The 54,514-nt window shown below is 53.7% G+C and carries 63 protein-coding genes and 3 tRNA genes; 53 read left to right on the top strand and 13 right to left on the bottom strand.

The annotated features are described in order from the left end of the window. Positions 1–318: 318 nt before the first annotated feature. From ACDI13_RS03510 to ACDI13_RS03490, 5 genes are all read right to left on the bottom strand, one after another. Complete coding sequence (locus ACDI13_RS03510; RefSeq protein ID WP_316988755.1) at positions 319–657, bottom strand: hypothetical protein; 339 nt, start codon at positions 655–657, stop codon at positions 319–321. 81 nt (positions 658–738) lie between these two features. After that, on the bottom strand, positions 739–1,044 hold the full coding sequence (locus ACDI13_RS03505; protein ID WP_316988756.1) for a hypothetical protein: 306 nt from the start codon (positions 1,042–1,044) through the stop codon (positions 739–741). A gap of 1,404 nt (positions 1,045–2,448) precedes the next feature. Continuing rightward, positions 2,449–3,309, bottom strand: a complete 861-nt coding sequence (locus ACDI13_RS03500) for a DNA adenine methylase (RefSeq protein ID WP_316988757.1) — start codon at positions 3,307–3,309, stop codon at positions 2,449–2,451. A gap of 60 nt (positions 3,310–3,369) precedes the next feature. Then, entirely contained in the window at positions 3,370–4,788 is a 1,419-nt protein-coding gene (locus tag ACDI13_RS03495) for a hypothetical protein (RefSeq protein WP_316988758.1), read from the bottom strand. Positions 4,789–4,916: 128 nt separating this feature from the next. Further along, entirely contained in the window at positions 4,917–5,339 is a 423-nt protein-coding gene (locus ACDI13_RS03490; protein ID WP_372372704.1) for a helix-turn-helix domain-containing protein, read from the bottom strand. 81 nt (positions 5,340–5,420) lie between these two features. Between ACDI13_RS03490 and ACDI13_RS03485 the strand changes: the two genes are divergently transcribed. Continuing rightward, positions 5,421–5,684: a YdaS family helix-turn-helix protein gene (locus ACDI13_RS03485; RefSeq protein ID WP_316988760.1), complete on the top strand. Its 264-nt coding sequence runs from the start codon at positions 5,421–5,423 to the stop codon at positions 5,682–5,684. 157 nt (positions 5,685–5,841) lie between these two features. Here the strand turns inward: ACDI13_RS03485 and ACDI13_RS03480 are convergent, their stop codons facing one another. Both ACDI13_RS03480 and ACDI13_RS03475 read right to left on the bottom strand, forming a co-directional pair. Continuing rightward, complete coding sequence (locus tag ACDI13_RS03480; RefSeq protein ID WP_316988761.1) at positions 5,842–6,213, bottom strand: hypothetical protein; 372 nt, start codon at positions 6,211–6,213, stop codon at positions 5,842–5,844. A 65-nt stretch (positions 6,214–6,278) separates the two neighbouring features. Next, positions 6,279–6,512, bottom strand: coding sequence for a hypothetical protein (locus ACDI13_RS03475; protein WP_316988762.1), 234 nt, complete (start codon positions 6,510–6,512; stop codon positions 6,279–6,281). 14 nt (positions 6,513–6,526) lie between these two features. Between ACDI13_RS03475 and ACDI13_RS03470 the strand changes: the two genes are divergently transcribed. The 8 genes from ACDI13_RS03470 (at position 6,527) to ACDI13_RS03435 (ending at position 10,632) form a co-directional block, all read left to right on the top strand. Further along, positions 6,527–6,838, top strand: a complete 312-nt coding sequence (locus tag ACDI13_RS03470) for a hypothetical protein (protein ID WP_063693671.1) — start codon at positions 6,527–6,529, stop codon at positions 6,836–6,838. Between the two features lie 2 nt (positions 6,839–6,840). After that, positions 6,841–7,251, top strand: a complete 411-nt coding sequence (locus tag ACDI13_RS03465; RefSeq protein ID WP_316988763.1) for a recombination protein NinB — start codon at positions 6,841–6,843, stop codon at positions 7,249–7,251. After that, on the top strand, positions 7,248–7,715 hold the full coding sequence (locus ACDI13_RS03460; protein ID WP_316988764.1) for a hypothetical protein: 468 nt from the start codon (positions 7,248–7,250) through the stop codon (positions 7,713–7,715). The genes ACDI13_RS03465 and ACDI13_RS03460 overlap by 4 nt, the downstream gene beginning before the upstream one ends. After that, the gene (locus ACDI13_RS03455; RefSeq protein ID WP_316988765.1) at positions 7,712–8,506 is read left to right on the top strand and encodes a replication protein; all 795 of its coding nucleotides are present in this window, start codon (positions 7,712–7,714) and stop codon (positions 8,504–8,506) included. Before ACDI13_RS03460 ends, ACDI13_RS03455 begins: the two co-directional genes overlap by 4 nt. Positions 8,507–8,535: 29 nt before the next feature. Beyond that, positions 8,536–8,865: a hypothetical protein gene (locus ACDI13_RS03450; RefSeq protein WP_316988766.1), complete on the top strand. Its 330-nt coding sequence runs from the start codon at positions 8,536–8,538 to the stop codon at positions 8,863–8,865. Continuing rightward, positions 8,831–9,781 carry an AAA family ATPase gene (locus ACDI13_RS03445; protein WP_316988767.1) on the top strand — a complete coding sequence of 317 codons (951 nt, stop codon included), beginning with the start codon at positions 8,831–8,833 and terminating at the stop codon, positions 9,779–9,781. The genes ACDI13_RS03450 and ACDI13_RS03445 overlap by 35 nt, the downstream gene beginning before the upstream one ends. Continuing rightward, positions 9,778–10,122 carry an endonuclease gene (locus ACDI13_RS03440; protein WP_316988768.1) on the top strand — a complete coding sequence of 115 codons (345 nt, stop codon included), beginning with the start codon at positions 9,778–9,780 and terminating at the stop codon, positions 10,120–10,122. The genes ACDI13_RS03445 and ACDI13_RS03440 overlap by 4 nt, the downstream gene beginning before the upstream one ends. A 150-nt stretch (positions 10,123–10,272) precedes the next feature. Continuing rightward, complete coding sequence (locus ACDI13_RS03435) at positions 10,273–10,632, top strand: hypothetical protein (RefSeq protein ID WP_316988769.1); 360 nt, start codon at positions 10,273–10,275, stop codon at positions 10,630–10,632. A 429-nt stretch (positions 10,633–11,061) separates the two neighbouring features. Here the strand turns inward: ACDI13_RS03435 and ACDI13_RS03430 are convergent, their stop codons facing one another. Beyond that, positions 11,062–11,361 (bottom strand): hypothetical protein, encoded by a 300-nt coding sequence (locus tag ACDI13_RS03430; protein ID WP_302356661.1) that lies wholly within the window; start codon positions 11,359–11,361, stop codon positions 11,062–11,064. 81 nt (positions 11,362–11,442) lie between these two features. Between ACDI13_RS03430 and ACDI13_RS03425 the strand changes: the two genes are divergently transcribed. The 32 genes from ACDI13_RS03425 to ACDI13_RS03270 all read left to right on the top strand — a co-directional run bounded on the left by ACDI13_RS03425 (position 11,443) and on the right by ACDI13_RS03270 (position 37,205). Then, positions 11,443–12,078 carry a putative metallopeptidase gene (locus tag ACDI13_RS03425; RefSeq protein WP_316988833.1) on the top strand — a complete coding sequence of 212 codons (636 nt, stop codon included), beginning with the start codon at positions 11,443–11,445 and terminating at the stop codon, positions 12,076–12,078. 30 nt (positions 12,079–12,108) lie between these two features. Beyond that, the gene (locus ACDI13_RS03420) at positions 12,109–12,582 is read left to right on the top strand and encodes a DUF2280 domain-containing protein (protein WP_316988770.1); all 474 of its coding nucleotides are present in this window, start codon (positions 12,109–12,111) and stop codon (positions 12,580–12,582) included. After that, entirely contained in the window at positions 12,533–14,056 is a 1,524-nt protein-coding gene (locus ACDI13_RS03415; RefSeq protein WP_372372700.1) for a hypothetical protein, read from the top strand. The genes ACDI13_RS03420 and ACDI13_RS03415 overlap by 50 nt, the downstream gene beginning before the upstream one ends. A 4-nt stretch (positions 14,057–14,060) precedes the next feature. Further along, positions 14,061–15,485 carry a DUF4055 domain-containing protein gene (locus ACDI13_RS03410; protein WP_316988772.1) on the top strand — a complete coding sequence of 475 codons (1,425 nt, stop codon included), beginning with the start codon at positions 14,061–14,063 and terminating at the stop codon, positions 15,483–15,485. 12 nt (positions 15,486–15,497) lie between these two features. After that, a complete protein-coding gene (locus ACDI13_RS03405; RefSeq protein WP_316988773.1) occupies positions 15,498–16,244 on the top strand; it encodes a hypothetical protein in 747 nt (248 codons plus the stop codon). Between the two features lie 96 nt (positions 16,245–16,340). Beyond that, complete coding sequence (locus tag ACDI13_RS03400) at positions 16,341–17,315, top strand: major capsid protein (protein ID WP_316988774.1); 975 nt, start codon at positions 16,341–16,343, stop codon at positions 17,313–17,315. A 46-nt stretch (positions 17,316–17,361) separates the two neighbouring features. After that, on the top strand, positions 17,362–17,715 hold the full coding sequence (locus tag ACDI13_RS03395; protein ID WP_316988775.1) for a hypothetical protein: 354 nt from the start codon (positions 17,362–17,364) through the stop codon (positions 17,713–17,715). A 9-nt stretch (positions 17,716–17,724) separates the two neighbouring features. Further along, the gene (locus ACDI13_RS03390) at positions 17,725–18,237 is read left to right on the top strand and encodes a DnaT-like ssDNA-binding protein (protein WP_316988776.1); all 513 of its coding nucleotides are present in this window, start codon (positions 17,725–17,727) and stop codon (positions 18,235–18,237) included. A gap of 19 nt (positions 18,238–18,256) precedes the next feature. Then, positions 18,257–18,619, top strand: a complete 363-nt coding sequence (locus ACDI13_RS03385) for a hypothetical protein (protein ID WP_316988777.1) — start codon at positions 18,257–18,259, stop codon at positions 18,617–18,619. 1 nt (position 18,620) lies between these two features. After that, complete coding sequence (locus ACDI13_RS03380) at positions 18,621–19,013, top strand: hypothetical protein (RefSeq protein WP_316988778.1); 393 nt, start codon at positions 18,621–18,623, stop codon at positions 19,011–19,013. A gap of 17 nt (positions 19,014–19,030) precedes the next feature. Then, a complete protein-coding gene (locus ACDI13_RS03375) occupies positions 19,031–19,252 on the top strand; it encodes a hypothetical protein (protein WP_316988779.1) in 222 nt (73 codons plus the stop codon). A gap of 86 nt (positions 19,253–19,338) precedes the next feature. Then, the gene (locus ACDI13_RS03370) at positions 19,339–20,313 is read left to right on the top strand and encodes a hypothetical protein (protein ID WP_316988780.1); all 975 of its coding nucleotides are present in this window, start codon (positions 19,339–19,341) and stop codon (positions 20,311–20,313) included. After that, a complete protein-coding gene (locus ACDI13_RS03365) occupies positions 20,310–20,771 on the top strand; it encodes a hypothetical protein (RefSeq protein ID WP_316988781.1) in 462 nt (153 codons plus the stop codon). Before ACDI13_RS03370 ends, ACDI13_RS03365 begins: the two co-directional genes overlap by 4 nt. Next, positions 20,768–21,193, top strand: coding sequence for a DUF4128 domain-containing protein (locus ACDI13_RS03360; RefSeq protein ID WP_316988782.1), 426 nt, complete (start codon positions 20,768–20,770; stop codon positions 21,191–21,193). The genes ACDI13_RS03365 and ACDI13_RS03360 overlap by 4 nt, the downstream gene beginning before the upstream one ends. Positions 21,194–21,544: 351 nt before the next feature. Further along, positions 21,545–21,703 carry a hypothetical protein gene (locus ACDI13_RS03355; RefSeq protein WP_316988783.1) on the top strand — a complete coding sequence of 53 codons (159 nt, stop codon included), beginning with the start codon at positions 21,545–21,547 and terminating at the stop codon, positions 21,701–21,703. A 53-nt stretch (positions 21,704–21,756) separates the two neighbouring features. Next, a complete protein-coding gene (locus tag ACDI13_RS03350; RefSeq protein WP_316988784.1) occupies positions 21,757–22,113 on the top strand; it encodes a hypothetical protein in 357 nt (118 codons plus the stop codon). Continuing rightward, the gene (locus tag ACDI13_RS03345) at positions 22,110–22,637 is read left to right on the top strand and encodes a hypothetical protein (protein WP_316988785.1); all 528 of its coding nucleotides are present in this window, start codon (positions 22,110–22,112) and stop codon (positions 22,635–22,637) included. The genes ACDI13_RS03350 and ACDI13_RS03345 overlap by 4 nt, the downstream gene beginning before the upstream one ends. A gap of 194 nt (positions 22,638–22,831) precedes the next feature. Next, a complete protein-coding gene (locus ACDI13_RS03340) occupies positions 22,832–23,554 on the top strand; it encodes a hypothetical protein (RefSeq protein ID WP_316988786.1) in 723 nt (240 codons plus the stop codon). An 88-nt stretch (positions 23,555–23,642) separates the two neighbouring features. Next, positions 23,643–24,059, top strand: coding sequence for a hypothetical protein (locus ACDI13_RS03335; RefSeq protein WP_316988787.1), 417 nt, complete (start codon positions 23,643–23,645; stop codon positions 24,057–24,059). Between the two features lie 492 nt (positions 24,060–24,551). Then, a complete protein-coding gene (locus ACDI13_RS03330) occupies positions 24,552–24,728 on the top strand; it encodes a hypothetical protein (protein WP_316988788.1) in 177 nt (58 codons plus the stop codon). Positions 24,729–24,730: 2 nt separating this feature from the next. Beyond that, positions 24,731–25,123: a type II toxin-antitoxin system death-on-curing family toxin gene (locus ACDI13_RS03325; protein WP_316988789.1), complete on the top strand. Its 393-nt coding sequence runs from the start codon at positions 24,731–24,733 to the stop codon at positions 25,121–25,123. Positions 25,124–25,494: 371 nt separating this feature from the next. Beyond that, positions 25,495–25,845 carry a hypothetical protein gene (locus ACDI13_RS03320; RefSeq protein ID WP_316988790.1) on the top strand — a complete coding sequence of 117 codons (351 nt, stop codon included), beginning with the start codon at positions 25,495–25,497 and terminating at the stop codon, positions 25,843–25,845. 56 nt (positions 25,846–25,901) lie between these two features. Beyond that, positions 25,902–28,691 (top strand): phage tail tape measure C-terminal domain-containing protein, encoded by a 2,790-nt coding sequence (locus tag ACDI13_RS03315; protein WP_316988791.1) that lies wholly within the window; start codon positions 25,902–25,904, stop codon positions 28,689–28,691. Then, positions 28,688–29,155: a hypothetical protein gene (locus tag ACDI13_RS03310; RefSeq protein ID WP_316988792.1), complete on the top strand. Its 468-nt coding sequence runs from the start codon at positions 28,688–28,690 to the stop codon at positions 29,153–29,155. The genes ACDI13_RS03315 and ACDI13_RS03310 overlap by 4 nt, the downstream gene beginning before the upstream one ends. After that, positions 29,152–29,634, top strand: coding sequence for a DUF1833 family protein (locus tag ACDI13_RS03305; protein ID WP_316988793.1), 483 nt, complete (start codon positions 29,152–29,154; stop codon positions 29,632–29,634). The genes ACDI13_RS03310 and ACDI13_RS03305 overlap by 4 nt, the downstream gene beginning before the upstream one ends. A 110-nt stretch (positions 29,635–29,744) precedes the next feature. Next, positions 29,745–30,035 (top strand): hypothetical protein, encoded by a 291-nt coding sequence (locus ACDI13_RS03300; RefSeq protein WP_316988794.1) that lies wholly within the window; start codon positions 29,745–29,747, stop codon positions 30,033–30,035. A 73-nt stretch (positions 30,036–30,108) separates the two neighbouring features. Next, complete coding sequence (locus ACDI13_RS03295) at positions 30,109–32,739, top strand: host specificity factor TipJ family phage tail protein (protein ID WP_372372693.1); 2,631 nt, start codon at positions 30,109–30,111, stop codon at positions 32,737–32,739. A gap of 56 nt (positions 32,740–32,795) precedes the next feature. Continuing rightward, a complete protein-coding gene (locus ACDI13_RS03290) occupies positions 32,796–34,916 on the top strand; it encodes a hypothetical protein (protein WP_316988796.1) in 2,121 nt (706 codons plus the stop codon). A 5-nt stretch (positions 34,917–34,921) separates the two neighbouring features. Beyond that, positions 34,922–35,719: a hypothetical protein gene (locus ACDI13_RS03285; protein WP_316988797.1), complete on the top strand. Its 798-nt coding sequence runs from the start codon at positions 34,922–34,924 to the stop codon at positions 35,717–35,719. Positions 35,720–35,804: 85 nt separating this feature from the next. After that, positions 35,805–36,263 carry a hypothetical protein gene (locus ACDI13_RS03280; RefSeq protein WP_316988798.1) on the top strand — a complete coding sequence of 153 codons (459 nt, stop codon included), beginning with the start codon at positions 35,805–35,807 and terminating at the stop codon, positions 36,261–36,263. Between the two features lies 1 nt (position 36,264). Continuing rightward, positions 36,265–36,837, top strand: a complete 573-nt coding sequence (locus ACDI13_RS03275; RefSeq protein WP_316988799.1) for a lysozyme — start codon at positions 36,265–36,267, stop codon at positions 36,835–36,837. Positions 36,838–36,992: 155 nt separating this feature from the next. Beyond that, positions 36,993–37,205, top strand: coding sequence for a hypothetical protein (locus ACDI13_RS03270; protein ID WP_316988800.1), 213 nt, complete (start codon positions 36,993–36,995; stop codon positions 37,203–37,205). Positions 37,206–37,285: 80 nt separating this feature from the next. On the opposite strand, the gene ACDI13_RS03265 is transcribed toward ACDI13_RS03270, so the two are convergent. Beyond that, positions 37,286–37,456: a DUF2158 domain-containing protein gene (locus tag ACDI13_RS03265; RefSeq protein ID WP_372372692.1), complete on the bottom strand. Its 171-nt coding sequence runs from the start codon at positions 37,454–37,456 to the stop codon at positions 37,286–37,288. 180 nt (positions 37,457–37,636) lie between these two features. Continuing rightward, entirely contained in the window at positions 37,637–37,750 is a 114-nt protein-coding gene (locus ACDI13_RS03260; RefSeq protein WP_372373080.1) for a hypothetical protein, read from the bottom strand. 1,050 nt (positions 37,751–38,800) lie between these two features. Here ACDI13_RS03260 and ACDI13_RS03255 point away from each other — a divergent pair. Then, positions 38,801–39,583 (top strand): 3-hydroxybutyrate dehydrogenase, encoded by a 783-nt coding sequence (locus ACDI13_RS03255; RefSeq protein WP_316988801.1) that lies wholly within the window; start codon positions 38,801–38,803, stop codon positions 39,581–39,583. 79 nt (positions 39,584–39,662) lie between these two features. Further along, positions 39,663–40,451: a peroxide stress protein YaaA gene (gene yaaA / locus ACDI13_RS03250; protein WP_316988802.1), complete on the top strand. Its 789-nt coding sequence runs from the start codon at positions 39,663–39,665 to the stop codon at positions 40,449–40,451. A 241-nt stretch (positions 40,452–40,692) separates the two neighbouring features. Here the strand turns inward: yaaA and ACDI13_RS03245 are convergent, their stop codons facing one another. Next, the gene (locus ACDI13_RS03245; RefSeq protein WP_316988803.1) at positions 40,693–42,978 is read right to left on the bottom strand and encodes an FUSC family membrane protein; all 2,286 of its coding nucleotides are present in this window, start codon (positions 42,976–42,978) and stop codon (positions 40,693–40,695) included. 439 nt (positions 42,979–43,417) lie between these two features. Here ACDI13_RS03245 and ilvB point away from each other — a divergent pair, with 439 nt between their 5' ends. The 6 genes from ilvB (at position 43,418) to pnp (ending at position 50,711) form a co-directional block, all read left to right on the top strand. Next, entirely contained in the window at positions 43,418–45,139 is a 1,722-nt protein-coding gene (gene ilvB / locus ACDI13_RS03240; protein WP_316988804.1) for a biosynthetic-type acetolactate synthase large subunit, read from the top strand. 10 nt (positions 45,140–45,149) lie between these two features. Beyond that, the gene (ilvN, locus tag ACDI13_RS03235) at positions 45,150–45,641 is read left to right on the top strand and encodes an acetolactate synthase small subunit (protein ID WP_003801075.1); all 492 of its coding nucleotides are present in this window, start codon (positions 45,150–45,152) and stop codon (positions 45,639–45,641) included. Positions 45,642–45,856: 215 nt separating this feature from the next. Next, complete coding sequence (gene ilvC / locus ACDI13_RS03230; RefSeq protein ID WP_094197365.1) at positions 45,857–46,873, top strand: ketol-acid reductoisomerase; 1,017 nt, start codon at positions 45,857–45,859, stop codon at positions 46,871–46,873. A 407-nt stretch (positions 46,874–47,280) separates the two neighbouring features. Further along, a complete protein-coding gene (pssA, locus tag ACDI13_RS03225) occupies positions 47,281–48,048 on the top strand; it encodes a CDP-diacylglycerol--serine O-phosphatidyltransferase (protein WP_035272453.1) in 768 nt (255 codons plus the stop codon). 165 nt (positions 48,049–48,213) lie between these two features. Further along, positions 48,214–48,483: a 30S ribosomal protein S15 gene (rpsO, locus tag ACDI13_RS03220; RefSeq protein WP_003801068.1), complete on the top strand. Its 270-nt coding sequence runs from the start codon at positions 48,214–48,216 to the stop codon at positions 48,481–48,483. A gap of 89 nt (positions 48,484–48,572) precedes the next feature. Continuing rightward, a complete protein-coding gene (pnp, locus tag ACDI13_RS03215; protein WP_316988805.1) occupies positions 48,573–50,711 on the top strand; it encodes a polyribonucleotide nucleotidyltransferase in 2,139 nt (712 codons plus the stop codon). A gap of 581 nt (positions 50,712–51,292) precedes the next feature. On the opposite strand, the gene ACDI13_RS03210 is transcribed toward pnp, so the two are convergent. Both ACDI13_RS03210 and ACDI13_RS03205 read right to left on the bottom strand, forming a co-directional pair. Then, positions 51,293–51,378 (bottom strand) — tRNA-Leu (locus ACDI13_RS03210). 12 nt (positions 51,379–51,390) lie between these two features. Continuing rightward, positions 51,391–51,480: transfer RNA gene (locus ACDI13_RS03205), tRNA-Ser, on the bottom strand. A 230-nt stretch (positions 51,481–51,710) separates the two neighbouring features. On the opposite strand from ACDI13_RS03205, the gene ACDI13_RS03200 reads away from it, so the two are divergent. The 4 genes from ACDI13_RS03200 (at position 51,711) to ACDI13_RS03185 (ending at position 54,322) form a co-directional block, all read left to right on the top strand. Continuing rightward, positions 51,711–52,685 (top strand): NAD(P)H-quinone oxidoreductase, encoded by a 975-nt coding sequence (locus tag ACDI13_RS03200; RefSeq protein ID WP_316988806.1) that lies wholly within the window; start codon positions 51,711–51,713, stop codon positions 52,683–52,685. A 159-nt stretch (positions 52,686–52,844) separates the two neighbouring features. After that, positions 52,845–53,585, top strand: a complete 741-nt coding sequence (tpiA, locus tag ACDI13_RS03195; RefSeq protein ID WP_316988807.1) for a triose-phosphate isomerase — start codon at positions 52,845–52,847, stop codon at positions 53,583–53,585. A gap of 18 nt (positions 53,586–53,603) precedes the next feature. Continuing rightward, on the top strand, positions 53,604–54,011 hold the full coding sequence (secG, locus tag ACDI13_RS03190) for a preprotein translocase subunit SecG (protein ID WP_316988808.1): 408 nt from the start codon (positions 53,604–53,606) through the stop codon (positions 54,009–54,011). Positions 54,012–54,237: 226 nt separating this feature from the next. Next, a tRNA-Leu gene (locus tag ACDI13_RS03185) sits at positions 54,238–54,322 on the top strand. The last annotated feature ends 192 nt before the right edge of the window (positions 54,323–54,514 follow it).

Genomic DNA, 54,514 nt, shown 5'->3' with positions numbered 1-54,514 from the left:
TACTCGATCCGGTGCCTGCTGGTTTGCTGCTCACCATCATCAAGGCGGGCAGGGCGCTACTCCTGCTGTGTCGGCTTCGGAGACTCTTAGCTATGCCACCCGGGAATGGTCGCAATCTTCCGTCCGACTTCATATGCGACAGTTTTGCGTGTCTGCTTTCCACGCCGCCGCCTTGATGATGCCCCTCATAAGAGGGGCTGCCTGGACCTCGCTACTACTTGCCACGAGTCATGCAGGCGTTGATGGGTCTTTGTCATGCTTGCCCGGAAAATCTGCGGGCCAGCGCATTGGTTTGTCCTGCTGTTTCATGTCTATCTCCTATTTATCCGCGTAATTGAGCCACGTCATCGGAATCTTTCCTGTTCGTTTATTTGGCCTTCCATCGGGCTTAGGGCCGCGAACCATGACTCGTAAACCATTGCTTTTGACTGTTTTTTGAGCCAGTTCAATCCAATCACGGCAGAACTGAGGGGCATCAAATTCAGGCGATACTTGGCGATGCCTGGCTGACTCGAAAATCTTTGCAGCACGATCCGCGTACCACTGCCGTAGATCCTCAGCTGTCATCTTCTCCAGTTCCTTCTTAGGGGGGGCTTTGCGAGCCGCCAGCGTCTTGGCCAGCGGCTCGATCATTCCAAATACACAAAATGCGGACATGGGCTTCTCCGTTGGTTGCCATCCGGCGCGGCTCTCAATGAAACCCGCCTCGGATAAGGCCCGCCAAGGGGCCAGGGTGGATTAGGACAGCTCCAGGCGGCACAGTGCGTCAGATACCGCCTCATTCAGTCCACCGATTCGGTTGGAGTTTGTGCGCAGGGCATCGCCAAGTGATGTTTGAGGAAATTTCTCCGGCTCGCCGCAAGCGTTCGCGCCGGGAGGATCCGAAGGTCGCATAACTTGTTCCAGGCGTTCCAGGAGTCGCCCCACTGACGATTCAAGCTGGGACAATCCATTGCGCTGCAAAAACAGTTCGCGCTCGATCTCCAGTTCCTTGTGGTCTGACAGGCCTACGCCCACCGATGTGGTTTGTTGCTGGGCATTCATTGATTACCTCGCTTCAGTAAGCACCACCATTGATGCTTACCAAAGCGGCCTGTCTCCAGGCCGTTGCTGGGATTCCAACCAGCGTGACCGTTTCCGTTTTTGGCCGTCTACGCCTCACCCTCTTTCTCCGTAAACCGTGCTTTGACGGACTGGAGACGGCAGGGATACCGCGCAGAGCCACAACCATGCTTGTGGGTGCCATTGAGCCGGACGAACACCCCGCATAGGTGGGGTGAGCAACATCGGCAATGAACCGGAAATTCAGGGGAGGGTGCAGCAGGTCCGCTATACTTCGAGGCTTAGGGACCGTGAATCCCTATAGATGCGGCCTCACAAGTTGCTGAAGGTGATCCGCTCTCTGTTGCATCGCTGCCGCCGAGCGTAATCGGGCGTCAATGCTTCAGAGGGCGGTGAGCCGGACACTGGAAGGCGAGGCTGACCAGTGTCGCGGGGAGCTATCCTAGGTTTGCAAACCGCTAGCGCCAGGCACAGCGCGATATAAATGCCAACCCTAACCAGTTGGCAGGCCTGCCAGCGATATCAGGGCTCATGCCATGATCAAGCTGACAATCAAACTGTCCTTAAGCTACAAGCAAGTCCGGTCCTTACTGTTCTTGCTCATGCTCTTGGGCAGTTAGCGGCACACCCAGCTCCGAAAGGGGCTGGGCCTAGACTCCGCCTTCAAGCACGCATCTCTGCGCGCCCTCTCCTGAATTCCCGTTTTGTTAAAGAGCCTCCGCCGTGGCGGGCGCAGCCTTTGCTGCTGGCGCTCTCTCTGTACCGTTACTTACCGTGGCTTTGCCTAAAGGTGTTCTGCGGTTTTGGTGAAGCGTTGGATGAATACTAGCATTGCTAGTAATTCAAAGTCAATAGCAACGCTATTTGATTTGTGGTTAAAAACCCGCCGAAGCGGGAAGGAGTGATGCTATTAACGTAGGTTAGATAGTGCGCTGGTCAAGTCTTCCGCTAGCTCAATAGCGAGTTCCAGCAAGTTGGGCTGTAGTCCGGCAGTCAAGACAGGGATAAGCTCAGCTAATTGGGCAGAACGTTTTTGGGCCATTTCGGCATCCTCCAGCGATAGGCCGAGAGGTCGCGCTGGTGGTTTATCGGTATTACTCGTCATATCGCAATGCTCTTCTCTTACAAGTGGGCGTTTTAGATACGCGCTCTGATTCGTGGGAGCTACGTGGAGCGCATCAATATGGCGGGGCAGGGGGGGATAGTTGCACTGTATATCTATACAGTATTTTAGGTCAAGGTAATGTGGCTAACTGTTGGGCCTGGATAGGCTGGGTGGGAGCCGGGAAAAGAAAAACCCGCCGAAGCGGGTTGTCCAGGCAATAAAAAGCCCCGGGAGGGGCTAGAGTCTTATCTTTTATGAGAGCACACCTAATGCCTAGTGGCTTAAGCTGCGTGTATATTGGAGGGGTTCTTGATATCTGGGATTTTTAGGGAGTCACTAAAAAACATAGCCTCAGCGCCTTTGTAACGATTTTGCGCGCTGTAGTTAATACCGTATGAAATGGACCGGCAACCTTGGTACATGGAGATAATCTCAGGCGCATGGTCATATGAAACAAGCCATGGATGAGTGATTTTCGCTAGTACTAATTTGGCTATTTTTTCATGGTCTTCATGAGTGTAAAAGTTTTGATATAGCCCAGAACCTTTTACGTAGTACGGGGGGTCAAGATACACCAAGGTATTTGACGGAAGTTGTGGCAATACCTCTGTGATGAGATCTACGGCATCGTGGTTATAGACGTGGATCTGCTGACTCCGTAACGCAATTCTCTCTATGCGATTAATCAAAGCTTCTTTCTTAAAACGAGCATCCAGCTTCCAAGGGCCTTCCTGGGCTTTTCCGCCCACAACACCGCCCTTGATGATGCCAGAACGGTTACATCGGTTCAAAAAGAAAGTAGCAAATCCGACTTCAAACTCATTTGCTGATTCATCAAAGGCAGTTTCTCGCTGCCTATACCACTCATCCATGTTTATAGGCGTGCTCTCTATACGAGCGCAAAACTCATCAGGTTTTGTGAGGATGGTGCGCCAGAACGAGTAAACCCCCCGATTGAGGTCGTTGAGATGGATGGCAGACACATAGCCATCCATTAACAGGTTAAGGGCGATTCCAGCACCACCCGCATAGGGCTCACAGTATTCACCGTCGATAAGGTCGTTTTGTACAAGCAGGAGTTTTAAATAGTCCGTGAGCTTGCCTTTGCCTCCGGGGTAACGCAGGGGAGTGTTGAAATACATATAGAATTCCGTCCTTTAGGACGTAATGATACCCATGTTGTTTGGGGTTGGCCAGCTCTGTCATCGCCAGCATGATTGGACGTAGCATGCAAGATTGTCCCAGAAGGTATTGATCACCTGATAGTCGGCATTGTGGCTTTCGCGGTGCAAAAACTTTTGCAAGGTGTCAATGTTCAGCACAGTGGACTGCATCTTGTCGCTGTTACAGATTGCTCGTACATATTCAAGCTGCGAGGTGGTTAAGGCACCGCCTTGTTCCATGTGCTCAGCAGATTTCAAGATGCGTTTAGCAAGATTGTCGGCGCGAAGAGCGTTTTTTTCTACATAGTGGTTAGAGCTAAGTTCTAGCACGGCACGCAATAATGCCGCAACGGCGTGAGGGGCTTTTTTTACGTTGATGTCTTTTAGTTCAACGATGAGGTTCCTTAGCTTGTTTTCCGTGCTAGGGATTGCTGGGGCAGGTGCGCCTTTGTGGAAGAGCTTTAATCGATCCCAAGAGGGTTTTCTTGGCTGAGTTGGACGGCCGGTCCGAGGCCCACTATGTTCGGCTTCTTCCTGTGGGTGTTTGTCGTTTTCTGCGTCGCCATGCTGTTGATCGTTTGCTCCCGCTGCCCCTTCACCCGCACCCGCACCAGTATTTTGGTTAAAGGGCTGTTCTTCTGTTGGCGTGGTGTCGTCTATTTCATCTACTTGAGCTGATTGTCGAGCTTGATCGATGTACTCTGATGCAAGCTCTGCTGTGAATACTTTGTTGACGTTTAATTTATTGACGCCGAAATCGGTAATAACCTTAAGAGTTAGACGAGTCAGCTTTTCTGGATCAAGAATGGGAGTAAGTTGATCATTTTTTATGTCAAACCCCAATCTATGTAGATTGGATTCAGAGAAGAATCGAGTGAGAGTTGTTATAGGGAAATCGTCGCCAACAAGTATCCCGTTACGCTCGGCCCAAAGCAAGTATTGACCTGCTCTCTTATTTTCAGTAGCTAGGCCGGATGTCAGTTGGAATACAGTACGCAGGTAGGCCTCCCAGTCAAGTTGACCCACACCCTCCATTGCTCCTCCATGCCTAGCAAGTACCTCTCGATTCAAGACTTGCAAGTCACTAGATTCCAAACAGTCAATAGAGGCAGGGATGTTCACCTTGTACTGTTCGGATATTGTTTTGATTTGCTCCCTGACGCTCTCTTCAGAGCAAAGCGCCGGATTATTCAGTAGCTTGAGAGCAGTTATGCGTCGGTTTCCATCTTTTACTATCCACTCGGACTTTTTAGTGTCAGGGCGATGCAGAAGAATTGGCATCGTTCCTAGGCCATCTTGAGCTATGCTCTTGATTAGCCTAATCATTTGAGACTGCTTTCTCATTACTAGGTTGACGCATTCCTGTTGAGTCTCGGCGGAACGGATTCGTGGATTAGCGGTGTCCAGCAACAAAGCATCTATCGGGGCTTCTACCGTCTTGAACTGATGGCGGCTCATAAATAGTTTCTCGAATTGATTTTTGCTACTTCAATGTTAAAAAATAAGGAGCCAAACGGCTCCTTGTCTTTTCCTGCTCAGTCCTTCTTACGTACAGCCTCCCTGGGCTGGGTCACGTTACCAGTCATTCACTTGCTCTCATCTTTCTTCACGTCCAGGCCGAGCTGGGCGGCGGCATTCAGAACTGACTTTTCCAACTTGGTCTTGGCGCTATTTTCTAGGGCCTGGATTTTTCGCTCATCAAGCAAATCGAATGGCCAAGCAGCTCCGTCTTCGCTATCGCCGGTCCACATCTCTGCTGCCTTAATCGTCTGAGCGATCGAAGGGCTGAAGTCTTCGATATTTACGCCCAGACCAGAAGCAAACCCCTTGGCCGCTTTCATATTCAAGGGCCTTCTGCCGTTTAAGTACTGCCACACAGCCCCCTGGTTGCCTATATCAAAGCGAGCCCCGAACTCTGCTTGTGAGAGAGACGTGCGTTCGTTGTATAGGCGTTTCAGACGCGCAGCGTCGTCTTGCGGGGTTTGGGACAGGGGTTTGCGTGTTTGCATTGGCGAAATATAGCAACGCTATTAATACGTGCAACTAGCATAGCTATTGATTCAATTTAATAGCGATGCTAGTATTTGTTCATGAACCCTATTGCTCACTACCTAAATGCGACTGGCCTGACTCAGGCTGAGTTCGCCCGGAGGATTGGCGTAAGCCAGTCTCAGGTCTATCAATTCCTGAACGATATCCGCCCAGTATCTGAAAAGGTTTGCGTGCGTATAGAGGAAAGGACGAATGGAAAGCTAAGCCGGAAGCATCTGCGGCCTCATGACTGGGCTGATATTTGGCCAGAGCTTAGGAAACCTCCTCTTAGCCAGTTCGATAAGGAGCGCGCCAATGTGTGATCCAGAAAAGCGAGAGCCGATACCCATCGGCCCGACTGACGTAACTACGAAAGGAGAGCGGTGATGCGTAAGTTATATGCCCGATTCGTTTTGTTTCTGATCCGGCCGGCGTTGGACCGCTACTTGAGTGAAGTAGCGGAGCCCAAACAAAAGCGGACTAGTGCAGATCCTCACTGGGGGCCTTGGACTGATGGCTTACCTGCGTCAGTGCCTGAATTAGCGCCTGTCGGAGATCGGGTGATATTCGCACCTGGAAGGCCGCCCGTTTTTGTTGGGCAAGAGTGAGATCCATATCTCCGTTGGAGTATGTGGTTCTTACCAGGTGGTCTGGGCTGAGCGGCCAAAGTTTCCAGGTGTTTATGTAGTCCTGTCCAGAGGTCGAGAGGATTGACCACAGAATTTGTTCAGAAATCTCAGGAGTGAAATGCAGTTGCACAGCCTCACCATCTGCTGTTTCAGCGTGCACCTCAACACTTCCTTCTTGAGATCGACGGCTTTTAACGAAGTTTTTCAAACTTATTGATTTCACGGCCAATTCCTTTCAAAAAGTTTAGTTACTGGAATCTCTAAGCATAGCTGATTGGGGTTGGCCACTTAATGCAGTTCATGAGAGGGGCATGCAGGTTCACTTAAGTCTTGCATGTCCCGCTCATCACACAGACGCGCAAACAGTTGCATGACAGTTTGCTGCGTTGGTTCTTCAAAGGTACGCCGGGCGATGTCTTCTGCCTGGGTCAAGATTTTCTCGGTTTCGGTCATCACAACTCCTTGTTCAGTTTCACCAGTTTGATCGAAGCCACTTTCAATAGCATTCAACTCTTTTTGCATAGGACTGACTCCCAATGAATGCCACCACAGCAGCACGGGTGGACAACCGCCCACAACGTCCGAGCATGGACCGCGCCTTCCGCCAGGCGCTTACTGATCCGCGTATCAAAGCGGCAGTTAAAGATCGTTTGGGCTGGGATGAAAGTCAGGTGAGCCGATTCTTGTCGGGCCAGATGGGTTTGACCATCGACAGGATGGATATAGCCATTGATGTCTTGGGAATGGTAATCACGACTCCCGCTTATATGGACTTCTTGGCTTTTGGTGCTCAGATCGGCGCCCACTGTGAGTGCGCCCGGCAAGGCTTGGGTGAGTGCGGGAGGTAATCATGGATAAACAGGTTTTCCACCTTGTGAACCCGCTTGTGCGCCGTAACGCGGCCCGAGCGATTGCTGAGGCACCTGAAAACTACAGGGTGGAGATCCGCCCACGTACTCGATCGCTGGACCAGAACGCAATGATGTGGTCGATCCTGGCCGATCTATCCAAACAGGTTGATTGGATGGTCAACGGGGTGGCCACCAAGCTGGAGGCCGACGAGTGGAAAGACATTCTGTCGGCGAGCTTGAATCAAGAGACGCGCATGTCTCAGGGCATCCGGGGCGGGATCGTGATGCTGGGCCAGCGCACAAGCAAGATGACGGTGCGCCAGATGTCCGAGCTGATCGAGCTGGCCCTGTCGTTCGGTACTGAAAAGGGCGTTCGCTGGTCGCCTACGTCTTTGGGGGGTGGGTCGTGAGAGCGTTCAACAGCACCTTCAAGGCTCCGACAAAGCCGATGCAGCGCGGCAAGCCCATGAAATCAAAGCAAAGCGCGAAATCGCGTTCTGGCGCTGCTGGCGTGAAAGTGCAACACGGACGCAAACCGTCTCGTCTACTGCGCAGCAAATCACACCGGCAGAACGTCGTTTCGTTGGGCTGCCTGATTACTGGCCGCCCAGCTCAAGCCTGCCATGTGAACTTTGGTAAAGGGATGGGCATTAAGGCTTGTGACAGCCTTTGCTTTCCGTTGTGCCCTGAATTTCACCGCCAGCATGACCAGGGCGGTATGCCACGTGCAGAGCGTTGGAAGAAGGAGTGGGAGTACGTAGACGCCACACGATCCCTTTTGATTCGCAAGGGGCTGTGGACAGATGAAATCGAAGCGCATTACCAGCAGGCTATCAAGCCGCTGAGTAGAGTCGTGCATGGAGATGGCGAATGAATACCGCACAGGTCATTCAAATGGAAGACAGAGAGCTGCCTCAACTTGAGAACGGTTATTTGCGCATCGCTAATGAGCTCTTTGATGCAGCTTTGCGATTTGGCTTCACTGGCAGGCAGATGCACGTGTTCTTTGCTGTGATTCGCAAGACCTACGGGTACGGCAAGACCGCTGATGACGTTTCTGCGTCCCAGATCGGGGATATATGCGGTATGAGTCGATCTCATGTGACCAGCACGCTAAATCAACTGGCTGAAATGAAGGTCATCAATAAACAGCCTGGGATTTATGGGTCGATCGTGTCAGTCAATAAGGATTATCGATCCTGGATTACCGCTGATGAGCTGCCCAAAGATAGTACCAAATCGGTACAGGTGTCCCAAATCGGCACTAGTACCGAATCGGTACAGGGTGTACCGAAAAAGGATTTTGCTAGTACCAAATCGGTACAGGTCGATAGTACCGAATCGGTACACACAAAAGACAACCTTCCAAAAGACAACATACAAAAGACTTGCGCAAGTGCTGACGCCTTTGCGCGGTTCTGGACTGCGTACCCTAAAAAACGATCCAAGGGTTCTGCTGAAAAGGCGTTTTTCAAAATCAATCCTGACGAGCAGCTTCTTGCCAAGATCACCAAAGGCATTGAGCGGGCCAAGACTCTGGAAGACTGGAAAAAGTCGAAGGGGCAGTACATCCCGTACCCAGCAACTTGGCTAAACGCCAGGGGATGGGAAGACCAAATCGAGGACGTTGATGGCTCTGATGATCCGTTTGAGGGGGCGATATGAGGGGGCAGGTGGCGATAACGGAGCTACGCATGTGCGGCTACAAGCCTCGAATGGTGTGGGTTTTCCTGCTGAATGAGGGCTGCCCTGAAAGCTTTTTTCTGGATGCCGCCAACACGTTGGAACTCGATGGCAAGCCGGAGGTGCATATCAGCGCCGATGACGACATAGCCGCTTTGGATTTCCGGTTTTTGCACGGGCTGACGGTGCTGCTGCAAGGCAGTGATCGGAGCAGGCTAAGGGCTGCATTTAGGCGTATACGGCAGTTTTCCCCGGAGCGCATCATCACCTCAAGTAACGATATTTTTGATGACTACAGGTTGAATAGTGGACAAGCAAATACAAATCATCACGCCCGATAGCTTTGACTTCAAGGCTTACATGGCTGAGTCTGAACCCCAGGTGAAAGTCTTGTCTGCCGATGCGTGGCGTGGCGCTCTGGTGAGGTCGGTTCGTGAAGGCGACAAGATTATTGGGGCCAAGCTTCCTTGGGCCAAGACGCACGATCACTTACGCTTTCGCGGTGGTGAGGTCACGCTTTGGCAGGGCATTAACGGACACGGCAAGTCTCAATTGCTGGGGCAAGCCGCCATGTGGTTTGCCGCCCAGGGTGAGCGGGTGTGTGTAGCCAGCTTTGAGATGCGCCCGCTATCAACGCTGAAACGGATGTTGCGCCAGTTTGCGATGAACGCCACTCCTGGCGAAACAGCAGCCAATGCATTGATGGATTGGGCACAAGACAAGTTCTGGCTGTACGACCAGATGGGCAGCGTTAAGCCTGAAATGATCTATGCCGTCATCCGGTACGGCGCAACAAAGCTAGCCATCAAGCATTTCATCATTGATAGCCTGATGAAGTGCGTTCGGGGAGAGGACGACCACAACGGACAAAAAGACTTCGTAGACATGCTGACGAGTCTGGCCAGGGACTTGGATATTCACATCCATGTGGTCCACCACGTCCGAAAAAGTGACTCAGAGGACAGCATACCGGGCAAGTTCGACAGTAAGGGTACGGGGGCCGTTACAGATCAAGTGGATCAGATGCTGACTGTTTGGCGCAACAAGAAAAAAGAAAAGACGGTTGAGAAACTGCTACGTGCTGGTGAGCATGTGCCAGACGACATTAGTGGCAAGCCCGATGCCATGCTTGTTTGCGATAAGAACCGACATGGTGAGTGGGAGGGTTCTGTCGCGCTCTGGTTCCACCCTGAGAGCCTTCAATACACACCAGACAGCCGGAATATTCCATTAGACATACGGAGGTTTTCGGCATGATCGAAATCCGTTTGCCATGGCCGCACAAAGACCTAAGCCCGAATGCACGCTTGCACCACATGGCGCTGGCAAAGCTGAAAGCCGCGTACCGGCAGCAATGTCGCCTGCTGGCCAGCCAGCATAAACAGTCGGTGCCGGATAGCCCGGCCCTGGTGCTGGAGTTCATGCCTCCAGACAGGCGCAGACGGGACCGGGACAATCTGCTGGCATCGATGAAGTCGGGGATTGACGGCGTGTGTGATGCACTGGGGGTGGATGACAGTGCGTTTGACCCCTTGGTTGTGAGTATGAAAGAGCCTGTGCGCGGTGGCGCTGTGATTCTGCGGATTCAGGAGGTATAGCCATGTCATACCCAAGTTGGATGTACCAAGACCCATCGAAGCATGTTGATTTCGTGCGCAGGAAGCGGCAAGAGCACCAGGAGCGACAGCCAGAGGCAAAGCGGGAGCGGGCGCGGGAAGGGCTGAAAGCATTATTCGGAGAGGGCAGCCATGCAAAAACTGACCGGCGATGATTTGATCTGGAACTGGGCCCGCTGGTGCTGGTCGGGCGAGACGGTCGGGAATATGGAGCGGTACGTGCCCTGGGAGGACGACTACCGCCCGATTAACCAAGACCACGCCCAGGCTGTGGATGCCTTGTACCAGCGCCTGCCGATTTATCAGGCCATGGTGGTGCAGGCTGAGTACACGCGGAAGAACTCGCACTTTGGCAACCTGTCGGCTTCTGAGCGATTGGTGGTAGCGCGGCGGTGGATTCGACAGATCACTGGAGCCATCTTGCGGGACGAGGATTACAAACGGCACCTGGAAGGATTCAGGGCCAAGGTAGAAAAGGAGGTGTTGCTGTGAAGTATGCGTCGGAGGTGATTGATCTGCTGGCGGCGTATCCAGGTCGAGGGTTCAGGATGGCTCAGATTGTGCGACATGTCACTCAGGCAAAGGCTATCACCGAATCACAGCGGGGCGCTGTGCGGGAGGGAGTGCGCCAAGTTCTCGTAGAGCTGAGTAAGTCTGGACAGGTGCAAGTGGAAAAGACTGGCGCCACATCCGCTACATATACCTGGGCGCTAAAACTGCAAGATCTCAGTCTGGCAAACTGCAAGGGAAACTGCAAGAATACCAGTGAGCACAACTGTGCCTATAGGTTTTGAACAAGCCCGCCCATCGTGAGATCGGCGGGTTTTTCGTTTGTGACTAGGCTTGGTGGCTATCGAGTGCGCCTACTGTGGGGATGGGCAGAAAAATGGGGGCAGGATTAGCCACTACCTCGCAAACGATCTACTGGATATCTTCAACTGCTGTCGAGACGATTTTTTTAGTGGCACTTCGCCAAGCTAGAGCCTTTTTTGCTTGAAGAACTGCAAGATATGGACCAAGGTCCATGAGAATTAACCCATGATCTTCCATTAAGGCTTTCGCGACTTTATCTACAACGACTTTTTCCAACTTGTCTCTATTGGCTAGGTCTTTAAACAACTCTCTATCAATTCGATAGCGCCCCATCGTCTTTCCACCGAACTCTTCGGAGTGTAGTTGGCTTAGACGGGCAGCAATGGTCTCGGGTGTCGGGTAACTCATAGGGCTTCCTGTTAATTGATCTATGGACAATCTATAGATAATCCATTGTTGCTGATTTACGGCAAAAAAACAATGTGTTTTATGAAAAATAATCCACGCGCTTTGCTCGGAACCCGGCCCTATCCATCGAAAGAGCTTCTTGATTCGTTGTGGGGTGGGGTAGAGCCATCCCCTGAGTTAAAAGAATGGGTTAATGCGACGATCTTGGCTGACGACGGCCCCATCCATAACCCCGACCACTCCCATCTAATCGATGCCGATCTGTGCTTCTTGTGGGCATCGACGGCCTTCACTAAGCAAGGCCGTACAGTACTGGGCCAATGTGAGCAAGTGATGTTCCGCGCAGGCGGGTGGCAGAAGGCCCGCCAAGAGCAGCAGATGCGCGAGTGGTTCGGCTCCGTGCCTCAGTTCATCATTACTCTGGCAGCCGATTACTGCTCCCAGTGCAGCGACGTCGAGTTCTGCGCACTGGTAGAACATGAGCTGATGCATATCGGCCAGCAGATGGATGAGTTCGGCTCACCCAAGTTTGATAAAGAAGGATTCCCCAAGCTTTGCATGGTCGGTCACGACGTGGAAGAGTTCATTGGGGTGGTCCAGCGTTACGGAGCATCTCAAGATGTGCAGCGGCTGATTGACGCCGCCAAGGCAGGCCCATCAGTGGCAAGAGCCAACATTGCACACGCATGCGGCACCTGCTTAAAGGTCGCTGCCTAACATAGACACAAGCTAGACGGATTTCACATTATGGCAAAGCTCAGTGAGGCCGCGCAGCGTTTCATTGTGCAATCGCTTGCGTGCTACGACACGCCTACTCAAGTTGCAGAGGCGGTCAAGGAAGAATTTGGTATCGATGTTCCGCGTAACCAGGTGGGACAGTACGACCCGACGAAGGTATCTGGCCGCCAGTTATCGAAGAAGTGGAGCGACCTGTTTCACGACACGCGAGAGCGGTTTCGTAAGGAAGTGGCAGAGATCCCGATTGCTGATCAGGCATTCCGATTGCGCCAGCTTCACCGTATGGCGAACGAGGCGATGCGCCGTAAGAACATCGTCCTGGCTGCTTCCTTGATGGAGCAAGCTGCCAAGGAGATGGGCGGCATGTTCACCAACAGGCGGGAGCTGAGCGGCCCAGGTGGGAAGCCCATGGAGCATAGGACGGTGGTGGTCGATGAAAAATCAGTCGCTGCTGCCGTCTCAGCACTTGAAGATGAGTACTGATGTTGATCCTGATGTCCTGCGCCAAGTAGCCAAGGTCCGTTGTCAGGACGAGGGGCTTTTCTTTGCCCGGTACTTCTTCAAGCAGCGGATAGGCAAGAAGATGATCGTGGCCCCACACCACAAAGTGATCCAGCAAACGCTTGATCGTGTGGTGACTGGTGAGATTACCCGCCTGATCATTAATGTCCCGCCTGGGTATACAAAGACGGAGCTGGCCACTATCAATATGATCGGGCGCGGCCTGGCGCTGAATAATCGCGCCCGGTTCATGCACCTGTCTTACTCGCACAATTTGGCGTTGTTGAACTCCAGTACGGCGCGGGGGATTGTGAAGTCGCAGGCTTACCAGGCCATGTGGCCCATGGTGCTGCGCGACGATGCAGACAGTAAGGCCATGTGGTGGACTGAGCATGGTGGTGGCGTGTATGCCTCATCAGCCGCGGGTCAGGTCACTGGCTTTCGGGCCGGGCATATGGAGCCAGGCTGGCAGGGCGCGCTGATCATTGACGATCCGGTCAAACCCGATGATGCATACAGCGATACGGTGCGCGGCGGCATTAACGACCGATTCAACGAAACGATCAAATCACGACTGGCGATTGAAACAACGCCGATGATCGTGATCATGCAGCGGATCCATTACAGCGACCTGAGCGGCTATTTGCTACGTGGCGGGTCTGGGGAGAAGTGGCACCATCTGAATCTACCGGTGATCATTGACAACAGCCTGCTGTATCCGGAAGAGAATACACACGGCATCCCGATTGACCACGGCCTACCTGATGGCTGGCTCTGGCCCTTTAAACACAACGAATCACACCGGACCGCGCTCTTTTCTCACCGGCGAACGGCAGAGGCGCAGTATATGCAGCGTCCACGGCGATTCAATGCCGAGGGGGCGCTGTGGACTGAGGCGCTAATTACAGCCGCCCACGCGCTACAGATCCGGCATGAACTTGTACGCACGGTGGTGGCGGTTGATCCGGCCACGACTGCGAGCGACGAAAGCGACGAGACCGGCATTGTGGCAGCCAGTTCCTACGGGTCTGGTGATAACCGCCAGTATTCAGTAGATGGCGACTACAGCGGCAAGTACAGCCCGAACGGCTGGGCGCAGAAGGCCATCGCCGCTTACGAGCAGCACAATGCCGACGCTATCGTCATCGAGACGAACCAGGGCGGCGACATGGCCGAATCCACGCTGAGGAATGCTGGATTCAAGGGCCGCATCGTGCGAGTCCATGCCAGCAAAGGCAAGTTCGCCCGAGCTGAGCCTATTTCAGCCCTCTATGAGCAGGGGCGGGTGGCGCATAAAGGCGCTCTGTACCTACTTGAAAACCAACTTATGGAATATGTGCCAGTAACGGCCAAGAAATCGCCCGATCGGCTCGATGCCACAGTCTGGGCATTGACCGAGTTGGCACCAAACATCGGCTTGAAGTCGGCTGGTGTTGTCACAACCGCTTTTGGATAATCACATGCAAGACCCAAGTATCAAGCACCCGGAGTACATCAGCTTTGCTCCTTCATGGGAGTTGATGCGTGATGCGGTAGCAGGTGAGGACGATGTTAAGGAAAAAGGCGAGAAATACTTGCCGATGAAGACCGGCACAACAGCCATTGAGGATCTGGTCGCCAAGGCCCGCGTGTACGACTTATATAAGACGCGAGCTGAGTTCCCCGAGGTTACGGCGCCAACAATTCGAGGGGCGGTCGGCATTATGCTGGCCAAGCCTGCGAAGGTTGAGCTTCCGGAGTCTATGGAGCATCTGCGCGAGCGAGCCACACTTGACGGCTTGACACTGGACGCCCTACACCGGCGCATGGGCATGGAAATCATGACCACCGGCCGGTATGGTCTGTTGCCCGGTCTTACCGAGGACGGGATTCCGTATCTGTCCGGCTACGTGGCTGAGTCCATCATCAACTGGGACTCTACTGATGGCGTACCGGACTATGTGGTTCTGGATGAGTCTGGGCCCGTGCGTGATCGTGAGACTGGTGAATGGAAGCAAGTGACACGACTGCGTGAATGCATTGCGTATGACGGCGTGTACCGTGCCCGAGTTTGGGAAAAGGCTAATGGCGGTTGGTCCGCCGGCGAGGAGGTTGCCGCCTCTACGCCGCGTGGGGCTGCTCTGGACTTTTTGCCGTTCGTGTTTGCCGGCTCGCTGGACTTAACGCCTGAGCCAGACGATGTGCCTCTTTATGGCTTGGCAAAGCTGGCCGTGCGTATCTACCGCCTGGATGCTGATTTCTCCTTCTCGCTGCACATGACCAGCGAGCCGACGCCGGTTGCTATCGGGTTTGAAGATCCTGTAAGCGCAATTGAGCAAGGACTTGCGCCCAAAACGCTGGGCTCTTCAGTGTTATGGATTTTGCCGCAGGGCGGCGATGCCAAGTATTTGGAGTTTAGCGGCCCGGGCTTGGAGAAGCAGGCTAATGCAATTCAAGAAGCCCTTGCACGAGCGGCTCAGTTTGGTGCCCAGGTACTCCAGTCAGGGCAGTCGGCTGAAAGTGGTGAGGCATTGAAACTACGGGCAGCAAGCCAGACAGCCACGCTGACAAGCATTGCTCAGACCTCTGCTGCTGGGCTAGAGCGGGCACTGCGCAATATCGCTAAGTGGATTGGAGAAGATCCTGAAAAGGTTGTCGTTACGCCGAACCTAGAGTTCTTTGATCGTTCGATCACTGCGCAGGACATCCAGGCACTGGTCGCCGCGTGGCAGAGCGGTGCTATGTCGCACCGTGCGCTGTTCGACAAGCTGCAGCAGGGTGGAGTGATTCACGAAGATAAATCTTACGAAGAAGAGGAAAGGGATATTGGCGACGACGACGCTGATAGCGATCCTCTGGCGGGCGTAGGCTCGCTATTTCCCAGCGCCGAGGGCGCTACCAACTAAGGAGGCCATGACGTGGCTTTGAAATCTTTCTATACCGAAGCAGGCGAGGTTCCAGAAAACCTCAAAGACCTATACACAGAAGCGGCCGATGGCCGCTTTGTTTTGGACGTCGAGGATATCGACGCACACCCGAAGGTTTCCGGCGTGGTTCGCGCCAACAAGGAAAACGCTGCCAAGGCCAAAGATCGCTTGGCCAAGATTGAGGAGCTGGAAGGCCGCATTGGTGCGTTACCCGAGGACTTCGACGCCGACGAGTGGGAGCGCCTTAAGTCTGGTGCTAAGCCCGATGAGCAGATTACAGCTTTGAAAGAGCAGCATGCTCGGGCAGTAGAGGGCCTTAAGGCTAAGCACAAGACGGATCTGGATGCGATGACGGCACAGGTCGCCGAGCGTGATGGCTATATCGATGGGCAGACTCGGCGTGACGCGCTGAATGCGGCCCTTGATGAAGCGGGTTTTGATCCTGCCCATAAGCCAATGCTTTCCAAGTTCCTTGCTGATCAGATCAAGGTGCGGCGTGAAGATGATGGCCAGCGTGTTGCGTTTGCTGATACCGACCTAGGTGAAGTCTCTCCGGTGGAGTTCGTGAAAGATTTTGCTGCCAAGCAAGGCAAGGCGTATCTGGCCAAGGCGTCTGGGCCTGGTGCACCTGGAAGCCACGGCGCAGGCCAGCGCGGTCAGACTGCCGGAAATTTTGGTGGCTCCAAAGAAGAGCGCCAACAAGCAATCGCTGCCAAGTATCCAGAGCTTGGCCGATAGATAGCTGCCCCGATGGGTGCAGCAACGCGCGAGGCGCGACAACACAAACTTAGCCGCCTCGCGCGGCATCCATCTTTACAGCTATAGGAGCTACAGATGTCTCTCTCTCAAATGGAAGTATTCAATAAGTACTTCATGCCAGCGACGATTGAAACGCTGGCCCAAATGGTCGATAAGTTCAATGCCGCCTCTAACGGCTCTATTGTGTTGACCACCGAAGGTTTTGAAGGCGATTTCGTGATGACTTCGTTCTTTAAAAACCTGTCCAATGCGCGCCGCCGCGTTGATCGCTATGGTACCAACAATGCCGTGACACCGATTGATCTGTCTCAGGATAAGTTCGTCGCGGTGAAGATTGCTGGTGGATTTGGCCCTGTGCGCTATGAACCATCCCAGATGACGTGGCTTAACAAGCCTACGGCTGAGGGCGTCGAGGTTGCCTCTCGCGCCTTTGCGGAGTTGCTGCTGCAAGACCAGCTCAATACTGTCATTGCCGCGCTGGTGGCCGCCATTGGCAATCAGGGGGCGGCCGCTACCGTGGATGTGTCTGCATCCAAGAAAGTTGATTATTTGACGGTGAACGAGTCGCACGCTTTGTTTGGGGATCACTCCAGTCAGATCGTTGCTCAGGTGATGGATGGCATTCAGTACCACAACTTCATCGCTCTGAATCTGGCCAATGCTCAAACGCTGTTCCAGGCAGGCAACGTGCGCGTGGTCGATATCTTGGGGCGTCCATCGGTTGTGACTGATGCGCCAGCTCTGTTTACTGCAGCGGCAGCGGAAGACCCCGCGAAGCGTCGTGTTTTGTCTTTGACTACCGGCGCGGCCTTGGTGCGCGATCCTCGCAACCTGGTCTCCAACGTGGAAACGAGCAACGGCAAGGAACGTATTGAAACCACGCTGCAGATTGACTACGACTTCACTGTTGGCCTGAAAGGCTATGCCTGGGATATGGCCAATGGCGGAAAATCGCCTGCTGATTCCGAGATCGCTACCGGTTCAAACTGGGATCTGGTTGTGTCCAGCATCAAGCACAGCGCAGGTGTGATGGCTGAAGGCCAGGGTTAATCAGTTGAAGGGCAGCTTCGGCTGCTCTCCTTCATTGGAGATTTGGATGAAAGTCATCTATCAAAAGCACCCGGTTACTCCAGAGCAGAAAGTGGAGCTGCGGTCTCAGGGCTACAAGATCATTGATGCGGCTTTTGCTCCGGCTGGTTACGAGCACCCGTTTACCCGGCGTGAGCAGACTGAGGAGCAAGCTAAAGCTGAGCTAGAAGCGAAGTCAACAGAGCGCGTTGAGGCTGAAAAGCTGGCGTCTGATGCAGCTAATGCCAATACAACGCTTGGGGATGGGCTGGACGAGCTAAACGCAGAACAACTGCATGCTTTGGCTAAGGAGCGCGGGGCTTCCGTTCATCACAAGGCGGGTGCTGACAAAGTACGCGAGGCGTTGCGTCAAACGGCGTAAGGAGCCGGTATGAAATATTACGGCACTCTGGATGGGGCGCTGGAGTATCACTCAATGTCGGCTGGTGGTGCCGCGTGGTCTGCTGATGGTGTGGCTGATGCCCAGCGCACAGCCGCGCTTGTGCGGGCTAGCCGGTCGCTGGATGGCCAGTATGGGGAACGTTACCCAGGCAAGCCCACGCAAGGCCGCGCACAGTCTCTGGCATGGCCAAGATCAGGCGCTGTCGATCATTGTGCAAATGAGGCGTTGTCCGACCATTCCGTACCGGTCGAGATCGAGTATGCCGCCTATGCCCTGGCGTTGGTGGAGCTTTTGACGCCGGGTGCGTCCAGCCCGAGTTTTACTCCGGGCGCTGTGAACAAGCGTGAGCGCGTGGATGTTATTGAGCGAGAGCGTTTCGGGCCGTCTGACGGAGTGGCTCTGACGCTTGATATGCAGCGGGCGCAATTGGCAGAAGTTGAGGATTTGCTGCGCTGCTTACTGATCAATCGTGGCGCAACGCAGTGCATTTTGAGGGTGTGATATGCCAAGACAGGAAAAGATGCCGAAGGTGCTGTTCAACAGCGCATGCCCTCTGCAGGACTATTACGCAGATGGTGAAGGGAACGAGTATTCAGTGGCTCGGCTGTTGGATGACGCGAAAGATTTGCCAGTTTTTGATTGTCCGTTAGCTGCTTTAGATCTATCGGGTCAGATTTGGCAGGGCAGCAGTATGCACGCCTTGGCTTGGCATGTGAAGAAGGTTTTCGACGCTGACCTTGATGCTCCTATCTTATTGGATTGGAGTGGCCGGGTGGCTGATGGTCGGCATCGGATTATTAAGGCCTTGGCGGAAGGACGGCGGACGATAAAAGCCAAACGTATGTCCTGGAAGCCTGAGCCTTGCCGGAAGGAGGGGGTGTGATATGGCCGATTTCTATTCCGACATGGCAAAGATGGCCGCTCAGCTGCTGGCCCCTACGAGCCAAGGTGGACTAGGGCAGGGCGATATCAAGCTGACGCGGAAGACCCCTGGAACTCCGGATCCGAGCAAGCCGTGGGAGCCGGTGGAACCAACTACACAGACAGAGGTTCTGCGGGGCGCAGTACGAGGTGTGAGTAAGCAGCTCATCGGCACTGAGATGGACGGGACGGTAATTCTGGCATCTGATCGGCAGGCTATATGCACCGTACCGGTGATGCAGTACACGGCTGGCGATGTTCTGTCTGTGGACGGGGTGCCAGTTCACATTATTGCGGTTGAAAAGATTCCGGCTGCTGGGGTTACGAGCGCGGTGAAATTCATTATTCGGGGCTAAGGCCAAAGGGAGATAGCATGATTAACGAAACCAGAGAAAGCAAGGCGACAATTGAGTTGGTCGCTGGTGAATGCATTTCGTCATGCATGGAATCGGAGCGCATCGAGTCGGCCATTACCGCAACTGCTATTGCAGCTAAGGATGCTGAAGGTGTCACGCTGCTAATCCTGCAGCGCCACTTGAAACTGCTTTGCAGACAGCAGCGTAAGTACCTGCAAGGCATTGGCGCAGCCATCTAATGGCAATACGCAGACCAAACCGCTCACAGGCCCGTTTATTTGCCCAGCTTATTGCGGAGCTTGAGCCTGAGGTCTGGCGTGCGTTCATGGCCAGCGTCACTGACCTCCAAGCCCAGGTCGATTGGCGGGCTTTGCTGGATGCGCTGACCAGAACGGATATCGAGGGTGCAATATTGGCGCTCAATATCAATGAAGCGGCCTGGGATGAGTATTCATCCAAGATGACGCAGGCGTATGCACTTGCTGGCGCATCCACGGCAGCGCAGATCCAGGCGCAGGGTCTGGGTAGCATAGGTACTCGGTTCCGCATGACAAACCCTGGCGCACAGGAATGGATACGCCAGAACGTCGCCAATCGCGTCGTGGGCTTCTCCGAAGAGCAGACCCAAGTGGCCCGCATGGTCATTGAGGCAGGGTTCGGCATAGGCCAAGGGCCGCGCAATATCGCAGTCGATCTGGCGGGTCGAGTGCAAGGTGGGTCACGCGCTGGCGGCGTGCTGGGGCTGGATGCTCCCCGTGCGGCACGATTGCAGGCTGTCACGCAGGGCATGCGCTCCGCAGATGGTGTGCGGGATTTGGTGATTGCACGACAGGACGGCAAGCTGGCGCTCCGGTACAAGGTGAACGCCACGACCGAGCAGCGCATCATCCGGGCATACAAGGCTGGTACGGCGGTGCCAGAGGCTGATCGTTTGATTAGTGAGCGGCAGTACAGTAACGCGCTGTTGAAATCCAGAGCCGATACGGTGGCATCTACTGAGACAGCTAATGCCGTTATGTCGGCTCGGGACGAGCAGTGGCAGCAGCTAGCGCACTCAAAGGGGCTGGACAAGAGCGCAATTATCAAGACTTGGCATCATCGGCGCGGCGCAACCAAAGAGAGCCGCCCAGATCATGTGGCTATGTCTGGTCAGTCGGTCCGAGGATTGGATACGCCCTTTGTGTTCCCTGATGGAACGAGTATGCAGCACGCACACGATCCGGCCGGCGGAGCAAAACACGTTATTTCATGCGGCTGTGACACCACATACCGCCTGGATCATTCTGTGGGGCTGGAATGAGCAATTCATTTGCTGCAACAGTGTCAGCCTGGGCTGCACAAAGCGAGAAGAGGCTTGAAGCAACTCACAGACGCTCGATTGAGCTGCTTGCTGATGAAATGAGGGAAACCAAACCAAATGGTGGGCGCCTGCCTTTTCAGACAGGGAACTTGGCGCGGTCGCTTATGGCTTCTACGCAAGGTATGCCACAAGGAGCAGAGGGCGCTGCGGTATTTCTTAAAGATCAAGATGTGGGGGCGGTTACCGCCACTCTTGAGCTTGGTCAGTCCGTCTGGATTGGCTACCAAGCTATCTACGCTCGGCGGCAGAATTACGGGTTTGTCGGCGCAGATTCACTAGGCCGCATTTATAACCAAGCAGGTTCCTACTTTGTTGAAGGGGCTATTGCGAACTGGCAGCAGATCGTGGCCAAGGCTGTGGCGGAGCTGCAATCAGCGGTCGAGGCGAAGAGCAAATGAGCGCAAGAACCGAAACAGCAATCTGGCTGGCTTTAAAGGGCCGGATAGAGTCGCTGCCCATGGCTTATGCCAAGGCTTGGCCGGGCCAGACTTTTGAGGTACCGCATGCCGCTGGACTGCCTCAGCCTTACTTGCGGGTAGGACGTGTCACTGTGGCGCCAGTCCGGCAAATGATCGCGCCAGGCAAGCCGCATCGGCGCACGGGGGCTGTGATCATCACTCTGGTTTATCCGCTTGGCCAGGACGTTTCAGCCTACGACCAGATCGCGGGGACGGTAGCGGATCATTTTCGTGACGGCACGCAAATGACCTACGGCGGGGTGTGTGTGTCAGTGACTGACTATCCCCACGTCCAAGAGGGCTATGAAGATAACGGGTTCTGGACTGTTCCGGTCCGTGTCCCATGGCAGTGCTTTGCATAGGAGAGAACGATGTGCGCAGATTGTGAGGCCCGGCGAAAGCTGGCGCGTGATGCTTGGGTGAAGGGAAAAATAGGTGAGGCTGCCGGCCATGTGGCTAAAGGCGCAGCCGAGATGGTGGGCCTGAAACCGAAAACGGGTGGGCAGGAACTCGCCAGAGAACCGGAGCGGGCGAAAGCAGCCGCGAATAAAGAATAGCCGCCATCAAGGCGGTTTTTTTATGCCCGTATCTTCGGGCAAACGCTTCCAAGCAGCCTTAAATCGGTAGACACCGAGCCCGAGAGGGTGGAAGAGCTTTGAAAAGTCCGGGGCTGCCCATTGCGGGCGGCCCTTTTCTTTTCGGAGAACAAAACGATGAAAGAACTGATGTTCCAAAACCAAACCATCCGCCTGATAGACAAGGATGGCAATAAATGGGCCAGTGCGGCTGCCTTTGCGTGGAGATTGCTGATGCGACGATGGTTGCTTGGCGGGGATATTTATGGTCTTATCACGCCTCATGGCGCATCTTGAAGCTTGTGGCGAAGGGATGCTTAGTGTAAATTCGGTTTAAGGATCAGGCGGTTGTGAGCGCACCCAAACAGAGTGTTCCGAAGGTTCCTAGGGCTCCGGCAGCAGCCAAAGTTAGCGTGGCGCAGGCCGTTAGGGATGTTTTTATTACATCCATCAACCGAGGGCAATTCCCCTTCGCCGTGTTCGGTGCGGTTGTGTTGCTTATGATCGCTAAGGTGCCAACTGATGAAATGGTGCCTTTAATTAAATGGATAGTTTCATCGCTATCAGGACTCTCTCTAGTCGGCTACTTGTTGTTCGTGATTGTTGTTTTTGGTTGGTATTTTCACGTTCAACGAATTAGAAGAGAGCTTACAACGGAAATTGAGACGTTGAGGCTCGGCTTAAAGAATCAAAGGAGAGCAAAATGATACTAGGCTATCTGGTTATTGCTTTATTTTTCCTGGCGATTTTGCATTTTATTATTGATGGAATTTTAGCTCCGACTGAGCATATGATTGCTAGGCAAAAATTGCTTAGCATTGCCGTCGAGTTAAAGAATTATCAAGGGCGTACAAAAGAGAGTAAAGACGTATGCACCCACTTGTATGATTCTACAAATGCATTAGTTGCCAACATACCCAGGTACACAATCTGGAATATGTCTAGGTTTCGACATTTTTTGAGAAATGACTCTAAACTCCGCCAAAAAATTGGAGAGAAATCCACCTGGATTCGAGAAAATTCAGACGATTTTCTTGTGGGAAAGAGAAAGGATATCTCAAAGGAGGCTGACCGAATTCTTGCTTGGAACTCTATGTCTTGGGCTCTTTTGGTGATTCCAGTATTTTTTACTCTGGCATTTATCAAGAAAATTCAAAAACTTATCGATTCCTCGGTGCTCGTTGCTCAAAAACGTAATCAGTTTAAATCTGATAATGGGATTGCTGTTTAAGTGTAAGCAAGCCTTTGTTATTGGCATGATCTGATAGGTGTTTATTTAAAGCGCGACCCTGAAAAAAGCCCTCTTGATGAGGGCTTTTTTATCGCCCATCACTTGGGCGTTACATCTCAACTCACCCGGCCAAGCGCCGGGTTTTCTTTTTCTGGCCTCGCTAAATCAGCGGGGCTTTTTTATTGGAGAAACCCATGAGCGGTGGACTTTACCCGGTATCCGGGTCAAAGCTGTATATCGGCGGACGTGTAACCGCCAAGGGAACTGTTACTGCGGCCGACTTTGCGGACACCACCTGGACAGAAATCGGCGGCTGGGCCAATGCAGGTGCAATCGGCGATACGCAAGAGGTCGGAGAACAGGCATTGATCAATGAGAAGCGTGTGCGCAAGTTCAAGACCACTTTGAATGGCGGCACGATGGAAAACTCTTTCGTCCCTATGGCCTTGGACCCCGGCCAGATCAAGTTCAAGGCGGCTATTGCAGACTGCGTTCCGTACGCCTGGAAAATTGAATGGGGTGCGGATTGCATGCCGTCCTCTGATGTGGCGATCAGCGTTGCAGATCCGGCTGTAGTCACATGGCCAAGCCATGGTTTAGAGGCCGGTCAGCCTGTTGTGTTCAGCAATGAAGGCGGTGCACTGCCCTCTGGCTTGGAGGCAGGGAAGGTCTATTACGTCATTGCCGATGGCATGACGGCTAACGCTTTTTCTGTTGCCGCTACTCCGGACGCCACAACCGGCATTGAAACGACTGCCGCTGGATCTGGTACGCATACCGTATCGGCACCGCCTGCTGGTATGACTGATATGTTCTACGGCCTCGCCTTGCCAGGTGCTCGCCAAGGCGGTGATGCAACTGCCGCGCATTTACGTGCGTGGTCGATCGCTGTTGACTCAAATATTGTTGAAATCTAAGAACCCGCTCTAGCGGTTAGGGGCGGGCAGGCTTGGTTCACCTGTCAGCCCCGCTTAACGAACCAGAACCGATATAGGAATTACAAACATGGATATCAATGAACTGGTCTTGACTGACGAGGCCCTGAATGTAATTGACACTGGTACGTGGGTCGGAGATCTGGACGGTGCGCCCGGCGTTGAGTTTCTGGTGTGTGGCATTGGCTCGAAAGATGCCCAGAAGGCGCTTACACAGAAACAGACGGCACTGCGCTTGAAGAATCGAGGCAAGCCATTGAATGAAGAGCAGTTGTCCAAAGCGATGCGCGAAACCCTTGCAGAAGTAGTGCTTAAGGGTTGGCGTGGCTTGAAAGACGGTGGCAAGGATTTGCCTTACACCCCTGAACTGGCTACCAAGTTCATCACTTCGCGGAACGGTGAGCGTTTTGCCGGTATAGTCCTGCTGGCTGCTCAGCGAGTAGATGCTGATGCCAACCTGTTTGCGGAGGAAGCCACAAAAAACTGATTGCCCGCCTGCGCTGGAGCCTTGATAACCCGAACGCAAAGAAAACCATTGAGGATTATGAGCGTTTCGGCCAAGACATCCCGGAAAGCCTGATACCGCCTGAGCTTCATGATGTCGAATGGAGTTACTGGCAGGCTTTCTGGGAGCTTTCCACAGACAGGCAGGTGGGTATGGCGTCGGGTCCTGTGCCTTGGACCGCGATTCAGGCGTATGCGCAGTCCCTGAATATCACTGATGTATCGGCATTCGCAGGCATCATTCGCGCTATGGATGATGCCTATCTCTCGCACCAGGGAGGGGAAAGTAAGACTTTCACGCGCGACATGCTAAAGCGGTGAGCGATCTGTTGTCGCGGAATTTGCTATCTTGGCCGTATCCCTAGTAGGTATTTTGGTCTGCTTTGAGTAAACTAAGTATTCCATGGGAATAGCTCTAACTACTGGCTGGTAGAAATAGCGCATGTAGAGAGTTACTGGACTAAAGGAGCTTAGTATGTCTATTGTTGTCGGCAAGAGTGTTCATGGTGTTGTGCTGAAGCAACGGGCTATGATCGCACCGAAAACTGCCATGAACGTAGGCGTAGAGCGTCAGAAGGCCGAGACCAAACAGGCTGCTCACAAGGTTATAGCCGAGCACTGGAAGGTGCTCAAGGCACTGCGTGATCGCTGATAATGCTGGATGTTGATTATGTAATCACCATTCATGACCAGATAATCATAGAGTTTGGTGGTTTGCCTGGGAATGCTAGTGGTGGTCGAGGCGCGATTGAATCAGCCCTCAATCGCATTGATAACCACATTGAGTACCAGGATATCAACGACGTTTTTGCCATAGCGTCTCTGTATGCTGTAACGATAGCGCGGGGCCACGTTTTTAACGATGGCAATAAACGAACCGGTTTAACCTGCGCTTTGACGTACCTGTATCAGCAGGGAATATTTATTTCTCAAGCGCAAGTATTGGAGGAAATAATGGTGGATGTTGCGTCCGGTACGATTGAGTTTGAAGAGTTTGCATCTATTCTGAGTGTGCTTTGGGAGCAAGGCGGCAGAATGGCCCCATGAAGACATTGCAGGTTGATGGAAGGAGGCCCTCGTAAAGAGGGCTTTTTCTTTGCCCAAAAGAAAAGCCGCATTTCAGTGGCTATTTTTTTGGAGATATAGAGGCTGTTCGTCAGGGGCTTTATGAGTCTCCGTTGAGCTGAAGAGGAAAGGCCGACAGGCCCGATTAAATCGGGTCTGTTGTTATTTATCTGCTTAACTAGAGTCACTCTTTGTGAGTATCTTTAAGCTACTCACAAATCCTGTTGGTTGTTTTATCAGGGTTGCTTAAAGATGCTCCGTTTGGGTTCTCCCGAGATCGATTCTTATTGGCCCGCCTAGCGCGGGCTTTTCCCGTTGGGTACTATCTCTGCATTGATAAAGCGGAGGTGGGGATGAAAGCAGCTTTTTTAGTTGGCTTATTTTCAATGGTGCTGGTTGGGTGTGGGAACGATGACGTTAAGCCGGCAGCTACGGCAGGCAAAGTTTGGAATGAAAGCGAAATTGCAGAGGCCGTAGGGATTAAGACGCGCGAGAACGGCGTGGGTAAGTATTTTGTTACAGCAGAGGGTGTGGAGTGCGATGCGCCAGCGGTTATGAAAACAGCCCAGGCAGTTCAGATGTACAAAAAAGCAGGAGATGTCGTGGCTACGAACCCAGAGGAAACGGCTGGAGTGAAGATTGTTGCGCGTGAACAGAGGGCATGCCTAGAAGAGGCAAGTAGATTGCTAGAAAAGCTGAGTTAAATCGAGTTTGAATTTCACAAGGTCACTCCGGTGGCCTTTTTTTATGGGTGAGCCAAATGGAAGTTGCCGCGCTTGGGCTTAAAGTCGAAGGCGTGGAGAGCATTGAGTCTGCCACTACGTCTTTAGGAAAATTGCAAAAAACAGCAGAGGTAGCCGAAAAATCTGTTGATGCGTTCGGCGTTGGCAGCCGCCGCGCTTTCTCTGATGCAGCTCAATCCGTAAATGGATTTCAGGCGATTGCAGCCAGAGCGGCTAGGGAGGCGCAGTATCTGGCCCAGCAAGTATCGAAGCTGTCTGATTATGAGATTCGTAATAATGACATTCAAGCATTCGGCACTGAGCTAGACCGGCTGCGAGCAAAATACAATCCCTTATTCGCGGCATCAAAAGCATATGAGAAAGAGCTTGATGAGCTGAATCGCGCCCATCGCGTTGGAGCCATTGACGCAAGGGAGCATGCCGCAGCATTGACAACTCTTAATTCTCGGTTCCAGCAATCGACCAGTCAGGCAAACGCGGCCAGCATTAATTATCAGTCAATGGGTAATAGCATGTCTGGTCTTGCGGCCCAATTCCAGGACATCGGCGTTACCGCCGCTATGGGCATGAACCCCCTGATCATCGGGCTGCAACAGGGCACTCAGATTGCCGGTCAGATGGAGGCTGCAATGAGCCGGGGAGCATCAGCGACTGGCGTGTTTGCCGCGGCCTTTAAGTCTTTGCTCGGCCCTGTTACCGCCGCATCGATCGGGTTGACCGTGCTTGCGTCTGCGTTAATTCAGGCTGTCGATTGGGCAAAGGCCGGCAAGTACGCCCTTAAGGGTTTGGCCGATGTTGTTGAAGTAATTGCGCCATACGCGGCTGTTGCTGCTGCTGGTCTGGCAGTTTTATACGCCCCTACGATTCTAAGCGGCATTGCCTCAGTGACCACTGCGCTATTGAGCGCAGGAAAAGCGGCTCTGACGGCTGCCGCTGCGTTTGCGTTGGCAAATCCCGCCGTGGTCTTTGTTGCTGGGTTTGCGGCTGCCGTGACCGCGCTTTACGTGTTCCGCGACGCGGTCAAGAAAGCGGTCGGCGTTGACGTGATAGGCATCATTAAGGACGCGGCGAACTATGTCATCAACTCGTTTGTTGCCGCTTACGAGGACATTAAGTTTGTTTGGAATAACTTTGGAAACATGATGGGTGCCGCCGTTATTGGCGGTGTGAATATTGCAATTAGAGCGATAAACAAACTTGTCCAAGCGGCGATTAAAGGTGTTAACGGCCTTATTGGGTTGTTAAATAGTATTCCTGGCGTGGATATCGGCAGTATTGGCGAGAGCTTGGGGGTCAGCGAAATAGCCAATCCCTATGAAAAGCTATTGGGAGCTTCAGTTGCCGAGCGAAACAAAAAACTCGCTGAGATCATGGGCCGTGACTCAATCGGCGCATTTGTTAAGGGCGCGCAAGAGGCAGGGGACAAAGCAGCTGACTGGCTGCGAAAGCTGACCTTTGGCGATGATGATAAGAAAAAGGGAAGCGGGAAGAGTTCTGAGCTTGCCAACATAGTGAAGCAGTTGCAATTGCAGCACGCCACTCTAGGCATGACCGCTGAGCAGGCCGCCCGGTATGAAATTGAGATGGCCAAGGGCTCGGAGACAGACCGTAAACGAGCCTTGACGCTGTATGACCAGATCCAAGCCTGGAATGAAACAGAGAAGGCCATGCAGGCGGCGATTGATTCGAGTCGTCAGTATTTGGCTTTCCAGCAGGAAATGGACGTGTTCCAGCAAAAGCTGAATCTGGATTCGGCTGGCGTTGGGATGGGTGATCGTCAGCGTGAATTGGCCCAGGCTGACCTTGCGATCCGTCAGGAGTACGCGCAGAAACGTCTTGATCTGGAGATGGCCCAGCAGGTTAAGGAAACGGCGCTTACTCAGGAGCAGTATCAGTACCGCCTTGATTTATTCCAGCAGTTCGAGGAGCAGAAGCTCGCCGGCCTGCAACAATCAGCCGAAGCGCGAGCCATAGCCGAGGCTGATTGGACAAATGGCATGTCTCGGGCATGGGATAACTTCGCCACCAAAGCTCAGGATATCGCAGGCCAGACCGAAGCAATCTTTACCGGAATGCTGAACAGCTTTTCTTCCGGATTCGGTAATGCCTTCGAGAAAATGGTTTTCGATTCCGAGAACCTTGGCGACGCTATGCGTAACGTGGCCCAGGGCATGGCGAGGGCGGTTGTCAATGCTTTGGCTCAAATGGCGGCCCAATGGCTGGCTTATCAGGCCGTGCAATTGATTGTTGGCAAAACCACTCAGGCATCCAGTGCCATGGCTATATCGGCTAATGCGCATGCAACTGCCTTGCAGGCAGGTCTGGCCGCCTTTGCCAGTACCGCTGCGATCCCCGTTGTTGGGCCGGCAGCGGCGCCTGCTGCGATGGGGGCGGCATTGGCAGTAGCTACGCCATTAGCAACGGCTATCAGCATGACTGCCATGGCAGGTATGGCCCACGACGGTATTGATTCTGTCCCACAGACCGGGACATGGCTGCTGGAAAAGGGGGAGCGGGTCACTACAGCCAAGACGAGCGCCCGACTGGACTCGGTGCTGGAGCGGATTGATGCGCGTCAGCGTGCTGGTCGTGCGTTTGACGGTCAAGCCGGGTCGTCCTCCAAGTCCGAGCCACGCGTCGTAGTTCAATTGATGGGCAGCGAGTTCCAGGGGGCGCAGGTGACAGAAGAGCGGGGATCAACCGATGAAGAGCTGATTGTCCGCGTAGTGTCACGGGATTTCCTGCAAGGCGGTAGAACCTTTGACGCGCTGCAGTCCGTTAGCAATGTACGAAGGGTAGGGGCATGATTCACACAGATATTAACTACCCCGAGGGGCTGCCTTGGCCCGTCCGCGATGGCTACGGGATAAAACACACTCAGCCCTTTCAGCGAACGCAGATGGAGGATGGCCGAGCACGCCAACGCAGGCGATTCAGCTCGGTCCCTACAACGGTCAATGTGAACTGGATTTTCAATGGCGATAACGAGGCTGCGCTGTTTGAGGCTTGGTTTCGGGACGCTATTAAAGACGGAGCTGAGTGGTTTAACTCGCCGCTTAAAACGCCCGTAGGTGAACAGCACTATGTTTGCCGCTTCGTCTCTATGTATACAGGCCCTGATCCAGTGGGTATGTGTGCTTGGCGGGTTGGCGCGACTCTGGAAATTTGGGAGCGACCCCTCATGCCGCAAGGCTGGGGCGAGTTTCCCGAGTTCGTGCTGGGGGCGAGCATTATCGATATTGCACTTAATCGGGAGTGGCCAGAAGCATGAGCGCCTTAGAGATTGTGTATGCCAGCGCCCCGACCGATTCGATGCTGCTTTATACGCTTGAGGTTTCTGCGCCGGGCGTGACGCCGGTGCGGATCGTTCAAGGCTATGAAGATCGAATGTTAGGAGTGGACGGCCAGTTGGTGCTGTTTGAAGCCGCAGCCGTCGAGCTGTCGCTGCCGTCGCGTAACGCCTCTGGTCAGCAGACACTGCGGTTTGGTATTGCCGGGGCCAATGGCCGCATTCGGCCTATTGTCGATGCCATGCTCGAATCCGGACAGATGGTGACGCTGACAAGCAGGACGTACTTGGCAAGCGACATTACGGCACCGGCAGAGCGGCCGTATGTCATGACTGTGTTGAGCGGGCAGTTTGAGAACGGCACGTTTGTGGCTGAGGCCAGTTACTACGACTTGCTGAATACCGCTTGGCCGCGAGAGCGCTACACGGCAGAGACAGCACCGGGGATTCAGTGGCTATGACGATTGATGACTTTCTGCGTACGCGGTACAAGCCGTTTGGCCGGGAGGCACCGGAATTGGACTGCTGGGGCCTCGTCAGACTGGCGAGAGCCTCGCTGTTCGGCAGGCCCATGCTGCCTAGCTACTCGGAGACGGACCCGGATGATAAAGCAGGCCTGACCGCTGCGGCCGGGGAAGTGCGGGAGCAGGGCGGGTTCAAAGAAGTGCAGCCCAGGTCTGGAGCCATTGCTACCGGCTGGCGCGCGCGGCTTTGCGTCCATGTTGGGTTGGTCGTAGAGGCTGACGGCAGACTCTGGGTGCTGGAGACGGATGCTGGCACAGGCCCCACGCTTACCAAGATCAACGCTTTTGAGGCCCGCTATACGCGGGTTGTTTTTTATGACGATCAGAGTATTTCTTAGCGGGACGTGTGAGCAGCCCTGCGAGACGCACGAATGGACCGGCACTTTAGCCGGTTTTTTTGCGTCTAAAGGCTTGACGTATACGCTGGCTGAGCTGCCCAAGTCGCATGTAACGGTCAATGGCAAGCCATTGCCGATGCTGGAATGGGCGGATCGTCATCTGGCTGCTGATGATGACGTGGGAATGCGCTTGATTCAGCATGGCGGCTTGTTCTCGGGCTTGGGCAAGTTACTGGGCAGCATCTTCAACTTTGCCTTTGGATGGCTGATGCCAAAGAGCGGCAGTCAGAACTACGGCTCCCCGGAACAAGGACAGCGGCTCGAAACAACTTCAGCAAAGGCCAATCAGCCCAAGCTGGGTGATGTTGTGCCTGAGCTTGCAGGTCGGTTTCGTCGCTTCCCTGATTACCTGACGCCACCGCGCCGACGTTTCGTGAATTGGCGCGAGCAGTGGCTGGAGTTCCACGCATGTATCGGGCCTGGACAGTATCAGATACATGACGCAGACGTGAAAGTAGGGGATACACCGTTTTCTGCTCTGGGTGCTGACGGGTCTTATGCAATCTACGGTCCAGGTGCAGATCTGTCGGGAACGTCCACTCATGAGCATTGGCATACAGTGCCCGCAGTTGGCGGCACATCTTCGGGCACGGCAGGCCTGGAGATGTCTACGGAAATGGCAAACCGGGAGAACACTCAGCCAGTAAGTTACTCGTTCGATGGAAGTTATATCTGGCGTTCTTCCGAGAGCGAGTTCCCTCCTGGCTGGGGTGCGGGCACCATCGTCAATATTACGTTGCCGCTTGTCTATGCGGTCACGCGTACTGAGCCTACGATCGGTCAGCCACAGCGGAACCGTTTTTACGGTGAGTTTAAGCACCTGATGCCACTTGCTGGCAGAGACGTGACTGTGGCTGTGAATGGTGGCTTGGGGTTGGAGTTGCTAGTTGCTAATTCAGACCTTGATCCGCAGGGAGCAGGATGGATTGAACTGCGCTTTCCGCCACCCGATCCGGAGGACCCTCAGACCCAAGGAGAGTGGTACAACGGCCTGGAGCCGGGAAGCTACACCATTACATTTGCATGGAAGTTTCCAGCGCGTTGGTCTATCCAGCAATACTCTTCTGATCACATTGTTGTATGGCGTTTAACTCAATTCGGGCAAAATGACTCGACGTGGCTCGGTTTTCCGACAGTTACCACAAGCGGTGCAGTTGTGACATTCAACGGCGGCACGGTTTATGGGGAGTGGAGTAGCGAGTTTGTAGCCACGCCTGGTAAAGAGACAACAACCGCTATAGAGATCGACTTCTTCTTTCCGAATGGGCTGGGGTACATACGAGACAATGGTGATGTGACCACTCAAGGGCTGGGCATCGAAATTCAGTACCGCAATGCAGATGGCGGCCCGCGCACGACGATCAGCAAATGGTACGAAAACTGGACGCTGGACCAAATCGGTATTACCGAGTCGATCAGTGTCCCGCAAATGCGGCCGTCTGTGCGGGTGCGACGGGTGGGCGCCAGTGCTACGTCTACGCAGGTCAAAGACACCATCCAGTGGTATGGCCTGAAAAGCCGTCTGCGGACACGAACAAACTACCCGCGCTGGACCACCATGGCGGCCAAGCTGCGAGTCGGTGGACGCCTGGGTGCGCAGTCGGAAAATCAGATCAATGTGGTGGCTACGCGAATGCTTCCGGTTTTGCAGTGGGACGGCACCTGGTCTGCACCGCAACCGACGCGGGACATCTCTGCGTTTGCGCGCTATATCACCGGTTCGATCGGGTACTCAGACTTGAATCTGGATGCCGACGAGCTGCAGCGATTGGATGCAATTTGGAAGGCCCGAGGAGAAACGCTCGACCATGTGTATGACCTCACAACAGCCCAAGACGCTCTGAAACTTGCTTTCCGAGCCGGGTTTTCAGAGCTGACTGTGTCGCGTGGCCTGATTCGCCCGGTTCGCGATGATGTGCGCACGCAGTTCGAGCAAAGCTACTCACCCCTGAACATGACGAAGCCGTTGCGTGAAAGCGTGAGTCCTCGCAAGCCTATGGACCCGGATGGGGTGGAAGTCGAGTACATCGACGCGGAAACCTGGACGTCCATGACGGTGAAGTGCCTGCTACCAGGGGATCAGGGATTCAAGCTGGAAAAGTTAAAACTCGATGGCGTGACGGACCGAGTCCGGGCTTGGCGAATCGGTATGCGCCGACGTCGGGAGCAGGCCTATAGAAATCGTGAGTACAGCTTTGGCACAGAAATGGATGCATTCAACAGTGAGTACCTGTCTTATGTGCCGCTGTTTGACGATGAGCCAGGCAATGCGCAGATGGGCTTGCTGACCGATATTCAACCTGCCTCTGGTGGCGCACTGCTGCGCATCAGTGAACCTTTGCGCTGGGCTACTGGTGCACCGCATTCTGTGGGGTATCGAGCACCAGAGGGCAAGTTTGTTGGTCCGTTTGTGGCGTTTCCAGGGCCTGACGACTTTTCGATCATCGCGAACATTCCGCAGCCTTGGCCAGAGGTCAGTCTGAAACAGGAGTTGCCGCACATTTACTTTGGCCTGACGGCAGACTGGATAAAGCCAGTTCTGATCACAAACATCCAGGCTCGTGGCACCGACGCTACGGATGTGACAGCAGCAAATTACGACGTGCGAGTGTACGCCGATGACAACAACAATCCGCCGGATTAACTCCGGCACCAGCATCAATCAACCCGCTTCGGCGGGTTTTTTTATGGGCGTTTGAAATGACGACATACAAAACCGGCAACCCGATCGGGAGCGCAAACCCCAAGGATCTGTACGACAACTCCCAGAATTTAGATAAAGCAGTAAATAGTCAGGAGAGCACGTGGGAAGACAGGCTCGGGGTTGTCAGACCGACATTGAAATCCGCTGTCGATCCAACGGGGCTGGTGCAGGAGGCTGTGGGGGCAGCAGAGCGAGCCGAGGCGGCAGCCGCAGCAGCCAGTTTGGCGGCGGGTGTTTATCCGGACACGAACACGATCGTCAATGGTGGAGACGGATTTGATCCGGTGCCGCAAGGCCATTTTGCCTCTGTTCCTTCCGAAGAGCTCGGAGGCTTTCTGGATTTGTATAAGGTCGAGGCTGGCCAAGCCATCTATATCGACACTTATCCCAATGCGACAGCGGTCAAGGACGCAATCAAAGCCCTGCCTATTGCACTGACTGCGAGCGGGCGTGGCACCTGGGAATTCTACAATGATGATTCTGCCTTCCCTGGATACTTTGCAATTGATCTGCATGGTCATGTCTTGGCTGATCTTCTCAGCCAAGTTGCAACGACATCGATGTTTGAGTTTCACAACGGCGACGTAAATGATTTTGTCCAGGTCGTCGTGGGCACCAACCTGGAGATCATCTTGGGTTGGGATACGGAAGGGAATTTGAGCGTGTCTGGCTTGACAATTCCGGATCAAGAAGGAGGGCCAGAGCCGGAACTGTTGCCTTATATGGACGATTCAAATCTACGCGCAGTAGGGGCAGAAGACGTATTTTGTGCAGACCTTTCTGGCCTGGTTGTGAGCGGCGTGTTTCCAGCTTCCGGCAATCGCGTTCGCGCAATTGTGAGCGTTCCAGGTTTGAGTGAGAAAACGACAGTCTCCGTCTCTCCCGGTTCCGGCTTGCTTATCCCCGACAACTCGAAGACGTTGCATGTAATCATCGGTGTGGGGCAGTCGCTTTTGGTCGGGGCGAACTCTGAAGAGTCAATGATCTCGACCCAGGCGCTCTTCCCTGAAAGTGTGTTGATGTTCACCTCTTCCGTTTATAGCGATATTCGTATGGGGGATACCACGTCCAGCGGACAGCCTGCACAACCACTGGATCCAGGCACTCTTGTTGGATTCGAGCCATTGGTTGCACGCCGTGCTGCGTCCGGCCCGCGTGGGGAGACTGTCATCGAAACTATGGCCAACACATTAGCTTTTGAATCGCAAGCGATCGGGGCGCAATTCAAGTCTTTGAGCTATACCGCTGGGGTGGGCGGGACGGCGTATGCAGGTTTGAAGAAGGGCAATCAGATTTACGAAAATATGTTGATCGCCCTGCGGAAAGCAAAGGCGTTGGCAGACGAGCAAGGTTGGAAAATTGTTGTGGACGCGGTTGTTTGCAAACACGGAGAGGCGGACTCCGGAAGTACAACTTATAAAGATGCTCTATTGGAGTGGCGCAGCGACATAAGTTCGGACGTGCGGCAAATCACAGGTCAATTCTCTGAGGTTCACTTCATCCTGTCTCAGCCATCAACGTTCACGACAGCTACGCCGCGTGCGGCCTTGGCCATGCTTGAGCTGCACAATGAAAATCCGCTGTTTCACTTGGCTTGTCCGGATTACGCGATCGGAGCAAACGACTATTACACAGACCTTCTGCACATGAAGGGGCCGGGCTACGCTCACGTGGGTGCTTACATGGCGCGGGCCTGGAAGGGGTCGCTTTGGGCCGCCAACGGCAAAGCGAAAGTCTTGCAGATGCTCTCCGCTACTCGCTCCGGGCGCACTGTGCAGGTTTTATTCGATGTTCCTGTTAAGCCCTTACAGATAGACATCTCTACCGTCCAAGAGCACGAAGACTTCGGCTTCCGTTTTTTCGATTCGACCGGGCAAATTCCAATCACCAGTGTCGCAGTTAATTCGGACGGGGAGAGTGTTTCTATTGAGCTCGCGGTAGATCCTTCTGGAAGCCAAGAGCGGTTGGACTATGCGTTGAAGCCGCAGACTAATCCGCGCACACAAGCCAGAATGCCTCGCGGCAACATTTGTGACTCTTCTGAAGAACAAAGCATCCACAACGGAAGGCCCATGAAGAACTGGGCTGTACACCAACAAATTGAACTTAATGGGTGATTGAAATGATTCGCTATGAACAAACCGGTTTGAACGTTCCGAACTCCGAATTGGGTACTTTGGAAGTCACGCCAGAAGGCCGCGCTCTGGGCTCGATTCCCGGTTGGACAATGCTCGTGGACCCAAGCTACAAATCTCCTTCAGGACACGGATATCGAAACCGCGCTTTGCCGAAGAATTTTCTGCTCGGCCCGCAAGCTTATGAGGATCGGCAATTCGACAACGGCGCACCAGCATTCTCAAGCAACGGATTCAACTCCGCCAGTATGGCGTCTTCGGACTTCGATCTGAATCCTAACGAATTCTCCATCTTTTTGGTGCTTAAGCGCCGGGCAACCAATGCTGGTGTGGCGTCGTATTTGGTTCGTCCTGTTACCAATCCTGTGGAAGGTGAAACGGGGCTATTAATATTCGCGACCTCCAGTAATGCAATCGCATTACACGACAAAATTCCTGCCGCGCCATTCAATTATCGAATCCCGTTGAATGGCGCGATGGGCCCTCTTGCCGGTGCTTCTGACTCTGTGCTTTGCATGTTCACCTTCTCCACCGAGTTGGGCACCGCTGGGTACATCAATGGTCGGAAAGTCTTCAGTAATCCTGACGACAAGACACCGCTTTCTCCTAGCATGTTTGAAGCGGGTCGCTTGCGGTTTTATCACCAAACTTCTACGGATGTTCCGACTGGTCCAGTAACTTATGGGATGCATGGCGCGCTCAGTGTTGATCTGTCCAGAAAGCAGCACGAAGCTGATAGGTATCGAATTGAAGAGTTTCTGAAGACCAAGTACGCGATTGTTTAACAGCCTCTGCTGCTGTGGATTACTGAGCCGCATGAGCGGTTTTTTTTACGTCTGCTGCTTTTGCGGCGCATCACGGGAGACAGCCATGCCGACCGTTTTAAAGGGGAAGGAAGTGGAACCAACAAGCGGAGCTGGTGCAGGTTGGGCAGCGGTGAAGGTGGCCATCGCCTTTGGGGCGCCAGCAGCGATTGCTGCGCTTATCGGCATGCTGATCATGCCACCCAGGACAGTGCGCGAGTTCATCAGTCGTACAACATGTACGGTGTTGAGCTCATTCATTCTGGGGCCGCTGCTGACTATTTGGGTGATCACCTGGCAGCCGGGCTTATTGGCGCAAGCTGTGCAGGTGGCCGCCCATACCGGTGTTGCGGAGGATCTACACAATCTTATGGGCCTGTTCTACGTGATGGGTCCGTGCATGCTGATAGCAGGGCTTCCGGCCTGGTGGGTGTTGGGCGCCTGGGTGCGTTGGGCGCAGCGGATGCAGGAGCAGGGCATTCCGAACTGGATTGCTGAAATGAAGATGAAGGTTTTGGGGAAGTGAAATGCAGAAATTGATTGATGCGATCCTGGGCCTGCTGGCCCTTTTTTTCCGTCCGCAGAAAGTGGAGTCCGCGCCGGCACCGGTCGAGTCGAAGCCTGCCGGCATGTCTGCCGACGGCCTGGCCATCCTGCGGTATTTCGAGAGCTGTGAGCTGGAAGCCTATTGGGATGCTGACGGCAAAGTCTGGACCATCGGCTGGGGTGACACTGGTCCAGACGTGGTGGAAGGCCTGCGCATCACCCAGGCCGAGGCCGACGAACGATTACGGCGTCGGCTGGCCCGCGAGTTCGTGCCTGGTGTTCTGAACGTGCTGACTCGTCCAGCAAATCAGGCGCAGCTCGATGCCATGGTGGACCTTGCATACAACATCGGCGTCTCGGCATTTCAAGGCTCTACTTTGTTGCGCCTGTTCAATGCCGGTGATCAAGCCGGGGCTGCGGAACAGTTCCCGCGCTGGAACAAGTCAGGTGGCAAAGTCCTGCTGGGCCTGCGCCGTCGACGTGCTGCTGATCGTGCTCGTTTCTTGGGCGCATCTGGGGCGGAGGCTATCAAGATAGGAGCGGCCATTGTTTAAGGCGTTATGGAACCGAGTCGCAGGCTGGCTGGGCCTGCTGAGCGGCCTGATCATCGCCGCTCTGGCGCTGCTACAGGTAGGGCGGCGCCAGGGCAGGGCGCAGGCGGAACGGAAACAGGAAAAAGCGGACATAGCCGCCGTGGAGGTATCGAGAGATGCAGCTGAAACGATTGAGCGCATGGACGATGATGCTGTGCGTGATCGCGCTCGTAAGCGGATGCGCCACACAGCAGGGCGGTAATTACTGCGCTGCTGCTCAGCGCCCGTTCCAGTGGCGCTCTGATGCTGAAATCGACACTACGCCTATTCGGGTGCTGCGCTACGTGGAAACAGAGGCTGAGATTTGGGTGCGGCTGTGCCGGAAATAGCAACAACCGCCTGCTTATGCCCGTGGCAGATCTTGACCGAAAAAAACCGCCTGGAGGCGGTTGATATCTCATTGTTCTGACTAATCCTGTGCTAACACCAGGGCGGTGACTGGAATTGTCATTAGATTATACTCGCCGCCCGTGAACCACGAGACGCTTGCTTTCTGATCGGAGGTAACTACCTCAACTGTCAGCTTAGGGCTGCCACTTTTTAAGGTGACGATGTTTCCGGGGGCAATCTGATCTGTCATGGCGCTCTACCAGTGGAATGAAGGTTAGTGTCATAAGTTTATAGGCCGAAAGAACAAACGGTGATTTGTCATAGGTCAAATAAAATTAAAAATGACCACAAAGGTAGTTTGTTTGCATGGCTTTGTTTCCTGACTTATCAAAAGCGCCAAAACGTAGAAAACCGCCCGGAGGCGGTCTATTCAGGGGTTCACTGTCTCTACCGCCATAAGAGAGGCGGCGGGAAATGACTGAGTCCTGGACCTGTTGTCAATCATGAACCACACGCACTTTACGTTTTCGCCTTTTTGATTCATGTCAATAACCGTCATTTCTGGACCACCGCTTCTCAGTTGGACAACATCTCCGATCCTGAACGTGCTCATAGAGCCTCCGCAAGTAAGTAGAGGCATCAGTATGCCGATGGGGAAATAAATTATCCAGAAAATTATTTCATTTGAAATGTTGTGCTAAATTTCCGCGTGGTCCTACAAGGTCTTTGTGGGGAGGTTTATCACAATACTAATAATGGAGACAGCATTGCACTTTGAGATTCACTCAGCCCATCTAACCCCCACCTATGTGTCACTAATCGGTAACACTAATGGGCCGTGTACGCCCAGCGTTAAATCACCTGGCGTCATGATTTATCTAGATGTGGCACCCCATAACGCCAAGAGCTTGCTGAAGCTTTTAAAAGAGAAGGGTGTTCCGTATAAAACATTAATAGATGGCGCGTGGCAAAGCTTCAACGGAGCATGCTGGGAGAGTTAGCCATTTTCCAGGCGCAAAAAAGCCCGTACTATTGCGGGCTATATATATCGTGGTGTGACTTTTTTGTGACCATAAGAGGCACAAGACCAAGGTAATTCATATCAAAGAAAAATCGGATAGCGACGGAGGGTATTGATAAATAAGGGTTTTGTTTGCTTTGGTTTATATGCGGCAAGACTCGAAATCAGGCGTACGTGCAAGCGTACCGTGGGTTCGAATCCCACCCTGTCCGCCACCTAAGATTTTGAAAGCCCTTGATTACTCAAGGGCTTTTTTGTTTTCCGCCGGTCTGATCAGTCTGTTCTTTGCTTTTGGTTTGTTTGCCGTTTTGTCACATGAGTACGTTAAGGTAAAAGTGTCAGTAATAGCCGATGTCTGGAAAATTCACTCGTAATATTTTGCATGGCCGACTTTTTCCAGCGTAGGCAGAAAATATATCGGTAATGCGCTAACACGGGGTCCGATGGTATTTGGCTGTGCTCTGGGGGCCTTGATGATTCTGGACAAAAGGATCCCATTGGATTTCCCGGCAGTGGGGGCGGCGAGTACACTTGGGGTTTCAGTTCTCTGTTGTCCATACTCACGAGGTATCTATGCTGAAAGGTAAAAAAGCGGTCGTCACAGGATCGACCAGTGGTATCGGTCTGGCCATGGCCACCGAATTGGCAAAAGCAGGTGCAGATGTGGTGATCAATGGTTTTGGTCAGCCTGAAGATATCGAGCGTGAGCGCAGCACGCTGGAGTCCAAGTTTGGTGTCAAAGCCTATTATCTGAATGCAGACTTGAGCGACGCACAGGCCACGCGCGACTTTATTGCCAAGGCGCAAGAGGCGCTGGGGGGGCTGGATATTCTGGTTAATAATGCTGGCATCCAGTACACGGCACCCATCGAAGAGTTCCCCGTCGATAAATGGAATGCCATTATTGCCTTGAACCTGTCGGCGGTATTCCACGGCACAGCGGCTGCCTTGCCCTTCATGCAAAAGCAGGGCTGGGGGCGCATTATCAATATTGCCTCGGCCCACGGTCTGGTGGCCTCGGCGAATAAATCTGCTTATGTGGCTGCCAAGCACGGTGTGGTGGGCCTGACCAAAGTGACTGCACTGGAAAATGCTGGCAAGGGGATTACGTGCAACGCAATCTGCCCGGGCTGGGTACGTACTCCCTTGGTCGAAAAACAAATCGAAGCTATCAGCCAGCAAAAAGGGATTGATATTGAAGCTGCCGCTCGTGAGCTGTTGGCTGAGAAACAACCTTCCCTGCAGTTTGTGACTCCCGAGCAGTTGGGTGGCGCTGCCGTATTCCTGTCGTCTGCCGCCGCAGATCAAATGACAGGGACGACGCTCAGTCTGGATGGTGGCTGGACGGCTCGCTAATTGCTGTTAGATCGTATTGTGTGAATAGCAGATAAGGGGCTTGGCCCTTTATCTGTTTGGATAGAAAGGATATAGGCGCATGTTGTTATTGCTCTCGCCAGCAAAAAAGCTGGATTACGACTCCCCTGTACGCACGGAGCTGGAGACTCAGCCGCTGTTTGTGGAGCAGGCGCAAGGCTTGATTGATATTTTGCGCACTCAGTCTGAAGAGGATATCGCTGGTTTGATGAAGCTAAGCGACGATCTGGCTCGCTTGAACGTTCAGCGTTACCAGGAATGGGAGCCCAAGTTCGATCGCTCCAACGCCCGTCAGGCCATTCTGGCTTTCAATGGTGATGTGTATGAAGGCATGGCTGCTACGGACTTGTCGGACAAGGAGCTCAAGTGGGCCCAGGATCACATCGTGATTCTTAGTGGTCTGTATGGTGCTTTGCGTCCCTTGGATTTGATGCGTCCTTACCGTCTGGAAATGGGCACGCGTTTGAAGAACCCCGGTGGTGCGAATTTGTACGCTTACTGGGGCAGCCGCATTGCTAATTACCTGAACGAGCGCCAGGAGGGTGACACCAAGCCTGTTGTCTTGAACCTGGCTTCTGAAGAATATTTCAAGGCGGTGGATCAGAAAGCCTTGCGTGCCCGTGTGGTGCAATGTGTATTCCAGGATGAGAAAAACGGTGTCTGGAAGATCATCAGCTTTTACGCCAAGAAAGCCCGTGGCTTGATGGCGCGCTTTGTGATCGATAAACGTGTACAGACCGTTGAGGGTTTGAAAGCATTTGATCGTGAAGGCTATGTATTTCAGCCAGAGCTATCCAGCGAGGACAAGCTGGTGTTCCGTCGTTCCGAGCAGGATGCCAAGGCCGGGTAAGCGTTTGGCTTGATGGCTTGTAGCGCAGAAGTCGTTTTTTAGCTGATCTACGACTGCGCAGGCTTGATGAAGAAAGGCAAGGGCATGTATTGCACCTTGTCTTTTTCTTTTCTGGCCTCAGGGTAGCCCGCTGCTCTCGTGTTTTATGTTTGGCTTGCCTGGTGATGCCCACAGCGTTCTTGATGTGTTGGATTAGCTGGTGATGGCAGCCGCTTTCCCCGCCGGGACGCTGGGTAGGGCATCAAGCCCCCTGCTGTTTCAGTTCCTGCTTGCGCTCTGGTGGCAACTGCGGGCCAGTGCTGTATTCCAGACCTCTCATGTCTTGACGTATCAGCTGAGCAGCCTTGCTCATCTGACGTATCGGGTAGGCCAGCATGGCCAGCTCGCCTTCGGTTTCGATGGAAGCGGGCGGATCGGCGTCCTGATCGTTGATCAGTGCGCCGATCGCATCCAAAGCATTTTGTATGCCTGGTGGAATCTGGCTCAAATTGGCCAGCAGTGGAGCAGCGGCACTGATCTGCGAGGCCAGTACATGGTTCTGAATCAGCAGATTGTTCAGTAGAGATACATTGGCTTGACGGCTGACGGGCTCATCCATCATGCGATAAAAGGCCGAGGCAAAGTTGCTGAAGGCAATGTGTACGTTCTTGTTCGCCACCTGCCAGGCGGTATCGGCCTCCATCAAGTCCAGATCTACTTGCTTCTTCTGCTCCTCTGTCGTCGTGGGCTGGTCATCCTGCCCGCTCTTGAGGCTCTGGTTGTGCAGACGACTCAAACGAGCGAATTCCAGACCGGCACGCCAGAACTCTTTGTTTGCGGCCAAGGCCGCGCGAGCCAGTCCTGTCATGGCGCTGGACTCCCAGTTGGGCAGTAAGTAACTGGCTGCCATGGCGATACCGCAACCAATCAGCGTATCCACCAGACGCTCCCCAATAATGAAGGAGCCACCCGTGGACAGGAACTGGAAGGACAGGATCACAAAGATCGTGTTGAACAGAGCCGACAGCAGGAAGTTCAGTTGGACCAGGCTGTTGCCCAAGAGGTAAGCCAGTAGCATGGCGATCAGATACAGCTCGCGGTTGTCGGTCAGCTTCAAAAGCAGGAAAGCGGCCGCACAGCCTAGCACCGTGCCAAAGAGACGCCAGCCATTGCGCTGGCGGGTAATGGCAAAGCCCGGTTTCATGATGACCAGAATCGTCAGGATGATCCAGTAACTGTGAGCGGTCAGGGCGCTGACCAAACCCAATTCGCTTTGGAAGTGAGTGCTGAGTGCGCCGACACCCAGGGCTACCATGGAAGCAATGCTGACCCGTGCGGCATAGCGAAAGTGCGAAGACTTCACTTTGAGGTTGCTGGTCAGCATGCCCAGACGTAGTTCCTCGCGCGACAGCATGCGGCTGAGCGATTTATTCAGATACTGGTCAACAGGGAGACTCTGGCTGGCCCGGTGAGACAGGCTGGCCATATGGTCGACGATCCGGTTCAGGTTACGCAGGCGGCGCAGCACCTGAACTAATAGTGCATATGTTTCCGGGTCGGACTGGGACATACCCTGGCGTTTGTATTTCTCCAGCTCGTATTCCATGGCGCGGATTTCTGCTTTGACGCTGGAGCGACGAGTTGTACGGGCGCTGCGTGAAACATTCATGGCAATGCGGCCAATATCCAGCGACAGCTTGTGTAAGCCATCACGCGCAAAAACCATGAAATCGCTGTCGGACAGTTGGCGGCGCAAGACCGTGTAGTCGGTGTAGGTGGCAACCAGCGAGTCCAGAATGCTGACCATATTCAGAAAGATCGTCAGCAGTGCCTTGCGGTGATGATCTCCCCGTCCATAACCGCGTGGCAGTTCACGCAGCACCACATCGCGGGCTGCCTGGTGCTTTTCGGTCATATTGGATTGCAGATTGATCAGCCGTCGATAGCAGGCGTCCAGGTCTGAGGCAGCGTCATAGAACTGTGAGCGGGCTTCCATGTATTCCGCTGTGGCAAACAGGGCGACCGCCAGTGTTTGGCGTTCTTCCCGATACCAGAGCAGGTGTCGGAACAGAGTGCTGAACAGGTAGTAGGACAGGCCACCGGCAAAGGAGTAAAGCGTATGGGCCAGCACCTCGTGAGGCTGCATCGGAAAGCGCATGGTCAAGGTCATCAGCAACAGGGCGGCAAAGCCGATCAGCCCGCCGCGACGGCCAAAGACAGAGAACATGCTGTACAGAAAGCACAGAAAGGGGACGCACAGCACCAGTAGCAGGGGGGAACTGGAGGCCAGGCCTGTCAGGCCGACAGTAATCGTGCCCAGTGCAATGCCGCCGAGCATTTCATTGTTGCGGTAGCGGCGCGGGCCACCGGGTTGGTCAATGATAGCCACACAGGTGGCCCCCATGGAGGCAATGACGCCAATATCATAGTGACCGAAGAAACGGCCCAGAATAATGACCGGCAACAACACGCCGATGGACTGACGCAGTCCACCGAAAAAATAGTGGCTATACAGGAATTGTTTTAATTGTGGGATGGGCGATGCCATAAAATACCCGGACAGCTCGTCATAGGTAGACAGTATATCGTTTTACGTATGCCCGCTTTAAGCCTGTTTTTTGCACTTTACCAACAATCACAGTTGCTCGCTTTGTGCAGTCAAGGTAAAGTAACTAGGTGTTTTTGCTCCATATCCGAGCAAATTGTAGCGAGGCACTGTTAACCGGGCCATCCGCCCGGTTTTTTGCGCCTAAAAACTTTGTTGCTGGCCGCGTCACAAGCGTGGGATGCCAGGACTTCCGTTTCAAGCTAACGCATACGTTTTTGTGTGCACGCACTGGGTGTCGAAGAGTGCAGGCCGGACGGTAATGTGTCTGGGTGGTGTGGTCCCGTGGGCCATGAAGCGCCAGATCATGTTGCTGACATCGGTTCAAGCTCGGACCGTCGTGGTCAGTCGATATTGCAGAGCAAGACTGAAAGGAAAACTCATGTCTGAATTAAATGGCGCAGATATTGTTGTGCGCACGCTCGCGGACGAAGGCGTGGAACACGTTTTTGGTTATCCGGGTGGTGCCGTTCTCTATATCTACGACGCAATCTTCAAGCAGGACCGCTTCCAGCACATTCTTGTGCGCCATGAACAGGCTGCTGTTCATGCTGCGGATGCCTATTCCCGTTCGTCTCAAAAAGTTGGCGTGGCACTGGTAACCAGTGGCCCGGGCGTCACCAATGCCGTCACCGGTATTGCGACCGCTTACCTGGATTCCATTCCGATGGTCATCATCAGTGGACAGGTCAGCACCCAGGCAATTGGTGAAGATGCTTTCCAGGAATGTGATGCCATCGGTATCACCCGTCCTTGCGTCAAGCACAACTTCCTGGTGCGCGATGTTCGTGATTTGGCCGATACCATTCGCAAGGCATTTTTCATTGCCACGACAGGCCGTCCCGGTCCTGTATTGATTGATATCCCTAAAGATATTACGACCGCAACGTGCAAATACACGCCCAAGCGTGGCGAGGTCAAGATGCGCTCTTACGCGCCTGTGACCAAAGGCCATCAGGGGCAGATCAAGAAAGCCGTCCAGATTCTCAATAGCGCCGAGCGTCCACTGATTTACGTCGGTGGTGGCGTAGTGCTGGGTAATGCGGAAAGCGAACTCAATGACCTGGTCAAGTTAAGCGGTGCTCCTTGCACGACTACCTTGATGGGGCTTGGCGCTTATCCTGGCACGGCCGACCAGTATATCGGCATGCCTGGCATGCACGGTACTTACGAAGCCAATATGACCATGCAGCATTGCGACGTTCTGGTCGCAGTCGGTGCACGGTTCGATGACCGCGTGATCGGTAATACTCGTCACTTTGGTCAGAACCCACGCAAGATCATTCATATCGATATTGATCCTTCCGTGATTTCCAAGCGCGTGAAAGTTGATGTGCCTATCGTGGGCTGTGTCAAAGACGTGCTGACTGAGCTCAACGAGCTGTATGCGCAAAGCCGTCAGGAATCGCAGAACCAGCCCTCCCTGAATGATTGGTGGAAACAGATCAATGTCTGGCGGGGCAAGAACTCCTTGGCCTACGCCAAGTCCGACGAGCTGATCAAGCCGCAATACGTGGTGGAATCCCTGTGGGAAGTGACAGGCGGCAACGCGTTCGTGACTTCTGATGTGGGTCAGCACCAGATGTGGGCGGCGCAGTACTACAAATTCAATAAGCCTCGTCGCTGGATCAACTCCGGCGGCCTGGGCACGATGGGCGTGGGCTTGCCTTACGCAATGGGTGTGCAGATGGCCAACCCTGGCCAGGATGTGGCCGTCATCACCGGTGAAGGTTCCATCCAGATGAACATCCAGGAACTGTCTACGTGTAAACAGTACCGCTTGAGCCCCAAGGTTCTTTGCCTGAACAATCGTTATTTGGGCATGGTGCGCCAGTGGCAGCAAATCGACTACGGCTCGCGCTATTCCGAGTCCTACGTGGATGCACTGCCTGACTTTGTCAAACTGGTGGAAAGCTATGGTCACGTAGGTCTGGAGATCGACAAGCCAGCCGATGTGGTTCCCGCGATTCGCGAAGCCTTCACCACGCACAAAGACCGCCTGGTATTTCTGAACTTCATCACGGATCAAACCGAAAACGTGTTCCCGATGGTGAAAGCAGGCCGTGGCCTGACAGAAATGCTTTTGGGCCCGGACGATCTGTAAGGAGAGAACCATGAAACACGTCATTTCTATCCTTCTGGAAAACGAGCCCGGCGCACTGTCCCGTGTGGTCGGCCTGTTTTCGGCCCGTGGCTATAACATCGAGACCTTGACGGTTGCTCCAACCGAGGACGACACCCTGTCTCGCATGACGATCGTTACGCGAGGGGCGGACGACGTCATCGAGCAGATCACCAAACACTTGAACCGGCTGGTTGACGTGGTCAAGGTGGTGGATCTGTCCGAAGGCCCTCACATCGAGCGTGAGCTCATGCTGATCAAAGTGCGGGCGGTGGGCAAGGAACGTGAAGAGATGAAGCGCATGGCGGATATTTTCCGTGGTCGCATCATCGATGTTACGGACAAAACATACACCATCGAATTGACCGGTGTTCAAGACAAAATTGCTGCTTTCATCAATGCGCTGGATCGTACGGCCATTCTTGAAACAGTGCGCACCGGGGTCTCTGGCGTCAGCCGTGGCGAACGTGTCTTAAAGCTGTAAGCCAAGGCTTTTTCAGGACATAATGACCGCTTTTATTCAAGGGGCTGCGTTTCAAGGCAGCTCCTTATAAAGGGTAAATACGGCCTGATGCCGTGTGGACCACGGTGGCCCTGTTCTGGAAGTAATGAGTCAAGGTTCTTTTTGTGCCGCTGCTGCAAGAGCGGCCATTCTCGAATTGCTGTTTAAGCGAAATTATTAAATTTGGAGCACCTGAAATGAAAGTTTTCTACGACAAGGATTGTGATCTTTCCCTGATCAAAGGCAAGACCGTTGCCATCATCGGTTACGGCTCGCAAGGCCACGCTCACGCCCTGAACCTGCACGAGTCCGGCGTGAACGTAGTGGTTGGTCTGCGTAAAGGCGGCGCTTCCTGGAGCAAAGCCGAGAACGCTGGCCTGAAAGTTCAGGAAGTGGCTGAGGCTGTCAAGGGTGCTGACGTCGTCATGATCTTGTTGCCTGATGAAAACATTGCCGAGGTTTACCGCAACCAGGTTGCCGAGAACATCAAGCCCGGCGCCGCGCTGGCATTTGCTCACGGCTTTAACGTTCACTACGGCCAGGTTGTGCCCCGTGACGATATCGACGTCATCATGATTGCTCCCAAGGCTCCAGGTCACACCGTTCGCGGCACCTACAGCCAAGGCGGCGGCGTTCCTCACCTGATTGCTGTTTACCAGGACAAGACCGGCGCTGCTCGCGACGTGGCTCTGTCTTACGCCTCCGCTAACGGCGGTGGCCGTGCCGGTATCATCGAAACCAACTTCCGCGAAGAAACCGAAACCGACTTGTTCGGTGAACAGGCTGTTTTGTGCGGTGGTGCGGTTGAGCTGATCAAAGCGGGTTTCGACACGCTGGTTGACGCGGGTTACGCTCCTGAAATGGCTTACTTCGAGTGCTTGCACGAACTGAAGCTGATCGTGGACCTGATCTACGAAGGCGGTATCGCCAACATGAACTACTCGATCTCCAACAACGCTGAATACGGCGAATACGAGACCGGTCCGAAGATTGTTACCGACGAAACCCGCAAAGCCATGCGTCAGTGCCTGGAAGACATCCAGACTGGTGTGTACGCCAAGAACTTCATCCTGGAAAACGCCGCTGGCGCGCCTACCCTGATCTCGCGTCGTCGTATCAACGCTGAATCGCAGATCGAGCAAGTGGGTAGCAAGCTGCGCTCCATGATGCCTTGGATCGCCGCTAACAAGCTGGTCGACAAGTCCAAGAACTAAGTTTGATATCGGGGCGGCTTAATAAGCTGCCCAGGTCTTGAACCTGAACCGGCTGACGTCTTGCGGCGTCAGCCGGTTTTTTATTGCTGCAAGAATTTGGCCTTCAGTGTCGCCTCTGCTTGGGCTAAGAAGAAGCATGAAAGCACCTTGTGCTCGTCTTATAGCCGTATTGCTGAGGGCGCGATAAAATGCAGTGTTTGATTTGACTATCGTGCCCCTGTCGGGGTGGTGCGCAAGCGAGTTCGATAAAATCCACTATTTATCCGCGAACTCCCTGGCCGCAGGCCTTTTGGCCGTTTCTGTTCGCTCTGGCTAATATTTGCTGGAATTATTCACACTCTGTAGCCTTGTGGACAATGCTACATTTGAGTGTTCAGTCCTTAGCAACAACTCTTAAAGCATAAATTATGCCCAATTTGCTCAATGATGAAACCCGTCGTCGGCGTAGCATCTATCTTCTGCCCAACGCATTTACGACCGCCAATTTGTTCGCGGGGTTTTATGCTGTTGTGCAGGCCATGAATGGCCGCTTTGAGGCGGCAGCCATCGCCATTTTCCTGGCGCTGGTGTTTGATGGTATGGACGGGCGGGTCGCTCGTTTGACCAATACCCAGTCCGCTTTTGGCGAGCAGTATGACTCCATGGCAGACATGATTTCCTTTGGTGCAGCGCCCGCGCTGGTCATGTACGTCTGGGCCATGCAGGGATTGGGCCGCTGGGGCTGGTTGGCTTCCTTTATTTATGTAGCTGGTGGTGCGCTGCGCCTGGCCCGCTTCAATACCAATATTGAAGTGGTCGACAAGCGTTTTTTCCAGGGCTTGCCCAGCCCGGCGGCCGCTGCTCTGGTCGCTGGCTTTGTCTGGCTGGCGGTGGACAACAAGCTGTCCTTGCAAGTGAATGTGATTCCCTGGGTTGCCTTTGGTTTAACCATTTATGCCGGCCTGGCCATGGTCTCCAATGCGCCGTTCTACAGCGGTAAGTCCTTTGCGATCAGCCGTAGTGTGCCATTTTGGGTCATGCTGCTTTTTGTGCTGGTCTTTGTGTTTGTCTCCACTGATCCGCCTGTCTTCCTGTTTGGGCTGTTCTGCCTGTACGGCTTGTCGGGCTGGTTTGTGATGGCCTGGCGCTGGCGTCGAGCTCGTGCTTTGGCGCGACTTCGGCGTGGAAACAACTAAAATACCTGGCTTGGGTGGGCTTTCAGGACGAAATGCTTAACGCCTGTCCTGGTTTTTCGCTATAATCGTTTGCTTGCACCAAGCCTCGTGGTCTGGTGCGTTCAATTTTATTTTCAACACGTTAGGGCACCTCGGTCCTAACGCAAGTCTTAGAGGCTACATAAAATGGCAGTTGCAGATATCAAAAAAGTCGATATCGTTTCCGAGTTTCAGCGTAAACAAGGCGATACAGGTTCCCCAGAAGTGCAAGTGGCTTTGCTGACCGCTCGCATCAACGAATTGACCGGCCACTTCAAGGCTCACAACAAAGATCACCACTCCCGTCGTGGTCTGTTGCGCATGGTTAGCCGTCGTCGCAAATTGCTGGATTACCTGAAAGGTCGTAATCCAGATGCTTACCGTGCTTTGATCGAAAAACTCGGTCTGCGTAAGTGATACCGGGGCTGGCTCCCCGCTAAACAACCGTGCATTCGGCGAACTGGTTTCGCTGTGTGCACGGTTTTTTTATTGTAAGGATTCTCCTAATGTTCAATAAAGTCACCAAGTCTTTCCAGTACGGCGAACATACCGTCGTTCTGGAAACCGGCGAAATCGCACGTCAGGCGTCAGGTGCCGTGCTGGTTTCGATTGAAGACACGGTTGTGTTGGCCACGGTTGTTGGCAAAAGCGAAGCGAAAGCAGGTCAGGATTTTTTCCCTCTGACCGTTGATTACGTCGAAAAAACCTACTCCGCTGGCAAGATCCCTGGTGGTTTCTTCAAGCGTGAAGGCCGCCAGTCCGAGCGCGAGATCCTGATCTCCCGCCTGATCGACCGTCCACTGCGTCCACTGTTCCCTGAGGGCTTCTACAACGAAGTTCAGGTCATCATTCACACGGTATCGGTCAATCCTGAAATTGATCCTGATATCGCTGCCATGATCGGCGCTTCGGCTGCTCTGGCTATCTCCGGCATCCCTTTCAATGGTCCTGTGGGCGCTGCTCGCGTGGGTTACGTTGATGGTCAGTACGTGCTGAACCCATCCGCTACTCAGCTGAAATCTTCGGCTCTGGATCTGGTTGTGGCCGGTACCGAACAAGCGGTGCTGATGGTTGAGTCCGAAGCCAAGCAATTGTCCGAAGAAGTCATGCTGGGTGGTGTGGTGTTTGCTCACGAGCAAATGCAAGCGGCCATCAACTGCATTCACGAACTGGTTGAAGAAGCTGGCAAGCCCGAGTGGGATTGGCAGCCTGCCACTGTTAACGAAAGCCTGCTGGCTGCGGTAACTGCCGCTGCTGAGGAAGGTCTGACACAGGCCTACCAGACTCGCGAAAAACAGGCTCGTACCGAGCAAGTGCGCGCTGTCTACGCTCAAGTTAAAGAAACGGTCAAGGCTCAAGCAGAAGCCGCTGGTCAGGATCAGCCTGATATGGTTGCCGTCGAAAACATGATGTTCGACCTGGAAAGCAAGATTGTGCGTTCGCGCATCTTGAGCGGCGAGTCCCGTATTGACGGTCGCGACACCCGCACAGTGCGTCCTATCAGCATTCGTCTGGGCGTTCTGCCCCGTGCTCATGGTAGCGCCTTGTTCACACGTGGCGAAACTCAGGCTTTGGTGGTGACCACCCTGGGTACCAAGCAAGACGAGCAGATCATTGACTCGATCATGGGCGAATACCGCGATCGCTTCATGATGCACTACAACATGCCTCCGTTCGCCACAGGCGAAGCCGGCCGTTTCGGCGCTCCCAAGCGTCGTGAAATCGGTCACGGTCGTCTGGCCAAGCGTGCTTTGACTCCTTTGCTGCCTGCCGCTGAGGATTTCCAGTACTCCATCCGTGTGGTGTCCGAGATCACTGAGTCCAACGGTTCCTCCTCCATGGCATCGGTGTGCGGTGGCTCGCTGTCCATGATGGACGCTGGTGTGCCTGTGCAAGATCACGTGGCCGGTGTGGCCATGGGTCTGATCAAGGAAGGCAACAAGTTTGCTGTGCTGACCGACATTCTGGGTGACGAAGATCACTTGGGCGATATGGACTTCAAGGTTGCCGGTACCGAGAAAGGTATTACTGCCTTGCAGATGGATATCAAGATCCAGGGCATCACCAAGGAAATCATGCAGGTTGCCTTGGCCCAGGCTCACGAAGGCCGTATGCACATCTTGGGCAAGATGAAAGAGTCCATTGACGGTTCCCGTACCGAAATGTCCGAATTCGCGCCTCGCATGCTGACTGTAAAGATCAACCCCGAGAAGATTCGTGATGTGATTGGTAAGGGCGGTGCAACCATCCGTTCCCTGACCGAAGAAACGGGTACGCAGATCGATATTTCGGATGACGGCACCATCACGATCGCCAGCGCCGATCTGGACAAGGCTCGTGACGCTGAGCGTCGTATTAAAGAGCTGACCGCTGAAGTGGAAGTGGGTCAGGAATACGAAGGCCCCGTGATGCGTTTGCTGGACTTTGGCGCGATTGTGCAAGTGTTACCAGGCCGTGACGGCTTGCTGCACATCTCCGAGATTGCCAACTACCGTATCGCCAACATCAATGACGTGCTGAAAGTGGGTCAGCTTGTTAAGGTCAAGGTCATCGAAGCTGATGAGAAAGGTCGTCTGCGTCTGTCGATCAAGGCTATTGGCGGTATCGAAGCTCAAGGTGGCCCAGCCGCTCCTGCTGCTTCTTGATAGCGTTCGCAGTCTGTTTGAAGAAAACCCGCCAAAAGGCGGGTTTTTTGCGTTTGCTTGCTTTGTTGGGAAGGTGGGTGTTGGTACTGTACCCGTACCTGTATCTGTTGTGCTTGTGGTTTCAGCCGTAGCCTTGGTTGTAGCTTTGCTCTTTGATGGTTCATCATTTTTGAGCTGCTTGCTTCTTGAGGGCAGATTCGGTCTGGTTGGAGAGGGTGGGTGGAGCAGAGCAGGGCGGAGTGGAGGGATAAACTGTTGGTCAGTTGAAATGGTGCCCAAATTCCTGGCGCTGATACGGCCGTTCGAGCAAAGTCCGGCCAGGGTACTGGCTGCCACGTTAAAATCGTGGTTCGAGCCCATCGTACGAATATGGCGCGTTACCAAGTCCAACGGCATCACCGAGGGCTTCCATACGAAATGGAAATGCTCTTACGCCGTGCGTATGGGTTTAGAAGCTTTGAAAACTACCGCCTGAGGGTCTTGGCCCAGTGCGGTTGGAATGGTGTAATCAACCGGGTCTGATGAATGACCATCCCCTGTTTATGGGGTAGAGCCGATATCCGCCCGCTATCGTGAATATGTGGTGCATCCAGCCGGAATCGAACCGGCACGATCAAAGATCGAGGGATTTTAAGTCCCTTGCGTCTACCAATTCCGCCATGGATGCAGCGGGAGATGATGGCGGAAGCGGTGAGATTCGAACTCACGGATGGGTTACCCCATCGCCGGTTTTCAAGACCGGTCCATTCAACCGCTCTGGCACGCTTCCTATCTGTTGGGCTTTTTCCGGCACGCTCTTCGCATGAAAAGCACGATAGCCAGGAAAGCCTTAAAGTGTAACGTATAAATTTGCCAGCGTCATGGAAATAATCTGTTTTCATGGCTGGAATAGGGTGTTGATGTCAGTGCCTGTGATAGATTGCAGCAAGTAAGGTGGCTTCTTGTTGTTTGTCATTTGGGCCACGCTGGAAAAAATGGTTTAGATATTAGGGAGTAGGTATGCGAGTTGTGGAGATTACCGAGTTTGGAAAGCCGGAAGTGTTGCGAGTGGGTGAACGCCCCATGCCGCAACCCGGTCCTGGCGAGGTGCTGGTCAAGGTGTTGGCGGCGGGTGTAAACCGTCCAGATGTTTTGCAACGGGCGGGCGCTTATCCACCACCTGCTGGAGCCTCTGATATTCCCGGCTTGGAGCTGGCTGGTGAAATTGTCTCCGGTGATGTGCAGGACAGCGAGTTCAAAATCGGCGATCAGGTCTGTGCTTTGGTTACCGGCGGTGGCTATGCCGAATATTGCGTTGTTCCAGTTCAGCAATGTCTGCCTATTCCTGCGGGTTTCAGCTTGCTGGAGGCGGCGGGTTTGCCAGAAACTTTTTTTACGGTCTGGAGTAATGTGTTTGACCGTGGTCAGCTGAGCAAGGGTGAAACCCTGCTGGTTCATGGTGGTGCAAGCGGAATTGGAACGACGGCTATTCAACTGGCTGTGGCCTTGGGGCATACGGTGTATGCCACGGCTGGCAGCGACGAGCGCGTAGAGGCTATTAATCGTCTGGGCGGGGTTGGTATCAACTACAAAACCGAGGTTTACGAAGACGTCATCAAGAGCAAAACAGATGGTCGTGGTGTTGATGTGATTCTGGATATGGTTGCTGGTGATTACATCAACCGGGATTTGACGTGTCTGGCCGATGACGGCCGTATCGTTATTATCGCTTTGCTGGGTGGGGTGAAGTCCACGATTAACTGTGGCGAAATCCTGCGTCGTCGTCTGACCATTACTGGTTCAACCTTGCGCTCTCGTTCGGTTGAGTTCAAGGCGCAACTGGCGCAGGCTTTGAAAGCGCGAGTCTGGCCTTTGCTGGAAGCAGGCCAAGTGCGCCCCTTGATTCATGCCACTTTCCCCTTGGAAAAGGCGAGTGATGCGCATGCCATGATGGAGGCGGGTGAGCAGGTCGGCAAGATCATTCTTGTTCCTTAAAAGCTGCAAGGGGTGGTGTTGCCACCCCTTTTTTTGTCCTGTTGAAATGAATTTTCTGCCAAATATGCGCGAAATGGATTTGCTCACGCTACAATAGTCGGTTAGCTGCGCCTTGATTGTGGGCGTTGGTGTAACTTTTTGACTGGCATCAAGGGAGCAATGAGCGTACATTCTTCGCGTAAACGACTGGTTGCGGGTAATTGGAAATTAAATGGCTCGCTTGATGGCAACAGCCGTCTGCTGCAAGAACTGCTCGTTCAGCCTGATGCGCAGGCAGATTGTGATGTGCTTGTATGCGTTCCTTATGTGTATTTGCCTCAGGTGGCAGGTATCTTGAAGGATTCGACCATCGCGGTTGGCGCTCAAGATGTCAGTGTCCACGCCAAGGGGGCATACACCGGGGAGATCTCGGCGGCAATGCTGGCTGATGTGGGTTGTCGTTGGGTGATTGTCGGGCATTCCGAACGTCGTCAGTATCATCAGGAAAGCAGTGCTCAAGTCGCCGCCAAAGTTATTGCGGCACTGGAAGCAGGCTTGACGCCCATTGTCTGTATTGGCGAGCAGTTGGCCGATCGCGAGGCAGGGCAGGAAACCTGTGTGGTGCAAGATCAACTCGAACCTATCAAGGCTCTTGGGGCCGAGGTGGTCTCCAAACTGGTGCTGGCCTATGAGCCGGTCTGGGCGATTGGTACGGGTCTGACTGCAACGCCGGAGCAAGCGCAGCACATGCATCAGCAGATTCGTGCCTATATGGAATCGGATCAGTTGCGTATTTTGTACGGGGGCAGCGTGAAAGCGGATAATGCTTCAGAGCTGTTTGCCATGCCGGATATTGATGGTGCCTTGGTGGGTGGTGCATCGTTGGATGCACAAGAATTTTTACGTATTGTGGCCGCTTAAAGGGTCTGGAGTCTTTAAATGCAAGATTGGATGTCTTCCGTTCTGATGGCGGTGCAGGTTATTTCCTCGCTGTTGATTATTGGTCTGGTTCTGCTGCAGCAAGGCAAGGGTGCGGATATGGGTTCCGCCTTTGGCGGCGGCTCGGCCGGCAGCGTGTTTGGTGCAGCGGGTGCGGCCAACTTTTTGTCGCGCATGACCAAATGGGCAGCAATTGTCTTTTTTGTGTCTACTGGCGGTTTGGCTTGGGTGGCTCATCATCCAGCGCAAAAGGCTGATGCGGGTGTGATGCAGGGGTATGAGTCCTCTGTGCCTGGCGCGGCTCCATCGGGTGCCGCTTCGGTTCCCGCTCCCGCAGCCTCGGTGCCGGCAGCGGTTCCTTCGGCAGCTCCAGAGCAAAGCGCGCCAGCAGTTCCTGCTGCTGAGTAAGCCCGCGCTATTTGTGAGTTTCTTGTTGCTCTCTATATAAGAGGCTGCAAAGATCTCACAGACAGGATTGGAAGGTGTGATATCAAAGCCCGCCGTTACGGCGGGCTTTGATGTTTTGCGGTGTTTGTTTGGGATATGCCTGAGAACGGGCTTTTTTAGCTGTTTTGGGCTGTTTTGTACTGACAGTCCTGCTTTTGTCATGCTAATATCGCTGTCTTGATTGCTTGCCGACGTGGTGGAATTGGTAGACACGCTATCTTGAGGGGGTAGTGGCGAAAGCTGTACGAGTTCGAGTCTCGTCGTCGGCACCAAAAAAATGCTGTGTTGCTCTGTCATTGCAGGGCTTGAAAATAAAACCTGATCCTGAGAAGGACGGGTTTTTTTTTGCCATTTTTTTGGTGCTTGAGGGTTTGCTCAGATTGCGGGATTTTTGGGCGGTACTGGGGTGTTTGTTCTGGTTTGAAAAAAGGCTTCGGCTGAGTCAGCGCGTTCTGAGTTTTGTT

The sequence above is a fragment of the Alcaligenes faecalis genome (assembly GCF_041521385.1).
In the GTDB taxonomy this organism is placed as follows: Bacteria; Pseudomonadota; Gammaproteobacteria; order Burkholderiales; family Burkholderiaceae_B; genus Alcaligenes; species Alcaligenes faecalis_E.
This window is presented reverse-complemented; position numbering and strand designations above follow the sequence as displayed.

What these genes read in the sequence shown, in the direction of transcription:
- ACDI13_RS03510 (WP_316988755.1), bottom strand. Translation starts at nt 657, where the DNA reads ATGTCCGCATTTTGTGTATTTGGAATGATCGAGCCGCTGGCCAAGACG.
- ACDI13_RS03505 (WP_316988756.1), bottom strand. Translation starts at nt 1,044, where the DNA reads ATGAATGCCCAGCAACAAACCACATCGGTGGGCGTAGGCCTGTCAGAC.
- ACDI13_RS03500 (WP_316988757.1), bottom strand. Translation starts at nt 3,309, where the DNA reads ATGTATTTCAACACTCCCCTGCGTTACCCCGGAGGCAAAGGCAAGCTC.
- ACDI13_RS03495 (WP_316988758.1), bottom strand. Translation starts at nt 4,788, where the DNA reads ATGAGCCGCCATCAGTTCAAGACGGTAGAAGCCCCGATAGATGCTTTG.
- ACDI13_RS03490 (WP_372372704.1), bottom strand. Translation starts at nt 5,339, where the DNA reads ATGCAAACACGCAAACCCCTGTCCCAAACCCCGCAAGACGACGCTGCG.
- ACDI13_RS03485 (WP_316988760.1), top strand. Translation starts at nt 5,421, where the DNA reads ATGAACCCTATTGCTCACTACCTAAATGCGACTGGCCTGACTCAGGCT.
- ACDI13_RS03475 (WP_316988762.1), bottom strand. Translation starts at nt 6,512, where the DNA reads ATGCAAAAAGAGTTGAATGCTATTGAAAGTGGCTTCGATCAAACTGGT.
- ACDI13_RS03470 (WP_063693671.1), top strand. Translation starts at nt 6,527, where the DNA reads ATGAATGCCACCACAGCAGCACGGGTGGACAACCGCCCACAACGTCCG.
- ACDI13_RS03465 (WP_316988763.1), top strand. Translation starts at nt 6,841, where the DNA reads ATGGATAAACAGGTTTTCCACCTTGTGAACCCGCTTGTGCGCCGTAAC.
- ACDI13_RS03455 (WP_316988765.1), top strand. Translation starts at nt 7,712, where the DNA reads ATGAATACCGCACAGGTCATTCAAATGGAAGACAGAGAGCTGCCTCAA.
- ACDI13_RS03450 (WP_316988766.1), top strand. Translation starts at nt 8,536, where the DNA reads ATGTGCGGCTACAAGCCTCGAATGGTGTGGGTTTTCCTGCTGAATGAG.
- ACDI13_RS03440 (WP_316988768.1), top strand. Translation starts at nt 9,778, where the DNA reads ATGATCGAAATCCGTTTGCCATGGCCGCACAAAGACCTAAGCCCGAAT.
- ACDI13_RS03435 (WP_316988769.1), top strand. Translation starts at nt 10,273, where the DNA reads ATGCAAAAACTGACCGGCGATGATTTGATCTGGAACTGGGCCCGCTGG.
- ACDI13_RS03430 (WP_302356661.1), bottom strand. Translation starts at nt 11,361, where the DNA reads ATGAGTTACCCGACACCCGAGACCATTGCTGCCCGTCTAAGCCAACTA.
- ACDI13_RS03425 (WP_316988833.1), top strand. Translation starts at nt 11,443, where the DNA reads ATGAAAAATAATCCACGCGCTTTGCTCGGAACCCGGCCCTATCCATCG.
- ACDI13_RS03420 (WP_316988770.1), top strand. Translation starts at nt 12,109, where the DNA reads ATGGCAAAGCTCAGTGAGGCCGCGCAGCGTTTCATTGTGCAATCGCTT.
- ACDI13_RS03415 (WP_372372700.1), top strand. Translation starts at nt 12,533, where the DNA reads ATGAAAAATCAGTCGCTGCTGCCGTCTCAGCACTTGAAGATGAGTACT.
- ACDI13_RS03410 (WP_316988772.1), top strand. Translation starts at nt 14,061, where the DNA reads ATGCAAGACCCAAGTATCAAGCACCCGGAGTACATCAGCTTTGCTCCT.
- ACDI13_RS03400 (WP_316988774.1), top strand. Translation starts at nt 16,341, where the DNA reads ATGTCTCTCTCTCAAATGGAAGTATTCAATAAGTACTTCATGCCAGCG.
- ACDI13_RS03395 (WP_316988775.1), top strand. Translation starts at nt 17,362, where the DNA reads ATGAAAGTCATCTATCAAAAGCACCCGGTTACTCCAGAGCAGAAAGTG.
- ACDI13_RS03390 (WP_316988776.1), top strand. Translation starts at nt 17,725, where the DNA reads ATGAAATATTACGGCACTCTGGATGGGGCGCTGGAGTATCACTCAATG.
- ACDI13_RS03385 (WP_316988777.1), top strand. Translation starts at nt 18,257, where the DNA reads ATGCCGAAGGTGCTGTTCAACAGCGCATGCCCTCTGCAGGACTATTAC.
- ACDI13_RS03380 (WP_316988778.1), top strand. Translation starts at nt 18,621, where the DNA reads ATGGCCGATTTCTATTCCGACATGGCAAAGATGGCCGCTCAGCTGCTG.
- ACDI13_RS03375 (WP_316988779.1), top strand. Translation starts at nt 19,031, where the DNA reads ATGATTAACGAAACCAGAGAAAGCAAGGCGACAATTGAGTTGGTCGCT.
- ACDI13_RS03370 (WP_316988780.1), top strand. Translation starts at nt 19,339, where the DNA reads ATGGCCAGCGTCACTGACCTCCAAGCCCAGGTCGATTGGCGGGCTTTG.
- ACDI13_RS03365 (WP_316988781.1), top strand. Translation starts at nt 20,310, where the DNA reads ATGAGCAATTCATTTGCTGCAACAGTGTCAGCCTGGGCTGCACAAAGC.
- ACDI13_RS03360 (WP_316988782.1), top strand. Translation starts at nt 20,768, where the DNA reads ATGAGCGCAAGAACCGAAACAGCAATCTGGCTGGCTTTAAAGGGCCGG.
- ACDI13_RS03355 (WP_316988783.1), top strand. Translation starts at nt 21,545, where the DNA reads ATGAAAGAACTGATGTTCCAAAACCAAACCATCCGCCTGATAGACAAG.
- ACDI13_RS03345 (WP_316988785.1), top strand. Translation starts at nt 22,110, where the DNA reads ATGATACTAGGCTATCTGGTTATTGCTTTATTTTTCCTGGCGATTTTG.
- ACDI13_RS03340 (WP_316988786.1), top strand. Translation starts at nt 22,832, where the DNA reads ATGAGCGGTGGACTTTACCCGGTATCCGGGTCAAAGCTGTATATCGGC.
- ACDI13_RS03335 (WP_316988787.1), top strand. Translation starts at nt 23,643, where the DNA reads ATGGATATCAATGAACTGGTCTTGACTGACGAGGCCCTGAATGTAATT.
- ACDI13_RS03330 (WP_316988788.1), top strand. Translation starts at nt 24,552, where the DNA reads ATGTCTATTGTTGTCGGCAAGAGTGTTCATGGTGTTGTGCTGAAGCAA.
- ACDI13_RS03325 (WP_316988789.1), top strand. Translation starts at nt 24,731, where the DNA reads ATGCTGGATGTTGATTATGTAATCACCATTCATGACCAGATAATCATA.
- ACDI13_RS03320 (WP_316988790.1), top strand. Translation starts at nt 25,495, where the DNA reads ATGAAAGCAGCTTTTTTAGTTGGCTTATTTTCAATGGTGCTGGTTGGG.
- ACDI13_RS03315 (WP_316988791.1), top strand. Translation starts at nt 25,902, where the DNA reads ATGGAAGTTGCCGCGCTTGGGCTTAAAGTCGAAGGCGTGGAGAGCATT.
- ACDI13_RS03310 (WP_316988792.1), top strand. Translation starts at nt 28,688, where the DNA reads ATGATTCACACAGATATTAACTACCCCGAGGGGCTGCCTTGGCCCGTC.
- ACDI13_RS03305 (WP_316988793.1), top strand. Translation starts at nt 29,152, where the DNA reads ATGAGCGCCTTAGAGATTGTGTATGCCAGCGCCCCGACCGATTCGATG.
- ACDI13_RS03300 (WP_316988794.1), top strand. Translation starts at nt 29,745, where the DNA reads ATGCTGCCTAGCTACTCGGAGACGGACCCGGATGATAAAGCAGGCCTG.
- ACDI13_RS03290 (WP_316988796.1), top strand. Translation starts at nt 32,796, where the DNA reads ATGACGACATACAAAACCGGCAACCCGATCGGGAGCGCAAACCCCAAG.
- ACDI13_RS03285 (WP_316988797.1), top strand. Translation starts at nt 34,922, where the DNA reads ATGATTCGCTATGAACAAACCGGTTTGAACGTTCCGAACTCCGAATTG.
- ACDI13_RS03280 (WP_316988798.1), top strand. Translation starts at nt 35,805, where the DNA reads ATGCCGACCGTTTTAAAGGGGAAGGAAGTGGAACCAACAAGCGGAGCT.
- ACDI13_RS03275 (WP_316988799.1), top strand. Translation starts at nt 36,265, where the DNA reads ATGCAGAAATTGATTGATGCGATCCTGGGCCTGCTGGCCCTTTTTTTC.
- ACDI13_RS03270 (WP_316988800.1), top strand. Translation starts at nt 36,993, where the DNA reads ATGCAGCTGAAACGATTGAGCGCATGGACGATGATGCTGTGCGTGATC.
- ACDI13_RS03265 (WP_372372692.1), bottom strand. Translation starts at nt 37,456, where the DNA reads ATGACAGATCAGATTGCCCCCGGAAACATCGTCACCTTAAAAAGTGGC.
- ACDI13_RS03260 (WP_372373080.1), bottom strand. Translation starts at nt 37,750, where the DNA reads ATGAATCAAAAAGGCGAAAACGTAAAGTGCGTGTGGTTCATGATTGAC.
- ACDI13_RS03255 (WP_316988801.1), top strand. Translation starts at nt 38,801, where the DNA reads ATGCTGAAAGGTAAAAAAGCGGTCGTCACAGGATCGACCAGTGGTATC.
- yaaA (WP_316988802.1), top strand. Translation starts at nt 39,663, where the DNA reads ATGTTGTTATTGCTCTCGCCAGCAAAAAAGCTGGATTACGACTCCCCT.
- ACDI13_RS03245 (WP_316988803.1), bottom strand. Translation starts at nt 42,978, where the DNA reads ATGGCATCGCCCATCCCACAATTAAAACAATTCCTGTATAGCCACTAT.
- ilvB (WP_316988804.1), top strand. Translation starts at nt 43,418, where the DNA reads ATGTCTGAATTAAATGGCGCAGATATTGTTGTGCGCACGCTCGCGGAC.
- ilvN (WP_003801075.1), top strand. Translation starts at nt 45,150, where the DNA reads ATGAAACACGTCATTTCTATCCTTCTGGAAAACGAGCCCGGCGCACTG.
- ilvC (WP_094197365.1), top strand. Translation starts at nt 45,857, where the DNA reads ATGAAAGTTTTCTACGACAAGGATTGTGATCTTTCCCTGATCAAAGGC.
- pssA (WP_035272453.1), top strand. Translation starts at nt 47,281, where the DNA reads ATGCCCAATTTGCTCAATGATGAAACCCGTCGTCGGCGTAGCATCTAT.
- rpsO (WP_003801068.1), top strand. Translation starts at nt 48,214, where the DNA reads ATGGCAGTTGCAGATATCAAAAAAGTCGATATCGTTTCCGAGTTTCAG.
- pnp (WP_316988805.1), top strand. Translation starts at nt 48,573, where the DNA reads ATGTTCAATAAAGTCACCAAGTCTTTCCAGTACGGCGAACATACCGTC.
- ACDI13_RS03200 (WP_316988806.1), top strand. Translation starts at nt 51,711, where the DNA reads ATGCGAGTTGTGGAGATTACCGAGTTTGGAAAGCCGGAAGTGTTGCGA.
- tpiA (WP_316988807.1), top strand. Translation starts at nt 52,845, where the DNA reads ATGAGCGTACATTCTTCGCGTAAACGACTGGTTGCGGGTAATTGGAAA.
- secG (WP_316988808.1), top strand. Translation starts at nt 53,604, where the DNA reads ATGCAAGATTGGATGTCTTCCGTTCTGATGGCGGTGCAGGTTATTTCC.